47 protein-coding genes, 4 tRNA genes and 1 pseudogene are annotated in these 49,751 nt (G+C 72.0%); 30 read left to right on the top strand and 22 right to left on the bottom strand.

Annotation, left to right across the window (positions count from 1 at the left end; translation table 11 throughout):
- The first annotated feature begins 187 nt into the window (after positions 1–187).
- Positions 188–790 carry an oligoribonuclease gene (orn, locus tag ACYUD3_RS33085; protein WP_470978260.1) on the top strand — a complete coding sequence of 201 codons (603 nt, stop codon included), beginning with the start codon at positions 188–190 and terminating at the stop codon, positions 788–790.
- A 161-nt stretch (positions 791–951) separates the two neighbouring features.
- A tRNA-His gene (locus ACYUD3_RS33090) sits at positions 952–1,024 on the top strand.
- A 55-nt stretch (positions 1,025–1,079) separates the two neighbouring features.
- Here ACYUD3_RS33090 and ACYUD3_RS33095 read toward each other — a convergent pair.
- The gene (locus tag ACYUD3_RS33095) at positions 1,080–1,928 is read right to left on the bottom strand and encodes a helix-turn-helix domain-containing protein (RefSeq protein WP_470978263.1); all 849 of its coding nucleotides are present in this window, start codon (positions 1,926–1,928) and stop codon (positions 1,080–1,082) included.
- Positions 1,929–1,939: 11 nt separating this feature from the next.
- Positions 1,940–2,695 carry a DUF6879 family protein gene (locus tag ACYUD3_RS33100; protein ID WP_470978266.1) on the bottom strand — a complete coding sequence of 252 codons (756 nt, stop codon included), beginning with the start codon at positions 2,693–2,695 and terminating at the stop codon, positions 1,940–1,942.
- A gap of 280 nt (positions 2,696–2,975) precedes the next feature.
- Here ACYUD3_RS33100 and ACYUD3_RS33105 point away from each other — a divergent pair, with 280 nt between their 5' ends.
- From ACYUD3_RS33105 to ACYUD3_RS33115, 3 genes are all read left to right on the top strand, one after another.
- The gene (locus ACYUD3_RS33105) at positions 2,976–3,416 is read left to right on the top strand and encodes a glycine-rich domain-containing protein (RefSeq protein ID WP_470978269.1); all 441 of its coding nucleotides are present in this window, start codon (positions 2,976–2,978) and stop codon (positions 3,414–3,416) included.
- A 36-nt stretch (positions 3,417–3,452) separates the two neighbouring features.
- Positions 3,453–3,698, top strand: a complete 246-nt coding sequence (locus ACYUD3_RS33110; RefSeq protein WP_470978272.1) for a hypothetical protein — start codon at positions 3,453–3,455, stop codon at positions 3,696–3,698.
- Positions 3,699–3,816: 118 nt separating this feature from the next.
- Positions 3,817–4,329, top strand: a complete 513-nt coding sequence (locus ACYUD3_RS33115) for a GNAT family N-acetyltransferase (RefSeq protein ID WP_470978275.1) — start codon at positions 3,817–3,819, stop codon at positions 4,327–4,329.
- 41 nt (positions 4,330–4,370) lie between these two features.
- Here ACYUD3_RS33115 and ACYUD3_RS33120 read toward each other — a convergent pair whose 3' ends face one another.
- Positions 4,371–4,769, bottom strand: a complete 399-nt coding sequence (locus ACYUD3_RS33120) for an ATP-binding protein (RefSeq protein WP_470978278.1) — start codon at positions 4,767–4,769, stop codon at positions 4,371–4,373.
- A 139-nt stretch (positions 4,770–4,908) separates the two neighbouring features.
- On the opposite strand from ACYUD3_RS33120, the gene ACYUD3_RS33125 reads away from it, so the two are divergent.
- From ACYUD3_RS33125 to ACYUD3_RS33145, 5 genes and pseudogenes are all read left to right on the top strand, one after another.
- The gene (locus tag ACYUD3_RS33125; RefSeq protein ID WP_470978281.1) at positions 4,909–5,796 is read left to right on the top strand and encodes a helix-turn-helix domain-containing protein; all 888 of its coding nucleotides are present in this window, start codon (positions 4,909–4,911) and stop codon (positions 5,794–5,796) included.
- Positions 5,797–5,799: 3 nt separating this feature from the next.
- Positions 5,800–5,976: a DUF397 domain-containing protein gene (locus ACYUD3_RS33130; protein ID WP_470978284.1), complete on the top strand. Its 177-nt coding sequence runs from the start codon at positions 5,800–5,802 to the stop codon at positions 5,974–5,976.
- A gap of 232 nt (positions 5,977–6,208) precedes the next feature.
- On the top strand, positions 6,209–6,331 hold the full coding sequence (locus ACYUD3_RS33135; protein WP_470978286.1) for a hypothetical protein: 123 nt from the start codon (positions 6,209–6,211) through the stop codon (positions 6,329–6,331).
- Between the two features lie 9 nt (positions 6,332–6,340).
- Positions 6,341–6,487: pseudogene (locus tag ACYUD3_RS33140) on the top strand (ATP-grasp peptide maturase system methyltransferase); the annotation flags it as partial.
- Between the two features lie 119 nt (positions 6,488–6,606).
- Positions 6,607–6,912: a hypothetical protein gene (locus tag ACYUD3_RS33145; protein WP_470978396.1), complete on the top strand. Its 306-nt coding sequence runs from the start codon at positions 6,607–6,609 to the stop codon at positions 6,910–6,912.
- Between the two features lie 23 nt (positions 6,913–6,935).
- Here the strand turns inward: ACYUD3_RS33145 and ACYUD3_RS33150 are convergent, their stop codons facing one another.
- Both ACYUD3_RS33150 and ACYUD3_RS33155 read right to left on the bottom strand, forming a co-directional pair.
- Complete coding sequence (locus ACYUD3_RS33150) at positions 6,936–7,307, bottom strand: DUF4913 domain-containing protein (protein ID WP_470978389.1); 372 nt, start codon at positions 7,305–7,307, stop codon at positions 6,936–6,938.
- A gap of 621 nt (positions 7,308–7,928) precedes the next feature.
- On the bottom strand, positions 7,929–9,296 hold the full coding sequence (locus ACYUD3_RS33155) for a hypothetical protein (RefSeq protein WP_470978289.1): 1,368 nt from the start codon (positions 9,294–9,296) through the stop codon (positions 7,929–7,931).
- 252 nt (positions 9,297–9,548) lie between these two features.
- Between ACYUD3_RS33155 and ACYUD3_RS33160 the strand changes: the two genes are divergently transcribed.
- On the top strand, positions 9,549–10,499 hold the full coding sequence (locus tag ACYUD3_RS33160; RefSeq protein ID WP_470978292.1) for a hypothetical protein: 951 nt from the start codon (positions 9,549–9,551) through the stop codon (positions 10,497–10,499).
- Positions 10,500–10,657: 158 nt separating this feature from the next.
- Here ACYUD3_RS33160 and ACYUD3_RS33165 read toward each other — a convergent pair whose 3' ends face one another.
- Positions 10,658–11,707: a LacI family DNA-binding transcriptional regulator gene (locus ACYUD3_RS33165; protein ID WP_470978295.1), complete on the bottom strand. Its 1,050-nt coding sequence runs from the start codon at positions 11,705–11,707 to the stop codon at positions 10,658–10,660.
- 371 nt (positions 11,708–12,078) lie between these two features.
- Here ACYUD3_RS33165 and ACYUD3_RS33170 point away from each other — a divergent pair, with 371 nt between their 5' ends.
- From ACYUD3_RS33170 to ACYUD3_RS33190, 5 genes are all read left to right on the top strand, one after another.
- A complete protein-coding gene (locus tag ACYUD3_RS33170) occupies positions 12,079–13,407 on the top strand; it encodes an ABC transporter substrate-binding protein (RefSeq protein WP_470978298.1) in 1,329 nt (442 codons plus the stop codon).
- 5 nt (positions 13,408–13,412) lie between these two features.
- Positions 13,413–14,426: a carbohydrate ABC transporter permease gene (locus ACYUD3_RS33175; RefSeq protein ID WP_470978301.1), complete on the top strand. Its 1,014-nt coding sequence runs from the start codon at positions 13,413–13,415 to the stop codon at positions 14,424–14,426.
- A gap of 10 nt (positions 14,427–14,436) precedes the next feature.
- Positions 14,437–15,342, top strand: coding sequence for a carbohydrate ABC transporter permease (locus ACYUD3_RS33180; protein ID WP_470978304.1), 906 nt, complete (start codon positions 14,437–14,439; stop codon positions 15,340–15,342).
- A 116-nt stretch (positions 15,343–15,458) separates the two neighbouring features.
- A complete protein-coding gene (locus ACYUD3_RS33185; RefSeq protein ID WP_470978307.1) occupies positions 15,459–16,886 on the top strand; it encodes a GH1 family beta-glucosidase in 1,428 nt (475 codons plus the stop codon).
- A 164-nt stretch (positions 16,887–17,050) separates the two neighbouring features.
- Complete coding sequence (locus tag ACYUD3_RS33190; RefSeq protein ID WP_470978309.1) at positions 17,051–17,737, top strand: hypothetical protein; 687 nt, start codon at positions 17,051–17,053, stop codon at positions 17,735–17,737.
- 66 nt (positions 17,738–17,803) lie between these two features.
- Here the strand turns inward: ACYUD3_RS33190 and ACYUD3_RS33195 are convergent, their stop codons facing one another.
- Entirely contained in the window at positions 17,804–18,673 is an 870-nt protein-coding gene (locus tag ACYUD3_RS33195) for a spermidine synthase (RefSeq protein ID WP_470978312.1), read from the bottom strand.
- A gap of 208 nt (positions 18,674–18,881) precedes the next feature.
- Positions 18,882–19,271, bottom strand: a complete 390-nt coding sequence (locus ACYUD3_RS33200; RefSeq protein ID WP_470978315.1) for a hypothetical protein — start codon at positions 19,269–19,271, stop codon at positions 18,882–18,884.
- 273 nt (positions 19,272–19,544) lie between these two features.
- On the opposite strand from ACYUD3_RS33200, the gene ACYUD3_RS33205 reads away from it, so the two are divergent.
- A complete protein-coding gene (locus tag ACYUD3_RS33205; RefSeq protein ID WP_470978317.1) occupies positions 19,545–21,002 on the top strand; it encodes a hypothetical protein in 1,458 nt (485 codons plus the stop codon).
- On the opposite strand, the gene ACYUD3_RS33210 is transcribed toward ACYUD3_RS33205, so the two are convergent.
- Entirely contained in the window at positions 20,999–21,592 is a 594-nt protein-coding gene (locus ACYUD3_RS33210) for a histidine phosphatase family protein (protein ID WP_470978320.1), read from the bottom strand. The genes ACYUD3_RS33205 and ACYUD3_RS33210 overlap by 4 nt on opposite strands.
- Before the next feature lie 212 nt (positions 21,593–21,804).
- Between ACYUD3_RS33210 and ACYUD3_RS33215 the strand changes: the two genes are divergently transcribed.
- The 7 genes from ACYUD3_RS33215 to ACYUD3_RS33245 all read left to right on the top strand — a co-directional run bounded on the left by ACYUD3_RS33215 (position 21,805) and on the right by ACYUD3_RS33245 (position 28,266).
- Positions 21,805–22,746 (top strand): phosphatase PAP2 family protein, encoded by a 942-nt coding sequence (locus ACYUD3_RS33215; RefSeq protein ID WP_470978323.1) that lies wholly within the window; start codon positions 21,805–21,807, stop codon positions 22,744–22,746.
- The gene (locus tag ACYUD3_RS33220; protein WP_470978326.1) at positions 22,643–24,052 is read left to right on the top strand and encodes a hypothetical protein; all 1,410 of its coding nucleotides are present in this window, start codon (positions 22,643–22,645) and stop codon (positions 24,050–24,052) included. Before ACYUD3_RS33215 ends, ACYUD3_RS33220 begins: the two co-directional genes overlap by 104 nt.
- Positions 24,043–25,629, top strand: a complete 1,587-nt coding sequence (locus tag ACYUD3_RS33225; RefSeq protein ID WP_470978329.1) for a hypothetical protein — start codon at positions 24,043–24,045, stop codon at positions 25,627–25,629. Before ACYUD3_RS33220 ends, ACYUD3_RS33225 begins: the two co-directional genes overlap by 10 nt.
- Entirely contained in the window at positions 25,626–26,978 is a 1,353-nt protein-coding gene (locus ACYUD3_RS33230) for an AAA domain-containing protein (protein ID WP_470978331.1), read from the top strand. Before ACYUD3_RS33225 ends, ACYUD3_RS33230 begins: the two co-directional genes overlap by 4 nt.
- 76 nt (positions 26,979–27,054) lie before the next feature.
- Entirely contained in the window at positions 27,055–27,429 is a 375-nt protein-coding gene (locus tag ACYUD3_RS33235) for a hypothetical protein (protein ID WP_470978334.1), read from the top strand.
- Positions 27,430–27,605: 176 nt separating this feature from the next.
- Positions 27,606–28,202 (top strand): hypothetical protein, encoded by a 597-nt coding sequence (locus ACYUD3_RS33240; RefSeq protein ID WP_470978336.1) that lies wholly within the window; start codon positions 27,606–27,608, stop codon positions 28,200–28,202.
- A tRNA-Lys gene (locus tag ACYUD3_RS33245) sits at positions 28,193–28,266 on the top strand. The genes ACYUD3_RS33240 and ACYUD3_RS33245 overlap by 10 nt, the downstream gene beginning before the upstream one ends.
- Before the next feature lie 57 nt (positions 28,267–28,323).
- Here ACYUD3_RS33245 and ACYUD3_RS33250 read toward each other — a convergent pair.
- Entirely contained in the window at positions 28,324–29,604 is a 1,281-nt protein-coding gene (locus ACYUD3_RS33250; protein ID WP_470978339.1) for a M6 family metalloprotease domain-containing protein, read from the bottom strand.
- A gap of 318 nt (positions 29,605–29,922) precedes the next feature.
- On the opposite strand from ACYUD3_RS33250, the gene ACYUD3_RS33255 reads away from it, so the two are divergent.
- Positions 29,923–31,878, top strand: a complete 1,956-nt coding sequence (locus ACYUD3_RS33255; RefSeq protein WP_470978343.1) for a putative bifunctional diguanylate cyclase/phosphodiesterase — start codon at positions 29,923–29,925, stop codon at positions 31,876–31,878.
- A 68-nt stretch (positions 31,879–31,946) separates the two neighbouring features.
- On the opposite strand, the gene ACYUD3_RS33260 is transcribed toward ACYUD3_RS33255, so the two are convergent.
- The 3 genes from ACYUD3_RS33260 to ACYUD3_RS33270 all read right to left on the bottom strand — a co-directional run bounded on the left by ACYUD3_RS33260 (position 31,947) and on the right by ACYUD3_RS33270 (position 34,199).
- The gene (locus tag ACYUD3_RS33260) at positions 31,947–33,029 is read right to left on the bottom strand and encodes an LLM class flavin-dependent oxidoreductase (protein WP_470978346.1); all 1,083 of its coding nucleotides are present in this window, start codon (positions 33,027–33,029) and stop codon (positions 31,947–31,949) included.
- 61 nt (positions 33,030–33,090) lie between these two features.
- Positions 33,091–33,573, bottom strand: coding sequence for a hypothetical protein (locus tag ACYUD3_RS33265; RefSeq protein ID WP_470978349.1), 483 nt, complete (start codon positions 33,571–33,573; stop codon positions 33,091–33,093).
- A gap of 29 nt (positions 33,574–33,602) precedes the next feature.
- Positions 33,603–34,199: a decarboxylase gene (locus tag ACYUD3_RS33270; protein ID WP_470978352.1), complete on the bottom strand. Its 597-nt coding sequence runs from the start codon at positions 34,197–34,199 to the stop codon at positions 33,603–33,605.
- Between the two features lie 177 nt (positions 34,200–34,376).
- Between ACYUD3_RS33270 and ACYUD3_RS33275 the strand changes: the two genes are divergently transcribed.
- From ACYUD3_RS33275 to ACYUD3_RS33285, 3 genes are all read left to right on the top strand, one after another.
- A complete protein-coding gene (locus ACYUD3_RS33275; RefSeq protein ID WP_470978355.1) occupies positions 34,377–35,336 on the top strand; it encodes a D-2-hydroxyacid dehydrogenase in 960 nt (319 codons plus the stop codon).
- 264 nt (positions 35,337–35,600) lie between these two features.
- Positions 35,601–36,344, top strand: a complete 744-nt coding sequence (locus tag ACYUD3_RS33280; RefSeq protein WP_470978357.1) for an IclR family transcriptional regulator — start codon at positions 35,601–35,603, stop codon at positions 36,342–36,344.
- Between the two features lie 92 nt (positions 36,345–36,436).
- A tRNA-Lys gene (locus ACYUD3_RS33285) sits at positions 36,437–36,510 on the top strand.
- Between the two features lie 21 nt (positions 36,511–36,531).
- Here the strand turns inward: ACYUD3_RS33285 and ACYUD3_RS33290 are convergent.
- The 4 genes from ACYUD3_RS33290 to ACYUD3_RS33305 all read right to left on the bottom strand — a co-directional run bounded on the left by ACYUD3_RS33290 (position 36,532) and on the right by ACYUD3_RS33305 (position 41,526).
- Complete coding sequence (locus ACYUD3_RS33290; RefSeq protein ID WP_470978360.1) at positions 36,532–38,127, bottom strand: AMP-binding protein; 1,596 nt, start codon at positions 38,125–38,127, stop codon at positions 36,532–36,534.
- A 34-nt stretch (positions 38,128–38,161) separates the two neighbouring features.
- Positions 38,162–38,641 carry a DUF3592 domain-containing protein gene (locus ACYUD3_RS33295; protein WP_470978392.1) on the bottom strand — a complete coding sequence of 160 codons (480 nt, stop codon included), beginning with the start codon at positions 38,639–38,641 and terminating at the stop codon, positions 38,162–38,164.
- Between the two features lie 138 nt (positions 38,642–38,779).
- A complete protein-coding gene (locus tag ACYUD3_RS33300) occupies positions 38,780–40,033 on the bottom strand; it encodes an SPFH domain-containing protein (protein WP_470978363.1) in 1,254 nt (417 codons plus the stop codon).
- Positions 40,034–40,110: 77 nt separating this feature from the next.
- Complete coding sequence (locus tag ACYUD3_RS33305; RefSeq protein ID WP_470978366.1) at positions 40,111–41,526, bottom strand: peptidoglycan-binding protein; 1,416 nt, start codon at positions 41,524–41,526, stop codon at positions 40,111–40,113.
- A 174-nt stretch (positions 41,527–41,700) separates the two neighbouring features.
- Here ACYUD3_RS33305 and ACYUD3_RS33310 point away from each other — a divergent pair.
- Positions 41,701–41,774, top strand: a tRNA-Lys gene (locus tag ACYUD3_RS33310).
- A gap of 140 nt (positions 41,775–41,914) precedes the next feature.
- A complete protein-coding gene (locus tag ACYUD3_RS33315) occupies positions 41,915–42,694 on the top strand; it encodes an ANTAR domain-containing protein (RefSeq protein WP_470978369.1) in 780 nt (259 codons plus the stop codon).
- A 271-nt stretch (positions 42,695–42,965) separates the two neighbouring features.
- Here the strand turns inward: ACYUD3_RS33315 and ACYUD3_RS33320 are convergent, their stop codons facing one another.
- The 5 genes from ACYUD3_RS33320 to ACYUD3_RS33340 form a co-directional block, all read right to left on the bottom strand.
- Positions 42,966–43,571, bottom strand: coding sequence for a class F sortase (locus ACYUD3_RS33320; protein ID WP_470978394.1), 606 nt, complete (start codon positions 43,569–43,571; stop codon positions 42,966–42,968).
- Positions 43,572–43,945: 374 nt separating this feature from the next.
- Entirely contained in the window at positions 43,946–44,761 is an 816-nt protein-coding gene (locus ACYUD3_RS33325) for a hypothetical protein (RefSeq protein ID WP_470978372.1), read from the bottom strand.
- Positions 44,762–45,069: 308 nt separating this feature from the next.
- On the bottom strand, positions 45,070–45,849 hold the full coding sequence (locus ACYUD3_RS33330) for an HAD-IIA family hydrolase (RefSeq protein WP_470978374.1): 780 nt from the start codon (positions 45,847–45,849) through the stop codon (positions 45,070–45,072).
- Between the two features lie 425 nt (positions 45,850–46,274).
- Positions 46,275–46,820, bottom strand: coding sequence for a hypothetical protein (locus tag ACYUD3_RS33335; protein ID WP_470978377.1), 546 nt, complete (start codon positions 46,818–46,820; stop codon positions 46,275–46,277).
- A gap of 1,784 nt (positions 46,821–48,604) precedes the next feature.
- Positions 48,605–49,612 carry an ROK family protein gene (locus tag ACYUD3_RS33340; RefSeq protein ID WP_470978380.1) on the bottom strand — a complete coding sequence of 336 codons (1,008 nt, stop codon included), beginning with the start codon at positions 49,610–49,612 and terminating at the stop codon, positions 48,605–48,607.
- Positions 49,613–49,751: the final 139 nt, after the last annotated feature.

Genomic DNA, 49,751 nt, shown 5'->3' on the forward strand with positions numbered 1-49,751 from the left:
GGCGCATGGGCCTTTCTCGTGTTGTGGGGCTGGGGTTGGCGGACCTTTTGTTGTCCCCCCCCCCCGGCCCCGGCGTCGTCGTAGGCGTCTTCATCGGGCTCGGGGTGCCGTATCTCGCACTCACCAGGGGTCGAAAGCCGAGGTAGGGGTACACCCGATCGGTGGATGTCAGCCTTAGGGTGGACGCATGAACGATCGCATGGTGTGGATCGACTGCGAGATGACCGGCCTCTCGCTGTCCGACGACGCGCTCATCGAGGTAGCCGCCCTCGTCACCGACTCCGAGCTGAACATTCTCGGCGAGGGGGTGGACATCGTCATCCGGCCGCCGGACGCCGCGCTGGAGACGATGCCGGAGGTGGTGCGTCAGATGCACACCGCGTCCGGCCTGCTCGCCGAACTGGCGGGCGGTACGACGCTGGCGGACGCCGAGGCGCAGGTCCTTGCGTACGTCCGCGAGCATGTGAAGGAGCCCGGGAAGGCGCCGCTGTGCGGCAACTCCGTCGGCACCGACAGGGGCTTCCTCGCCCGGGACATGTCGGCGCTGGAGTCCTACCTCCACTACCGCATCGTCGACGTCTCCTCGGTGAAGGAGCTGGCGCGGCGCTGGTATCCGCGCGCCTACTTCAACAGCCCCGAGAAGAACGGCAACCACCGCGCGCTGGCGGACATCCGGGAGTCGATCGCGGAGCTGCGGTACTACCGGGAGGCGGTGTTCGTCCCGCAGCCGGGCCCCGACTCGGAGACGGCGAAGACGATCGCGGCGAGACACGTGGTGCCTGCGCAGTAGCCATACCTGGAGAGGGCCGCTCCGGAAGGGGCGCCCGGGGCTCTCGGAAAGGGCGCTCAGGGCTCTCGGAAGAGGCGGCTCGAAAGCCGTGCGCGAGCACCCCTTCGGACCCTGTACACTTTTTCTCAGCCGGTCAGGGGAACACTCCAAAGCCGGTCGCGGTGGGTGTAGCTCAGCTGGTAGAGCACCTGGTTGTGGTCCAGGATGCCGCGGGTTCGAGTCCCGTCACTCACCCTGAATAGACCCGGCCGGTGGCCTCTCGGAAGAGAGCCACCGGCCGGAGTCGCATCTACAGCTGCACCGCTCGCCGCGCTCTGGCGATCACATGGTGAGCGGCTGTCCCGTACAGCGCTGACTCTCGTAGCGTCGCCCAGGTACGCAGGTGAGTGCCGACGCTCGCCTGATCGTCGATCCACAGTTCCGCGTGCCAGTTCTCCACGATCACCTGTCGGTCGTCGTAGATCCAGAAGGCTGCGGCCGGGGGGATCTTGACGGGCGCGGAGAGCGGGATGATCCCCAGCTCCACCGTGTCGAGTCCGGTCACTCCCGCCAGCCGGTCCAGCTGGGCGGCGAGTACCGAGGGCGGACAGACCAAGGTGTGGAGAGCGGGTTCCCACAGCAGGAGGTGGAACTTCTTCGAGGAGTCCCACAGGGCGGACTGCCGCTGGATGCGGGAGCGGACGGCGGCCTCGGTGTCGCGGGGTGTGCGATGCAGTTCGGCGTACCGGGTGAAAATATGCCGGGCGTAGTCCGGGGTCTGGAGGATGCCGAAGATCATCGACGTCTCCCAGCCGCGGAAGAGGCTCGCGTCGGCGTGGGCGGAGAGGTGGGTGTCCTGGACCGGCCGGTGTCCTGAGGCGAGTTGGCGACGCCACGACCGGATGTGGGACTCGAAGCCACGAAGCCGGGCAAGCAGTTCGTCGTACGCGTCGGGCTGCCCGGTCGCGTCCGCCCAGGCTCGCAGGTCGTCAGAGGTGGCGGTCTGGCGCCCGTTCTCCAGCCGGGAGACCTTCGACTTGTGCCAGCCCTGCCGCGCGGCGAGCTGGGTGCCGGTGAGCCGGCCGCCGGGCGCGGAGAGCCGGAGTTCGCGCAGGCGTCCTCCGAGGGCCTCCCGGGCCTGCTGGTAGTCCGTGCTCACCGCTGCCCCGCCTACTCCCCCGTGGTCAGCCGGACCGCGAACTCCCTGTACGGGACGGCGCGGTGCAAGGCGGCGTCGCGCGCCATGGCGTAGTGCAGCACGGCGGCCGGTTCCCTGATGAGTTCGACGTCCACGAGATGGTCGGCGTCATCGAAGCCCAGCAGTGCGACGAGCCTGGAGTCGAAGATCCAGAAGTCCTCCTGCGGCAGACCCGCCCTGTCGGCGTCCGCTCGCCGGAGGCTGCGGATGTTCTCGCCCACCGCGCTGTTGCGGCGCGCGTTGTCGAGCAGGTAGAGCTGGCCGGTGGTAGGCGGGTCGTCGACAACACGGACCCGTTCGAACCTCTTGCCCAGCGCGGTCTGTTCACTGCGCTCGGTGCACCAGGCCGCGTCCGCCCCGTCCCAGTCGACAGGCTCACCTCGGGTGAACTGGGCGTAGGTGTCGGTGACTTCATCGGAGGCGTACCGCCGACGCGTCTCCAGGCGGAAGGCGGTGTACTCGAACTTCGTGAAGAGTCCGTCGAATTCGTCGAGACCGATGAAGTCGGGCGTACGGGTCACCTCCTTGGGACCGAAGTCGACGAGAAGCTCGCGGGGTACGACGATCGGCACCTCACCCTCACCGAGGTGACGGAGGCGGGCGATGTCCTCGGGGTCCGTCAGGGGCGGTCCGTGCACGACGACCTCCCCGCTGTCCATGTCCTCGTGGAGGGACGGGCAACCGTTCACTCCGCTGCCTGTGCCGTTGAAGCGCAGCCGACGTGCCATCAGATCTCCTTCGCGGTGCTGGTGGAGCTCTCAGCATGTACGGCGGTGAGGCCGTCTGGGGTGCGGTTCTCCGGGGCATACCGACAACTTCTCGCAACCCAGGCGGAACTGCGCGCAACTCCGCGCAACTTGGCTGGCGACCCTCAACTGGCCCCTCCTAACGTCCCGTTGTACACGGGGCGGGCCCAAGGCCCTGCCCCAGCTGCGAAAGGGAAGTGACGCCATGAGCGTATCGCCCGCCTGTGTGAGGGGCCTGCTGACTCCTGAGGGGTTCGGAGGCGTGACCGCGACTGTCCTCGACAACAACCCGGGCATGACCGAACCGACGGCCGTGCGGATCGTGACGGATGCGCTCAAGTTCATCGTGGCCGCGGCCACGTACCCGGATGTCAGGATCGTCCCGTCCGATGTGGTGGACGAGGGGTGGCACGCGCTCATCCTCCACACCGCTCTGTACTCCAGGCTCTGCGGGCGGCTGGGCCGGTTCGTGAACCACTGGCCGGAGCGCCCCGACCCGGCCCGGTACGACGAACACGCGCTGACCCGCACCGTCGCCATGATCGAGCACGTCGGGTACACCGTCGACGCGGAACTGTGGACGGGACCCACCCAGGCGCTCGTCCCCGTCGCGGCGAACTGCTCCCACACCCCCGTACCGGGAGGCTGCGGCCCGATCAACCCGGGCAGCTGCGCGTCGCACTGCTCGGGCGGCGGCGAATAAGCTGCCCACCCACAACGGGGCGAAAGGAAAACGCATATGGACGAAGCACAGGCCCGGCACGTCGACGCCCTGCTGAGACGGCTGAGCATCCCGGGCGTGCCGGCACCGGCCGACCCCTACGCCCCCTCGGGGGACTGGCGGGTGTACGACTCGGCGGCCCCGCAGACTCGACGGGACATCACCGCCGACGTCCTCGCGGCCGTAGCGGCGGCCCTCGCCCCGCAACTCCGCGGTGACGGGCCCGCACGCGGATTCGTCATCCTGCCCAAAGACGGCAGCTGATCCGTCGCACGGCGCTCTCCTGCCATGGCACCGGCGACTGGTCCTCATCGCTCGCCCGGCCGGTACTCTCTCGAAAGAGGGGTCACCGGCCGGAGTCGTTTACAGGGAAGAGCGGGCCATGCGTACGACACCGATCACGGCCCCGCGGCTGAAGCTGATCCCTCTCGACCCCGGGCACGCGGTGGAGATGGCGGCGGCGTTGTCGGATCCGGCGCTTCACACGTACATCGGCGGGGAACCTCTGTCCGCCGAGGCGCTGCGGTCCCGTTACTCGCGGCTCGCGGCCGGCTCTCCTGATCCCTCTGTCGGCTGGCTCAACTGGTCCGTGCTGCTGACCGGGACCGATGAGCTGATCGGGACGGTTCAGGCGACGGTCACCGAGGGGGGTCGGGTGGCGGAGGTCGCGTGGGTGATGGGGACCGCTTGGCAGGGACGGGGGTTGGCCTCGGAGGCGGCTCGGGCCCTCGTGGGGTGGCTGCGGGAGAGCGGCGTGCGGGTTTTCATCGCTCATGTCCATCCGGAGCATTCCGCTTCCGCGGGGGTGGCTCGGGCGGTGGGGATGGAGCGGACGGATGTGTGGGTGGAGGGGGAGGTGCGGTGGTGTCTGTCGGATGAGGGGGGTGGGGGTTGAGAGTTGGGGGCTGAGAGTTGGGGGTTGGGGGTTGGGGGTGGTCAGCCTGGCAGTTTCCATTCCGCCCAGACCGTTTTGCCGATGCCCAGCCTTGGACCGTACCCCCATTCATGACAGAACCCGCTGACCAAGGTGAGGCCGCGGCCGAACTGTTCGTGGGGGGCCGCTTGCCTGGGGGTGGGGACGCGTTCGGTTCGGGGGTCGCTGACTTCCAGGCGGAGGACGGTGTCGGTGGCGAGGAGGCGGACCTTGATGAGGCGGTCCCTGATGCTGCCGTGGAGGAGGGCGTTGGTGGTGAGTTCGCTGGTGACGAGGGCTACGTCCGGGGCGAGGGTGGGGTAGCCCCATTTCATGGTGAGTTCGGCGGTTCGGGTGCGGGCTCGGGTGATGCTTTTGGTGGTGGGGGTGTAGTCGAGTTCGTCGTCGTGGGGTTCGGGCATCGGGGGGCCTTCCCTGTGTGAGCGGTTCGGCACCGACGGTAAGGGTGAGATCGGTACGGCAGCAATCGGTTCAGGGAAGTTCTTCCCCGAATTGATGAATCGGTCGACCTGAGTGGTGACTTGGGTACACACTGTGGCCGTGAATCGATCAACCCAGCCTGCGGGCAATCGGGCGTCAACTGTCTTGGGGCGCAAGCTTGGTGGGGAGTTGCTGCGGCTGAGGACGGCGGCCGGCAGAACTCAGCAGCAGGCCGCCGCATCCATCAACGCGACCGGCACGAAGATCGTGAAGATGGAGCAGGGCTGGGTGCCGATGCGGGACCCGGACATCCGGGTGCTGTGCGAGTTCTACGGCTTGGAGGACCCCGAAGTCCGTGGCCGCCTGCTGGAGTTGGCGAAGCTGGATCGGGAGCGGCGCAAGGCGAGGGGCTGGTGGCAGGAGTCGCCCCACCCAGGCGCGCTGACCGAGTACATCGCGTTGGAAGACGCCGCCAGCCGCATCCGGACGTGGCAAGTCTCGCTGATTCCAGGGCTGTTCCAGACTGCGGAGTACGCTCGCGCGCTCGCGGTCAGCGAAGGAGTGGGGGTGTGGGAGGACCCGGACGAGATCGACCGAGTCGTCGAGACTCGTATGCGCCGCCAGGCACGGCTGTATGACGAGCAGCCGCTTGAGGTGTACGCCATTGTCTGGGAAGCGGCGTTGCGGCAGCTGGTCGGCGGTCCCGCGACAATGCGCGCGCAGCTGGAACACCTGTTGGACATCACCAAGTTCTCCAACGTCCGTCTCCAGATCCTGCCGTTCCACGCCGGCGGACATCCCAGCATCACGGGCCCGTTCACGGTCATCTCGTTCACCGAGAGCGAGGCCGTGGATATCGTCCATGCGGACACGATCATGTCTACCGAATGGGTGGAGAATGAGGTCGGCAGTTCGACTTATGTGGGCTTCTTCGAGCGCACAGCTCGGCTCAGCCTTGCCCCACATGACTCTGCCTTGCTGATTGACACGATCCGCCAGGAGATCTGACCCATGCCCCAGTTCGACTTCGTCAAGTCCAGCTACAGCAACACCGCCGGCGAATGCGTCGAGGTCGCCCGCAACATCCCGCACACCGTCGCCGTACGCGACTCCAAGATCTCCACCGGCCCCCTGCTGGAGCTCACCCCCGCCGCCTGGAGCAAGTTCACCGCCGACCTCCAGGCGTAACCCCTCGCGAGACGGCCGCCGGGCCCCGCTGAACGCCCGCCTGGCGGCCGATACTTGAGAGGTCCGCTACCACCCGTGCCGTTGACGCAACACGGCCCTACCCCGACGCGGACCGGGCGTTGGAACGGCATCGGTGAACCCCTCGTCGGCAAGCACAAGAAGTCCGGGACCAGGAAGGCGACTCGGATCGACGTCGGCCGCCCCTGTGCTGGTGGTCTCGCGGGTCGATGACGTGACCGCCGACGCGGTGATCGAGGACACCCCGGCGTCGCTCGCCAAAAGTGTGCGGCGGTACATGGCCGCCTTCGGCCTCGTCTTCGGCGCCTTCGACTTCGGGGTCGGCCGTGACCACTGATCCAGCAGCATGGGGCACTGCTCTGGCCGAGGAGATCGCCCCGCCTCCTCCGCCGCTCTCCCTTCCCTCGTCGTACGCACCGCCCAGGTCGCCGGGCTCCGGCCGAGGCTGAAGGTCCTTGAGATCGGTACCGGGACCGGGTACTCCACCGCGCTGCTGTGTCATCGGCTGGGCACGGAGAACGTCGTCAGCATCGAGTACGACGCCCGGCTCGTTGTCGGTGACGGTCTCCAGGGGTGCGCGGAACACGCCGACTACGACGCGATCGTCGCCACTTGTGCCGTGCGGTCGATCCCGCCGGGCTGCTCCGGCTCACCCTCGATGACGAAGGTGTCGCCCATGGCCGGTTCGTGGACGACGAGATCGCCTACATGCTCGCCCGGCCACATGAACGGCCCCCGTCCTCCGCCTTCTACCGGCAGGACGGCGAAACCCGCGAGGTCCGGCTCGACCCCGAGTTGCGGGCCTGGCAGGAGGAAGGGGCCCCGGATCTGGGCGCGTTCGGGATGACGGCAACCCCGGAGGAGCAAGTCGTGTGGATCGGCTCTCCCGAAGGACCCGGCTGGCGGCTTCCGGTCTAGGTACGAGGGGGTGCTTCCCCAGGTCAGGCGGGTGGGAGTGGGGGTGGGCCGAAGGGGTCCACGAAGTCCGGGCGTGGGGGGTCCTTCGGGCGGTGGCCCGGTTTGCAGCCTGCGAAGGGGCCTTGCGGGGAGCGCAGGGAGTCCATGACCGGGCCCAGGTAGTCGCGGTGCCATGTCGCCGGGCCCGTCATGTCGGAGTCCGGGCCCGTCAGATCGCCCCACGCCAGCCAGAGACCGTGCAACTGGGCCACCGCCTCCGGGTGTTCCCACCAGCGGCCGCACCATGGCGTCGTGGAGGTGACCTCGCGGCCGTAGACCGGGAGCAGGACGTGGTGGGTCCAGAGGGTCAGGCGGCGGAGGGTGTCCGCGTACTCGGGGCCGTCCAGGTAGAGGATGAACTTCGGCTTCGGGGGAGTTGGGGGGGCTTGCGGCGGGGGCTGGTCGGGCGGGCCCGGCTGCGGCTGCGGCGCCGAGGGCGGCTCCGGATACGGTCCCGGCTGCGGCGCCGAGTGCAGGTCCGGCTGCGGCGCGGAATCCGACTCAGGCCGCGCTCCCGGCTGTCGCGCCGAGTCCGGCTCAAGCCGCGCTCCCGGCTGTCGCGCCGAGTCCCGCTCAGGCCGCGCTCCCGACGGCGAGCCCAAGTGCTCCGGCTGCAACCCCGGCCGCCCCTGCGGCTGTTGTCCGGGCTGCTGATCGTACGGACCCAACTGCCGCTCCAAGCCCGCCCGTTGCTCCGTACCCAACTGCTCCTGCTCCCCCGGCTCCGGTGCGGGGCGCTCCCATCTCGGGGGTGGGGCGGTCGTCAAACTCTGCTCCTCTGTATGGCTGTTCGGCGGCGGTGACCGGGAAGTCGCCGCCGCCGAACGGGACCTGCCGTCGGGATCATGCCGGTGCCGCGGGGGCCGGTGTGCGCTCACCCAAGTCGCCTCGGGCGGGCAGGCGTTGGCCTCTACGCCCCCGGCCGGCCCCGCCGCCGCACGCACCGGACCCCGCACACCTCAGCCGGACGAACGTCCCTAGCCGGCGCTGGTCCCGCCGCCCCGCTTCCGCCCGCTGCCGCTGCTGTTGTTGTTGCTGCCGCTCCCGCTCCCGTGGTGGCGGCTGCCGTGGTGGGTCTTGTCGCTGCTGCTGCTGTTCTTCTCCTTCTTGTCGCTCGTCGTCTTGCGCGGGGCGCTGCTCTGCTCGGTGTACTGTCCGGCCGCGCCGCCCTGGACCGGGTTCTGCGGCTGATAACTCGGGTTGTAGTCGAAGCTCTGCGCCTGGGAGGAGGTGGTCGACGCCGCGTACCCGCCGCCCTGGTAGGCCGGGGCCATCACCGGCGCCGTCATCCGCGTCGTCGCGAAAGTCGAGGCCGGGGCCTGCGTCTGCGGCTGGGCGTAATAGCCCCCGTCGTACTGATCCGCCTGGACGTACGTCTGCCGGGGGTACGACTGGGGCGCCGGCGGCAGTGCGCTGGTCTGGCCCGACGGGGCCAGGTCGGACATCTGGAAGCCCTGCATCTGGTTGGTCAGCGAGGTCATGCTCGCCTGGTACGAGGGCTCCTGGAGCTGGTACTGCGAGAAGTTGCCCACGGAGGGGGCGGGGGACGTGTACGGGGAGGTGAGCGCCGGGGTGGAGGTCGTCGTCGACTGCTGCTGCGGCTCCTCCTCCCGCGCGAGCCAGGGAGCCGCGCCGGCCGCGACGCCCGCGCCGATGGCGGTCACGGCCTGGCCGATCTGGGCGGTGGTCGGGTCGGTCACCGCGCCCGAGGCGTAGTAGCCGTAGCCCATCACGAACCCCGCCGCCGCGAGGTTCGCCGTCATCTCGGCGTAGTTGACGGACTTCGGCGTCTTCTCCGGGTGCTTGTAGTTGCCGTAGAGCTTGTAGGCCTCCTTGATGCCCTTGTACCCCGACAGCAGCCCGGTGATGGAGACACCGCCGCCGTAGGCCCCCTGCCCCTGCGTCGAGGCGGGCGCCGCCGCGGGCTGGCCCGCGATGCCGGCGCCCTGGAGGAGCGAACCGCCGCCGGTGCCGATGGACTCCAGGATCCGGGTGTCGTTCTGCGCGGCCCAGGAGGCCGCCTTGCCCGCGCCCCGCTGGGCCCCGACGAGGAGCCTGCTGCCCTGCCGGTAGAGCCAGTCGCCGGTGTCGTGGTTCAGCCAGGCGGTGCGCTCCGGGATGTGCCGCAGGGACTCCGGGTCGAGCCGCGGGGAGGCGGCGACGCGGCGGTCCGACGGCGGCTCGGGCGGCAGTGAGTCGAAGAGCCCCCGCAGGCCGTAGCTGGACGCGCTCGAACCGCTGCCCGCCGAACCGGTGGGGGAAGTCCCGCGATGAGACGGCTCCCCGCCCGACGTGGACTTGTTCGACTTGGAGGACTTGTTCTTGTCCCTGTCCTTGGGTGCCATGCCGTACCTCTCTCGTGGTCCGCGCGAGCCGGCTCCCCCGGCGAGACCGTCCAGACGGCCGTCCCCAGCCCGCTCCCGGAACACAACGGGCCATGGTGACGACGGGTTCAAGTCACGCCCGCCGAAGCGGACTTCAGGACGCCGCGGTGAACCGGACCTTCCCCTTCCCCCGTTGTCATGCACGCGGTCTCGGTACGAGCGGGACGGCCGTCCCGTCCTCCGGCGACCGCCCTGACCGAAGAGAGGAACGCCATGGCAGGGTCCGATTCCGGAGCCAGCAGCAACGACTCGAACGCGAGTTTCTACAGGTCCGTCTACGTCGACCACAACGCCGACGTCATCATCCCCTTCGAGCCCGCCCCCGTCCCGGAGAACGCCCCGCAGCCGCACACGGACTCCGTGCTGTCCGTGTACAGCGAGAGCAACGACACCTTCTACTCGATCACCCCGAGCAGCGCGGCGACCCATTACGAGGCCCAGCGCTGGGACCAGCGTGCCCTGGCCTGGATCAACGACAACTGGGACACCGTCGGCCGGGCCCTGGTCAACGCCGCGCCGACGCTGATCCAGGGCAGCGCGGGCCTCCTGCCCGACGGCAGCACCGCCCGTACCGTCGTACGAGGGGTGGGCATCGGTCTCCAGGCGGGACTTGCGGCCTACGACGGCTACCAGCTGTACCAGGAGGCCGATCCGCATCCGCTGCGCGGTGTCTCGGTCACGTTCCAGGGGGCTTCCACGGCGGCCAACTTCTACAGCGCCCTGGGTCCGGCCGGCACGCTCCAGGCCGGCGGCGCGGGTACCTGGGCCGGCGCCGTCGGGACCTTCAGCGGTGTGATGGCCGATGTGCTGGACGCGGACCGGGGGCAGGTGTACCAGCAGCCCGCGAACATCCCGCTCCAGGACCTGCCGCCCCGCATGCAGCCGCCGTCGGTCTCCTCCTACGGGCCGGTCTCCTACGGCCCCGTCTCCTACGCGGCCACGCCGCACACGTCCACCACGTCGGTCAGCACGGGCCACCAGTCGTACGAGACCGCGTACTCCCAGTACCCCCCGGCCCCGCTCACCACCCAGCCCGCCGACGCCTTCAACCCGCCCGCCGGTTCGAGGAGTTCCCGCGAATCGGGCCGCTCCAGCCGCCACCGCCACGGCCAGCAGGACCAGCAGTCGAGGCAACAAGGAGGAGGCCAGGGTCCCGCCCGCTGACTCCGACTTAGTCCGCCTTAAGCAAGGGGCCGACCTCAACTCCGGTTCCGGCAAGGCCCGTTCCGGCTCACACCTACGACGGCGTGGCGGCCGTCCCCTCCCCACGGGAAGCGGCCCGCCGCCACGCCGTCACGAACTCCCCCTCGACAACCCCCCGTTCACGACGACGCCCGTACCACCAGCTCCGTCACCAGTTCCACCTGCCTCCGCTCCACCCCCCGCGACAGCGCCGGGCGGCGGTCCGCGATCTCGGTCAGCAGGAGGTCCAGCATCTTGCGGCCCATGTCCTCTATCGGCTGCCGCACGCTCGTGAGGGGCGGGTCCATGTGGCGGGCGATCGCGGAGTCGTCGTAGCCGACCAGCGCGACGTCGCCCGGGATCGTACGGCCGCTCTCGCGCAGGGCCTGGCGGGCGCCGGCCGCCATGACGTCGGAGCCGGCGAAGACCGCGTCCAGGTCGGGGGCGCGTTCGAGGAGCCGCTGGGCCGCCATGTAGCCGCTCTCCTCCGTGAAGTCACCGGATTCGATGAGGTCGGCGGCGTACCCGGCGTCCTCCAGGGCGTCCTGGTAGCCGTCGACGCGGCGCTGGGCGCCGTAGACGTCGAGGCGGCCGGTGATGTGGGCGATGCGGCGGCGGCCCCGGCCCAGGAGGTGCTCGACGGCCGAGCGGGCGCCGCCGTAGTTGTCGGAGTCGACGCTGGGCAGGGTCTCGGCGGCCGAGCGGGGGCCGCTGATCACGGACGGGATCTCCAGCTGCGCGAGGAGGTCGGGGAGGGGGTCGTCGGCGTGCACGGAGACCAGCAGGACGCCGTCCACCCGATGGGCGGCGAGGTACTGCGCGAGCCGCTTGCGCTCCTTGTCGTTGCCCGCGAAGATCAGCAGCAACTGCATCTCGGTGTCGGCGAGTTCGGCCCCGACCCCGCGCAGCATCTCGGAGAAGTACGGCTCGGTGAAGAAGCGGGTCTCGGGCTCCGGTACGACGAGAGCTATCGCGTCCGTGCGGTTGGCGGCCAGCGCGCGGGCGGCGGTGTTGGGGACGTACCCGAGTTCGGCTACGGCCGCTTCGACGGCGGCCCGGGTGGCGTCGCTGACGCGGGGGGAGCCGTTGATCACGCGGGAGACCGTGCCCCGGCCGACGCCCGCGCGGGCGGCCACCTCTTCGAGGGTCGGGCGCCCGCCGCTGCGGCCCCGTGTTCCGTGGGTTGCCATGGGCCCCGCCTTCCCTCGTCGTCATCACGCTGGCCTGGAATCTAACAGCCCACTCCGGACCCGGAACGGCGCCCCTGAGAGCGCTCCCCCTAGGGGGCCCAGCCCTTCTGAGAGCCCTCCGGCCCCCGGCCGAAAACCGCCCCTCCGCCTTCATCTAACGTCCCGATAACCGAACGCACCGGACCGTGCCGCCTCCCTTGACACCCCCGCCGGAACCGGCCACCCTTCAACACATCACTTGTGGGAGCGCTCCCACAGTACCTGACACATACACATCCCGCACGTTCCCCGCCCGAGCCGTAGCGAGAAACACACGGGTCGACCATGCCGTCGGCCGGGGGGTCGATACGTCAGGGCAACAGGAGGACGCAATGCGCGCACGTACCCGAACCTCCCGTCGGGTGGTGGTCCTGGCCGCCGCGATGTCGCTGGGGGCCGGGCTGCTGGCCGGCTGTGCGAACGACAGCGGAAGTTCCTCGGACGGCTCCTCGTCCGGCGGCGACAGCAGCGGCAAGACCACCCTCACCCTGGGCCTGTTCGGCACGATGGGCTTCAAGGAGGCCGGGCTCTACACCGAGTACGAGAAGCTGCACCCCGACATCAAGATCACCGAGAATGTCGTGGAGCGCAACGAGAACTACTACCCGGCGCTGCTGAACCACCTGACCACCAACAGCGGCCTGATGGACGTGCAGGCCGTCGAGGTCGGCAACATCGCGGAGGTCGTCGCCACGCAGGCCGGCAAGTTCGAGGACCTGTCGAAGGTCTCGGGGGTGAGCAAGGACAACTGGCTGGCGTGGAAGTGGGCGCAGGCCACCACCAAGGACGGGAAGACCATCGGGCTCGGCACCGACATCGGGCCGATGGCGATCTGCTATCGCAAGGACCTCTTCCAGGCGGCCGGGCTGCCGACGGACCGCACGCAGGTGGGCCAGCTGTGGGCGGGCGACTGGAAGAAGCTCGTCGCCGCCGGCGAGCGCTACAAGAGCAAGGCGCCGAGCGGCACCTTCTTCATGGACTCCCCCGGCGGCCTGATCAACGCGATCCTCAGCAGCCAGCCGGAGAAGTTCTACGACGCCTCGGGGAACGTCGTCTACAAGACGAACCCGGCGGTGAAGGCCGCGTTCGACCTGACCGCCGACGCCGCCGCGAAGGGGCTCGTGCAGGCGCAGACGCAGTTCCAGCCGACCTGGGACCAGACCATCGCCAACAGCAAGTTCGCGACCGTCGCCTGCCCGCCCTGGATGCTGGGCTACCTCAAGGGCAAGTCGAAGCCGGAGTCGGTCGGCAAGTGGGACGTCGCGCAGGCGCCGAAGGCCGGCAACTGGGGCGGCACCTTCCTCGCGGTGCCCAAGAGCGGCAAACACGTCAAGCAGGCCGAGGAGTTCATCACCTGGCTGACCCAACCCGCCCAGCTGGCCAAGCTGTTCGCGACGCAGGGCAGTGTGCCGAGCACTCCGGCCGCGTACACGCTCCCCCAAGTCACCGGCGCCAAGAACGAGATGACCGGTGACGCGCCGATCGGGCAGATCTTCACCGAGGCCGCCAAGAACATCCCGGTCCAGCCGATCGGCCCGAAGGACCAGATCATCCAGCAGGGCCTGTCCGACAACGGCGTGATCCTCGTGACGAAGGGCAAGACCGCGCAGGAGGCCTGGGACACGGCGACCAAGACCATCGACAACAACCTGGACAAGTGACCCGAATGGCCAGTCACGACACCGCCGCGCCCCCCGCGAAGGGGGGCGCGGCCCCGGGCCGCCGGCCGCCGGCGGAACCGACGGAGGCGGAGCGCAAGCGCCGGGCGCGGCTCTCCCGGCGCTGGCAGCGGGACATCAAGTGGAGCCCGTACGCCTTCATCTCGCCGTTCTTCCTGCTCTTCGTCGCCTTCGGGCTGTTCCCGCTGCTGTACACCGGCTGGGCCTCGCTGCACCAGGTCGAGCTGACCGCGCCGACCGACATGACGTGGGTGGGGCTGCGCAACTACACGCGGATCTTCGACGACGAGTTCTTCTGGAACGCGGCGCGCAACACCCTCACCATCGGGATCATCTCGACCGTCCCGCAGCTGCTGATGGCGATGGGCCTCGCGCACATCCTCAACTACAAGCTGCGCGGCTCGACGCTCTACCGCGTCGTCATGCTCGCCCCCTACGCCACCTCGATCGCCGCCGCCTCCCTGGTCTTCGTGCTGCTCTTCGGCCGCGACTACGGCATGATCAACTGGGTGCTGCACCTCTTCGGGGGCGGCGCGGTCGACTGGCAGAACGACAAGTGGCCCTCGCAGCTGGCGGTTTCGTCGATCGTCATCTGGCGCTGGACCGGCTACAACGCGCTGATCTACCTGGCGGCGATGCAGGCCATCCCCAACGACCTCTACGAATCGGCCGCGTTGGACGGCGCGAACCGCTGGCAGCAGTTCCTGCACGTCACACTGCCTTCGCTGCGCCCGACGATCCTCTTCACGGTCGTCGTCTCCACGATCGGCGCGAGCCAGGTCTTCGGCGAGCCGTTGCTGTTCGACGCCAACAAGGGCGCGTCGGGCGGCGCGGAGCACCAGTTCCAGACCCTGGGCCTCTATCTCTACGAACAGGGCTGGGTGAACCAGCACTTGGGCCGCGCCTCCGCGATCGCCTGGGCCATGTTCCTGATCCTCATCGTGGTCGGGATCCTCAACTACGTCATCTCGCGCCGCCTGCGCGCCAGCAGTGGCAGTTAGGAGTACGACGATGACGACGACACTGACACTCCGTCAGGAACCTTCCGTGCAGCCCAAATCCCCGCGCCGCCGCTCCAAGTCGGCCCGCGCGGGCGGCCAGTTGCACGCGGGGCCCATCGCGTACGTGATCCTCGCGGTGTTCACGATCGGCTCCCTCTTCCCGCTGGTCTGGACGGCGATCGCCGCGTCCCGGGACACCAACCGGCTGGCGCAGACCCCGCCGCCCTTCTGGTTCGGCTCCAACCTCTTCCACAACCTGGACAAGGCCTGGGGCGACGCCAACCTGGGCAAGGCGTTCGTCAACACCACGATCGTGGCCGGGACTTCGGCGCTGACGATCGTCCTGCTGTCGACGATCGCCGGGTTCGCGTTCGCCAAACTCCGCTTCCGGGGCCGGGGCGCGCTGATGCTGATCGTCATCGGCACGATGATGGTGCCGCCCCAACTGAGCATCATCCCGCTGTACATGATGGTCGCGAAGCTCCAGTGGACCGACCAGCTCCAGTCCGTCATCCTGCCGTCCCTGGTCAGCGCGTTCGGTGTGTTCTTCATGCGGCAGTACCTGCTCCAGGCGCTGCCGGACGAGCTGATCGAGGCGGCGCGCGTGGACGGCGCGGGCAGCTGGCGGATCATCTGGCACGTCGTCTTCCCGGCCGCCCGCCCCGCCATGGCGGTCCTCGGGATGCTGATGTTCGTCCAGACCTGGAACGACTTCCTGTGGCCGTTCCTGGTGCTGAGCCAGACCGGCAACCCGACGGTCCAGGTCGCCCTCGCGGGGCTCGGCCGGGGCTACACCCCCGACCAGTCCCTGATCATGGCCGGGGCCCTCCTCGGCACCCTGCCCCTGCTCCTCGTCTTCGCGGTCTTCGGCAAGCAGATCGTGGGCGGCATCATGCAGGGCGCGGTGAAGGGCTGAGGCCCGAACAAGGCGTGGGCGGGGGCGAGTCGCCGTACGACGCCCCCTCCCCCGCCGCTCCACCTTCCCCCCTCCACTCTCCGTCGGTCTCGACGACCACCTCTGGGAGCGCTTCCATGTCAGAGCCCATGACCCCGGTGACCTTCCCCGCCAACTTCCTCTGGGGCAGCGCCACTTCGGCCTACCAGATCGAGGGGGCGGCGCGCCTCGGCGGGCGTACGCCGTCCATCTGGGACACCTTCAGCCACACACCGGGCAAGACGTACGGCGGTGAGACAGGTGACAACGCTGTCGACCACTACCACCGTTACCGCGACGACGTGGCGCTGATGAAGGACCTGGGCCTTGGCGCGTACCGCTTCTCGGTGTCGTGGTCGCGGGTGCAGCCGACCGGGCGCGGGCCCGCCGTGCAGGTCGGTCTCGACTTCTACCGGCGGCTCGTGGACGAGCTGCTGGCGGCCGGGATCAAGCCGGCGCTCACCCTCTACCACTGGGACCTGCCGCAGGAGTTGGAGGACGCGGGCGGCTGGCCGGCCCGGGACACGGCGCTGCGGTTCGCGGAGTACGCGCAGATCGTCGCGGAGGCACTGGGCGACCGGGTGGAGTTCTGGATCACCCTCAACGAGCCCTGGTGCAGCGCCTTTCTGGGCTACGGCTCCGGCGTCCACGCCCCCGGCCGGACCGACCCGGCGGCGGCCCTGCGCGCGGCCCATCACCTCAACCTGGGCCATGGCCTGGCGACTTCGGCGCTGCGCGCGGTGATGCCGGCCCGCAACTCGGTGGCGGTCAGCCTCAACTCCCATGTCGTACGCCCCCTTTCGCAGGACCCCGCCGACCTGGCGGCCGTCCGCAAGATCGACGACCTCGCCAACGGGACGTTCAACGGGCCGCTGCTGCACGGGGCTTACCCCGAGACGCTGCTGGCGGCGACCTCCTCGGTGACCGACTGGGCGTTCGTCCGCGACGGCGATCTGCGCGCGATCCACCAGCCGTTGGACGCGCTGGGCCTCAACTACTACGCCCCGACGCTGGTTTCGGCCGGCGGCAACGCGGCGCAGGGCCGGCAGGCCGACGGCCACGGCGCCAGCACGCACTCCCCCTGGCCGGGCGCGGACGACGTCGCCTTCCATCAAACCCCGGGCGAGCGCACGGAGATGGGCTGGACGATCGACCCGACCGGCCTGCACGAACTCATCACGCGCTGCACCCGCGAGGTCCCCGGACTCCCCCTCTACATCACGGAGAACGGCGCCGCCTACGACGACAAGCCCGACCCCGAGGGCCGCGTCCACGACCCCGAGCGCGTCGCCTACCTCCACTCCCACCTCTCCGCCGTCCACGACGCCCTCGCCGAAGGGGCCGACGTACGCGGCTACTTCCTCTGGTCGCTGCTGGACAACTTCGAGTGGTCGTACGGCTACAGCAAGCGGTTCGGGGCGGTGTACGTGGACTACGCGACGCTGGAGCGGACGCCGAAGTCGAGCGCGCGGTGGTACGGCCAGGCGGCGCGGACGGGGCGGTTGCCGGGGGTGGAGGAGGCCTGAGGCCGGCTGAGGGGGCGGGTCGGGGTGCGGCACGCGGAGGGGGCGTGCCCCACCCCGGCGGGGGCCGCTCTCACAGGAAGCGCTCAGCGTCCCCGCAGCCGGTGCTCAACTCGTCGGCATTTCCTGGGCGTACGGGGTGATCCCCGTGGATCTGGGAGGACGTCATGGGACTCGTCGTGCTGTTGCTGCTCGCGCTGATCGTCGGCGGGGCGGTGCTGATGATGAGGCAGCGGCAGGGGGCGCCGGGAGCGGCGGGGCCGGGGTCGTCGTACGACGCCGGGCTGGAGGCCGCCGCCGAGGCCGAGCGGTGGGTCGAGCGGCTGGGCGGGTCCGTCGCCACGCTCGACGCGGGCGGCGACCGGGCGGCCCGCCAGTGCCTCGCGGACGCGGCCGAACGCCACCGCGCGGCCCAGGCGCAGCTGGCGACGGCCTACTCGCCGGCCCAGTACGCGCTGGTCACGCGGACGGCGGTGGAGGGGCTGCACTACGTGCGCGCGGCGCGTACGGCGCTGGGGCTCGACCCGGGGCCCGCGCTGCCGCCCGCCGGGGCCGCGACGGGCGGGCAGGTGACCGTCGACGGGCAGACGTACACGGCGACTTCGCAGCCGGGCGCCGGCCATCCGTACTACTACCCCGGCGGGACGGTCGGCGGGCGGAGCGTGCCCGGCGGCTGGTACAGCACGCCGTGGTGGAAGACGGCTCTCGTCGCGGGCGCGGCCGGGGTGGGCGGCATGCTGCTGGCGGACGCGCTGTTCGACGGGTTCCATCATCATGGGCCGGGGCATGGGGGGTTCGGGGGGCCGGGCGGGTTCGGGGGGTTCGGGGGGTTCGGGGGGCCTGGTCCGTTCTGAGGCAAGTCGCTTGCGGGACAGTGCCGTTGACTCCTGGGCCGCCAACTCCCTTTGGCGGCAGGCCCGTTATCTGAACACCGACGCCGGTGGTGCCGGGGACGCCGTCGCCGACGCGTCGGTCACCGGTGTCGCCCCGCCCGTGAAGTCCCTGAGCGCGCGGCCGTGTTCGACTCTCGCCGGGTGGGGGTCGGAGGCCGCTCTGCGGGTCAGGTCGGCGATGGGGAGTTCCGCGTCCGAGGCGGCCAGGACCGCGTTGCCGAAGCGCTTGCCGCGCAGGACCGCCGGGTCGGCGGTCACGGCGAGGTGGGTGAACAGGGCCGCCGCCGTGGCTATTTGGGCGCGCAGGTGGGTCAGCGGGGGGCCGTCGGCGAGGTTGGCCGTGTACAGGCCGGAGGGTTTCAGGACGCGGCGGACCTCGGTCAGGTACTCCGTCGACGTCAGGTGGGCCGGGGTGCGGGCGCCGCTGAAGACGTCGGCGACGATGACGTCGGCCCAGCCGTCGGGGATCTTCGCCAGTCCCTCGCGCGCGTCCGCCGAGCGGACCCTGATGCGCGCCGCCGGGTCCAACGGGAGTGCGCGGCGCACCAGTTGGACCAGGGGTGCGTCCCGTTCGATGACCTGCTGGGTCGAGCGGGGGCGGGTCGCCGCGAGGTAGCGGGCCAGGGTCAGGGCGCCGCCGCCGAGGTGCAGGGCGTGCAGCGGACGGCCGGGCGGTGCGGCGAGGTCGAGGAGGTGGCCGATGCGGCGCTGGTACTCGAAGGAGAGGTACGCGGGGTCGTCGAGGTCGACGTGCGACTGCGGGGCGCCGTCGATGAGGAGCGTCCACGCGCGCGGGCGGTCCCGGTCGGGTATGAGCTGCGCCAGCCCGCCGTCCACCTCCTCGGCGACCGCGACCGCCTCACCCCCGCCCCGCCGCCCGCTCCTGCCCTTTGCCATACGGCCATCTTCGCAGGCGGGGGGCGGGGGCGCAGGGGCGGCCGGGAGGGCCGGGGCCGGGCGGTGCGCACAGGGTGGCCGACAGCTCGGGCGGCGCGCACAGGGGGCCGGCCGCGCCCGACGCCTCCCGCAGAACCCGCGCGCCCCTTGCGGACGCCTCCCGCAGCCCCCAGCAGGAGCGTTTCCCCACCTTCGTGAGGCGGAGCCCCTAGCTGCAACTGTCCGCCGCCTCGATCAGGCGGGCCGCCTCGCCGAGGGCGTCGCGCAGGACCGCCGGGTCGGTGGCGAGGTCGGTGTCGCCGGGCGGCAGGAGCCAGTCGGAGCCCTCCACGGGGGGCTCGGGGGCCAGGCGCAGGCCGCGGCCGTCGGTGCCGGTGCAGGTGCTGCCGGGGACGTCCCAGGCGGCGGCCGTGCCGGGCGGGACGAGGAAGCCGAGGGTGCGGCCGTCGTCGTCGTGCAGGACGGGTCCTACGGCGGCCGGGGCGCCCCGGCGCAGGATGTCGACGGCTTCGAGGCCCTGGCGGGTCGGCACCGTCACTAGGTCGCACGCCGCCGCCGAGGGCGTCGTACAAAGGTCTTCGCTCTGGCTGGTCTCCATGACGGCCTCCACCGCGCAGCCCGAATTCGTCCACAGCGTTCAACGCGTCACGCTGTCAACGGGTACGGCGGAAGTCCGCCGCAAAGGATGGCAGTTCATGGCAGATCCTGGATGAGATATCCGGTTTGTAGCCAAACCCTGTGTGGCGACCCTGGAACACCAGGTACGTTCTTGCTCGCCGGAAACGGTCGGTACAGCCGGATTTGGTGGCTTTACCGGCCAAGTACCCATGAATCCGGCATGGTTCGACGGTTCGCACGAGAGGACCCGGCCATGGCGTCGTCAACGGTGACCCCACCCCGTCCCGACCGGCCCGCACGCCCCAATCTCGCCTTCCGCCGGCTGCGCGGCCCGCGCTCGCCCGCCGAGTTCGCCGCTCTGGTGCGGCGCGCGGCGCGGGAGATCGGGGAGCGGGTCAGCTGTGACGCGCGCTACATCGGGCGGGTCGAGGCGGGCGAGATCCGCTGCCCCAACTACGCGTACGAACGGGTGTTCCTGCACATGTTCCCCGGCCGCTCGCTCGCCGATCTGGGCTTCGCGCCCCGCGCGTCCGTCCGCGGCCGCGGGGCGCGCGGACCCCATGACGCGCCCTGCGCTCACATCCCGAGCCCCGCGCGCGCCCCCGATCCCGCGCCGCCGCCGGCTGAACCGCGCCGGGCGGACGGGCCGTATGACACGCAGGACCCGTACGACAAGCACCCACACCACGAGGAGAGCGACGTGCTGCGTCGCGCATTCATGACCGGCTCGGGCGCCGCGGTGGCGGCCGTCTCGCTGGGCCCCCTCGGCTTCGCCGCCGAGGCCGCGGCGGCCGGCCGCCCCGTGCGCCGGGCCGGCGCCGGCGAGGCGAACGCCCTGGAGGAAGCCGTCCGCAGGATCCGCCTGCTGGACGACCAGTACGGCGCGGACGGCCTCTACCGCCGCGCCGCGGCCCCCCTGAAGGCCGCCTACGCGCTGCTGGACGCCGGGGCGGCCAGACCGGCCACCGCGAACCGGCTGCACGCCGGAGCGGGCGAGCTGGCCATCTCCGTGGGCTGGCTGGCCCATGACTCCGGGCGGTTCGCGGACGCCCGCTCGCACTACGCGGAAGCCCTCGCGACCGCCCGTATGACCGGGGACCTCGCGCTGGAGGCGCACGCCTTCTGCAACACCGCGTTCCTCGCGCGCGACGCCGGCCGCCCCCGGGAGGCCGTCCGGGCCGCGCAGGCCGCCCAGCGGGTGGCGCACTCCCTGGGCTCGCCCCGGCTGCTGTCGCTGCTCGCGCTGCGCGAGGCGGGCGGCTGGGCGGGGCTGGCCGATCCGACCGGCTGTGCGCGCGCGCTGGTGCGCGCCCAGGCCCTGTACGAGCGAGGCCCCTCGGACGCCGACCCCGAGTGGATGAGCTTCTACGGGGAGGCCGAGCTGGTGGGCCTTGAGGCGCAGTGCTGGTCCACCCTGGGCGACTGGTCCCGCGCGGCCCGGCACGCGCGCCGCGCGGCCGGTCTCCAGGACCCGCACTTCACCCGCAACATCGCCCTGTACACCGCCGAACTCGCGGACGACCTCGCGCGCGGGGGGCGCCCCGACGAGGCGGCGCTGGCCGGGATGCGGGTGCTGGACCTGCTGGACGAGGTCCAGTCGTCACGCATCCAGACGATGCTGGCGAACACCGCGCGGGTGCTGCTCCCGCACCGGCGGGCGGCGGAGGTGTCGGCGTTCCTGGAGCGGCACGGGCAGCCCCGGGGTACCTAGGAGAGGTGCCCCAGGTCGTTCCAGCTCTCGATCGCCGGTTCGCCGTAGGCCCAGCCCAGCACCGACAAGGACGTCGGGCTGAGGCGGACGCGGGCCGCGAAGTCCAGGCCGAGGCCGAGCCAGCGGGCGCCGATGGAACGCAGGATGTGCCCGTGGGCGAACACCAGGACGTCGCGGTCGGCCTCGCGCGCCCAGGCGACGACCTCGTCCGCGCGCGCGGTGACATCGGCCACGCTCTCCCCCTCGGGGACGCCGTCGCGCCAGATCAGCCAGTCGGGACGGTCCGCGCGGATCTCCTCCGGGGTGAGGCCCTCGTAGGCGCCGTAGTCCCACTCCATGAGCGTGTCCCACAGCTGCGCGCGCTCCCCGAAGCCGGCGATCTGGCACGTCTCGCGCGCGCGGGAGAGCGGGCTGCTGCGGACCTCGACGCCCGCGAGCCCGTCGTACGGCGCCCGGTGGAGCCGTTCGCCCAGGAGCTTGGCGCCCCGGCGGCCCTCCTCCAGGAGCGGTATGTCGGTCCTGCCGGTGTGCTTGCCGGACAGCGACCACTCGGTCTGTCCGTGCCGGGCCAGCAGGATGCGCGGTGCCATGAGGGGCCTTTCCGGGAGGGGAACGGGAGGGGAACGTGAGGCGTGCCACCTCCATCATCGCGTACCGCCCGGGGCGGCAACCCGGGGGCCGGTCCGGGCGTCTTCACAGGCCGAGGGCGCCCGGACCGGCCAGGCGCGTACGCCGTTACAGTGACACGTCCGCGCGGACGCGCCAGCGGTACTTCAGCGAACGGGAAGGGGAGGCGATCGGGATGCCCAAGACCGATACACCGGGCACCCAGGAGGCTCCCTGGGGGCGGCTGCGCTGGTGGACGGAGCTGCCGCTGATCCTCCTGGTGTACGCCTCCTACTCGGCGGGCCGCCTCCTCGCGCGCGGGGACGTCCAGACAGCCGTCGACCACGGCCTGGCGATCCTGCGGGTCGAGAAGGCGCTGCACATCAACGCCGAGCACCCGCTGAACCGGCTGTTCACCCGCGAACCCTGGATAGGCGTCCCGGCGGACTTCTGGTACGCCTCCCTGCACTACGTGGTGACCCCGGCGATCCTGATCTGGCTGTTCCGCGCGCGCAAGCAGGTCTACCGGGCGGCCCGCACCTGGCTGCTGACGTCCACGTTCATCGGCCTCATCGGCTTCACCCTGCTGCCGACCTGCCCGCCCCGCCTCCTGGCGTCCTCCCAGGGCTTCGTCGACACCATGGCCCAGTACAGCTCGTACGGCTGGTGGGGCGGCGAGGCGAGCGCCCCCCGGGGCCTGGGCGGCATGACCAACCAGTACGCGGCGATGCCCAGCCTGCACGTCGGCTGGGCCCTGTGGTGCGGCGTGATGCTGTGGCGGCACGGGGGCACGCGGACGGCGAAGGCGGCCGGCGTCGCCTATCCGCTGATCACCGCGCTCGTCGTCATGGGCACGGCCAACCACTACCTCCTCGACGCGGTCGCCGGCGCCGCCGTGATGGCCGTCGGCCTGCTCCTGACCCCCCGCATGCTGCGCGGTCTGGACCGGCTGAAGTCCCTTCTGCCCGGCGTCACATCCGGCTCCCGGGCCGCTTCCGCCCCGATTGTCAGTGGCGGATGCCAGACTTCGGCAGGTGAGCACTTTCCACGGCAGCGCGAGTCCCGTTTCGGGCCAGGAGCCGAGCCGAGTACCGCTCCCGCGGACGCGGGGGACGGCTCTCCGGCACCGGCTCGCTGAACTGCGCGGCCCCGACGTCCCGGCCCGCCCGCTCGACGCCCGCGCCCTGGCCGCGCTCGCGGCGAACCCCGGGTGCAGGCGGCGCGCGCTGCTCGACGGCGCCGGGGTCGACAAGACGGCGCTCGCCGGGGCGCTCGGGTCGCCGTCGGTCTTCGGCCGCTCCCAGTTCGCGCTGACCCGGGGGAACGCGTTCGAGGCGAAGGTGAAGGGGGACGGCGGGGCGGAGCTGCTGCGGTTGGTGCGGGAGGTGCTGGGGCCGGGGGGCAAGGGGGCGTCCGCCGGGCAGGCGCCTCTTGAGGAGGGGCTCGCCGGGGAGCCGTCCGCCGGGCAGGCGCCTGAGGGGCTCGCCGAAGAGCCGGCCTCTGAGACGCCCGCCGCAGAGAAGTCGCCCTCCGCCGAGCCCACCGCGAAAGCCCTCGTCCCCGATCTCACCGCCATCGGCCCCGAAGGCCGCACCGCGCGGACCGCTCTCGCTCTCCGGGAAGCCGTTTCGACGCCAGGGGCCTGGACCCTGCTCGACCACCCGATGCTCGCGCTCGACGTCGCGGGCTCCCCGGCCTTCCTGGAGCCGGACGCGGTCGTGGTCCACCCCGACGGCAGCTGGACGGTCGTGGAGATCAAGTCCTTCCCGATGCTGGACGGTTCGGCAGACCCGGCGAAGGTCGGCGCGGCGGCGCGGCAGGCGGCGGTGTACGTGCTGGCGCTGGAGCAGGTGGCCGCGCGGATGGCGACCCCGCCGGAGGTGCGGCGCACGGTCCTCCTGGTCTGCCCGCGCGACTTCTCCAACCTCCCCACGGCGTCGGCGGTCGACGTCCGCAAGCAACACGCGGTGACCGTCCGCCAGTTGGCCCGCCTCACCCGTATCGAGGACATCGCGGACGCCCTCCCCGACGGCGCCTGCTTCGCCCCGACGCTCCCCCAGGAGCAGCTGGAGCGGACCGTCGAGTCGGTCCCGGCGGCCTACGCCCCCGAGTGCCTGGCGGCCTGCGAACTCGCCTTCCACTGCCGCGCACGCTCCCGCGAGTCGGGCGCGGTGACGACCCTGGGCCGCTCCCTGCGCGCGGACCTGGGCGGCCTGACAACCCTGGAGGCGGTCCTGTCCGCAGCCCACGGCGAGGAGGGCGACCCGGAAGACCCGACGGTGGCGGCGCTGCGGCGGGCTGCACAACTCCGCGCGGAGGCACTGCAAGAGGCCGCGCACACCTCACCGGCCGCCCCCACACAGCCGGCGCTGACCGACCCCACGCACGCGGACACCGCCCAAGCCCCGCAGGCCACCCCCACGGAGGCCGCCCCATGTCCCTGATCGACACCCTCGCCCGCCTGGAAGCCACCTCCTCCGGCAGAGCCCAGCCCACCGCGACCGTCCGGCACCAGCACCTCTCCGAACGCCCCATGGTCCTCGTCCCGTTGATCACCGGCGGCGAGGCCGGCGCCCCGCTGGGGGTGCTGGTCGGGACCGACCCCGCGCGGCCCCGGCTGCTCGCCGTGCCCCAGCCCCGCAACCCCGACCTGCGGTTCGCGTTCCTCGCCGAGCTCGCGGACGTGGTGCTGCCGTACATCGAGTCCTACGGGGACGCCGTCGAGGCGGCCGAGCGCAGCGAGACCGACCCGGAGAGCGGGAAGCGGGTCAAGGTGGAGGTCGAACTCTGCCTGGACGCACCCCAGTTGATCGTCCCCAGCCGGGGCGGCACCGACCTCGTACGGCTGCTCGGGCGGTCGATGCGGTTCCGGCGTACGGCCGAGCAGGACCCGGAGGCGCCGCATCCCGCGCCGCCGCGCGTGCCGTTGCTGGGGCGGTGGCTGACGCACTACGGGGAGCGGGCCCGGGTCCCGGGCTCGGCGCTGCTGCTGGCGCTGACCGATGTGCTCGCGCGGCACTGGGCGACGGGTCAGTCCAGCCTGGAGGACCAGCACTTGGCGTCCCTGCTGGCCTGGATCGACCCGCCCGCGGGGACCTCGGGCGCGCAGGAGGCGCTGCTGGTCGAGCTGGCGCGGGACGGCAAAGGGCAGTTGCTGCACCCGCCGGCGGGCCCGGCGACCGACCCGGCGTTCGACAACAAGCTGCTCGCCCCGGCGATCGAGCGCTACGACCGCGCGCGGTCCGCGTTCGCCGCCGCGCAGGACGGCATGGAGGCCGACGACCTCCTGGGCGCCCTCGCCGCCGCCGAGGAGGGCGTCCGCGAGCTGGTGCTGAGCCGGACCCTGCCGACCTGGGAGCGGGTCTGGCGCGGCCTGGAGCTGCTGCGGGCGCTGCCGCCGGGGCCGTACGCGGAGGAGCGGTGGACGCGGGACCGCTGGTCGTTCACCGGCCACCGGGACCGCGTCCTGGCCGGCGAACCCCCGCAGCCGCGCCGCGACGACGCGGTGACCGCCGCCAACAAGCTGGCCACCCGCGAGCGCGAACAGGCCCGCCTGGACGCCCAGGAGGCCCTGGACGACCCCCTGGTCATGGCCGGCCGGCGGCTGTCGGGAGAGGCGTTCGCCGGGGAGGTCGTAGAGGTCGCCATGGCCTACAGCGAGGGCAGGTCCCCGCGCCCGCGCCCGCTGGTCACCGTCCGCACGGACGACCGGCCGCACCTCGGGGAGCGCGCCAAGGTCTACCGCTCGCTGGCCGGCAAGCCGCAGTCCGCCGAGTTCGTGGAGAGCTGTGAGGACGTTCTCGTCCTGCGTCTCCTCGACAAGATGGGCCGCGGCAAGGAGCCCGACGAGGGGGCCGTCCCGGAGAAGGGCGACCGGATCTGCTGGACCCTCTTCGAACACGAACAGCGCGGCGGCGCGAAGCTGCCGGACCCGGAACAGACACCGTGGACGCACGGCGGGCCGCCCGGAGAGGCCCGGCACGAGGCGGCGGACCCGGTGACCGAGGAGGACGTCCTGTGACCCTCACCCCGACTCCCGCCACCGCCTTCGACCCCGGCGCCGCCGCCGCGCGGGCCACCGACGGCATCCTTCACGACACCCTCCACGGCACCGCGCGCGGAGTCGTCGTCGACTCGCCTCCCGGCGCCGGCAAGTCCACCCTCGTCGTCCGCGCCGCCCTCGAACTCGCCGACGCCGGGCGCCCGTTGATGATCGTCGCGCAGACCAACGCGCAGGTCGACGACCTGGTCCTGCGGCTCGCCGAGAAGTCCCCGCAGCTGCCGGTGGGCCGGCTGCACAGCAGTGACGCGGACGCGTACGACAAGGGGCTGGACGCGCTGCCCCAGGTGCGGACGTCCGCCAAGGCGGGCGAGCTCCAGGGGCTGCCGGTCGTGGTGTCCACGGCGGCGAAGTGGGCGCATGTGAAGGCCGACGAGCCGTGGCCGCACGCGATCGTGGACGAGGCGTACCAGATGCGGTCGGACAGTCTGCTGGCCGTGGCCGGGCTGTTCGAGCGGGCCCTGTTCGTCGGGGACCCCGGCCAGCTGGACCCGTTCGCGATCGTCGGCAGCGAGCAGTGGGCGGGGCTGTCGTACGACCCCTCGGCGTCGGCGGTGTCGACGCTGCTCGCGCACAACCCGGGGCTGCCGCAGCACCGGCTGCCGGTGTCCTGGCGGCTGCCCGCGTCGGCCGCGCGGCTCGTCTCCGACGCGTTCTACCCGTACACCCGCTTCCGCAGCGGCACTTCCCACGGCGACCGGCGCCTCGCGTTCGCCGTCCCCTCGGACGGCTCGGGTCCCGACCGGGTCATCGACGAGGCGGCGGAGTCCGGCTGGGGCCTGCTGGAGCTCCCCGCGCGGCACACTCCGCGCACGGATCCGGAGGCGGTACGGGCGGTCGCGGCGGTCGTACGGCGGCTGCTGGACCGGGGCGGGGCGGCGACGTCGGAGCGCTCGCCCGAGCCCGCGCCGCTGACGGCGGGCCGGATCGCGGTGGGGACGGCGCACCGGGACCAGGCGGCGGCCGTCCGCGCGGCGCTGGCCGAGGCGGGCGTGAGCGGGGTCACCGTGGACACCGCCAACCGGCTCCAGGGCATGGAGTTCGACGTCACGGTCATCCTGCACCCCCTCTCCGGCCGCCCCGACGCGACGGCGTTCCACCTGGAGACGGGCCGCCTGTGCGTCCTGGCCTCACGCCACCGGCACGCGTGCATCGTGGTGTGCCGCGCGGGCGTACGCGACCTCCTGGACGACTATCCGTCCACGGAGCCGGTGCAGTTGGGGACCTTGGTGAAGTTCCCGGACGGCTGGGAGGCCAACCACGCGGTGCTGGCGCACCTGGAGGAGCACCGGGTGAGCCGGCGGTGCTAGGGCCCGAGGGCCTCTTGCGGAGGCAGGGGACAATGGAAGGTGGTCCGCAATCGCATCGTAGGAAGAGGAGAACGACATGGCGGAGCCCACGCCGCGGCACAACGGACGGCGGCTACGCCCCGCGCCCCTGCTCTTCGAGCCGGCCGAGGCGGCCGGTGACGCCGAGCACTTCTTCGACCTGGAGTCGATCGAGGACCCCCGGGCGCTGCTGGCCCGCGCGACCGAGCTGACCCAAGCCTTCCGTGCCGCCGCCGACCGCGCCACCGAGTTCCAGGCCATGGCCGCCGCCCAACTGGCCGACCCCCGCCGTTTCGACCGCCTCACCCCGGCCGACATCGCCGAACACGCCCAGTGGACCGAGGACTACGCGAAGAAGATGGTCGAGTTCGGCCGGGACCTGCTGCGCGGCGAGGAGGCGGGGGAGGGCCGCAGCGCGGTGGAGCCGATCTGAGAGAGGGCCCCGGCGACTCCGGGCGACGCCCCGACTCCGCGCAGCGCCCCACCCCCTCGCCACCCCAACCCCCTGGCATATGCCAGCCGCGCAAGATACCCCCTCCCCCACCCCCTTGTCCCCATTTCCCGCAACTCTCTGGGGCGGAGAGTTCACACCCGGTAGACATGTCTCCCATGAGGAGCGCTTGGGACGAATGTGAGCGGGTTTCGGGGGTCACCGCCGATGGGGCCGCCTGGCTGGCCTCGGCGGGCGGGTACGCGCGGAGCGTGCTGGCGCTGTGGGCCGAGCGGCCCGGTGTGCCGGTGGTGCTGGGCTGCGGGAACGTCTTCGACGTCGTCAGCACGTCCGTGCTGTTCGGGCGGCGGATGGTGGACCGGCTGTGGAGCGAGGGGGACGGGTCCGGGCCCGTCGCCGTCTGCCGGGGGCGCATGCTGCTCTTCGCCGCGCCGGGCACCGCCCAGCGGCTGCCGTCGCTGCTGGGCTGGGAGGAGTGGGGCGGCGACAGCGGTCGTACGGCCGCGATCCCGGCGCTGCTCTGCCACGGCACCGGCGACGCCATCACCGTACCGGCGATCCACCGTGCCAGCGCCGGCAGCGGCCTCCCGGGCAACCGCTGGCTCGTCGCCCCCGACTCGCGTCACCCCTGGCTGCCGGGGCCCGAGGTACTGCTGTGGGCGGCGGTTAGGGCGGCCCGCAGCGGGGTATCAGCAGCGATTTCCCCCTCCGGCGATCCTGATGCTAAGGTCTACGACGTCAGCAGGCGCCGCTAGCTCAGTTGGTTAGAGCAGCTGACTCTTAATCAGCGGGTCCGGGGTTCGAGTCCCTGGCGGCGCACAGACGGGAAAGGCCCCCTACTTCGGTAGGGGGCCTTTCTGCTGCGACGGCGACCGACTACTCCACCCCCGGCGTGATCCGCACCGTCCAAGCCCCCGCAGCCGTCCTCCCCTCCACCTCCACCCGCACCCCCCGCTCCCCCTCCCCGGCCGGGACGGTGAAGCTCTCCCCCGCGCCGACCGGGGCGTCCGCGAGCGGGGGATGGACCGAGTTCTCCCAGCAGGCCTCGGTGTGCGGATGGGCGTCGACCACCTCCATCGGGCCCGTCCCGGAGCTCGCCGCGCTGCGGATCCGGTAGATGAGGATGCCGGAGCGGCAGGAGGCGAAGTCGTTGCCGAGGGGGCCGCGGGCCTCGAAGGCGAGGGCGGTGTCGGCGCCGGTGCGCACGACCGCGAGTTTCGTGCCGTTGCCGAGGCCGAAGGCGGGCGAGCCGGAGGCGCGGCTGACCGGGACGCCGGGGCCGGCCTCCAGCGGTTCCATGGTCAGCCGGGTCGTACCCGGGCCGCGTACGCACACCACCTGTCTCGGTTCCAGCCACCCCAGCTTCCACTTGTGCCAGCCGAAGAGGTCCGGCGCCATCCCGAACTGGCTGCCCATCAGGTCCCAGTCTCCGACGTAGGTGTCCCAGTCGCCTTTGCCGTCGACGGGCCGGTGGTAGAGGTCGGGCAGGTCGAAGACGTGGCCGGTCTCGTGGGCGAGGACCAGCCGGTCGGGCGGGTGCTTCTCGAAGACGGTGACGACGCGGCGGATGTCGGTGCCGTCGGCGCGCAGCGGGGTGTCGAGGTTGACGACCTTGGTCGCGTCGGAGTCGACGCCGGGGGCGTCCGGGTCGGCGACGAAGTAGACGAGGTCGTAGCGGGAGTAGTCGACGGCCGGGTCGCTGACGGCGAGCGCGTCGCGCAGGTAGGCGGCGCGGTGGGCGGCGTTCCAGTCGCGCTGTATGGCGTACGCGGCGGCGGGTCTCGGCATCCGCAGCCACCGCTTGAGGGGGTGGGCGCGGAGGGTGAACTTGCCGTAGGAGGCGCGGCGGAAGAAGTCGGAGGTGGCCGGGAAGTGGTCGGCGGCGAGGTCGGCGGGGGTGGTCTTCGGGGTGGTGCCGGGGAAGGAGAGGAAGACCATGACGGCGTTGAGGGTGCGGACCGGGCGGGGGTAGGCCGTGTTCCAGGTGTCGAGGCCCTCGGAGTGGTGGGCGGCGGTGCGGGCCAGGGCGCAGGGGGCGGTGGAGAAGGGTTCGGCCACCGACGGGCTGCCGAGGACGGAGGTCGCGGCGAGCGCGGAGAGGGTGGTGGACACGGCCGCGAGCCCCCGCAGTCGGGGGCGCGGGAGCGGACGCGGCACAGGGACCTCCGGGGCGGGCGGATCAGGGACACCGGAAATCAGCTTGGCCGCGTTTGTCGTACTACGCCCTGTTCGCCTGCATCCAACGAGTGAGCGGCCGGGCAGGGGCGACACCCCGGAATCCTCACGGAACGTCACTTCCGGTCCGGTGTCCGCAGAACCGGTCCCGCTCCGGGCAGAAACGATCTGTCAGAACGGTTGCCCGGTCATGGACACTGGGCAGTGGCTGCGGCACTCGGGGCCCAGCCTCTATGATCGGCACACTTTCCTGACTCTTTTCTGCGCGGACAGAGATCGAGTGCACTGCGGGAGCGAGCGGTGAGCGGAACGTCCGAAGGGCCGACGCCCGCGGCAGACCTCGACCGGTCCGCCGTAACAGAGAGTGATCCTTTGGCATCGGATGGTGCGGGTGGGGCTCCGCCTGGGGAGCCCGTGAGTCTCGTCGTCGAGGCGGTCGAGATGCTGGAGACACCGTCGGGCTTCGGGCTCGACCCCGTCAGCGTGTCCCCCGCGGCCGGCAGCGACCTGCCGGCCGCGTCGTATCGCGCGGTCTTCGCCGCGTCGCCGCTGGCCATGGCGGTGGTGGGGCGCGACGGCCTGGTCACGGCGGTGAACGACGCGTTCGGCGAGGTCCTCGGGACCGCGCCCGGCGCGCTGGTCGGCCGCGGCGCCGCCGACCTCCTCGACCTCGCCTCCGACGCGCGCACCTGGCACGCCTACCGGGAGGTCCTCCTCGGCCGGCAGGCCACCCTGCGCTGCGCGCGGCGGCTGAAGCGGCCCGACGGGCGGACGCTGTGGGCGCGGGTGACGGTGTCGCCGCTCGGCGACGGCACGGACGGCCCGCCGGGCGTCCTGCTGTCGGTCGCCGACATCAGCGCCCGGCGCGAACTCCAGGCCCGGCTGCGCCACCTCCAGATGCACGATCCGGTCACGCGCTTGCCGAATCGCGCACTTTTCTTCGAACGGCTTTCGGCCGCCCTGGAGAACGACGCGTACGACCAGAGCGGCACCGGCCGGATCGGGCTGTGCTACCTCGACCTCGACGGTTTCAAGGCCGTCAACGACACCCTCGGTCACCGCGTCGGGGACCGGCTCCTCGCGGCGGTGGCCGACCGGCTGAACGCGTGCGCGGAGGACGCGGGCCGGGCGCGCGGCAACCGCCCGCTGGTCGCCCGGCTCGGCGGCGACGAGTTCGCCCTGCTGGTCGCCGACTCCACCGGCACCGACCAGCTCGCCGAGCTGGCGGAGGCGGTCCTCAAAGCGCTTCAGGCCCCGTTCGACCTGGACGGCCAGCGGCTCAACGTCACCGCGTCGATCGGGGTGGTCGAGCGGCACGCGGCGGGTACGACGGCGACGGGCCTGGTCCAGGCCGCCGACACGACGCTGTACTGGGCCAAGGTCGACGGCAAGTCCCGCTGGACGCTGTTCGACCCCGAGCGCAACGCGCACCTCATGACCCGGCAGGCGCTCGCGTCGACCTTGCGGCCGGCGATCGAGCGGGGCGAGTTCGTGCTGGAGTACCAGCCGCTGGTCGGGATGGCCGACGGGATCCTGCACGGGGTGGAGGCGCTGGTGCGCTGGGACCACCCGCGTTTCGGCCTGTTGCCGCCGAATCGGTTCGTCGGGCTGGCCGAGGAGGACGGCTCGATCGTGCCGCTCGGGCGCTGGGTTCTGGCCACCGCCTGCCGGCAGGCGCGCAGCTGGCAGCTCGCGCAGCCCGGCGAGGCGCCGCTGTTCGTGAGCGTGAACGTCGCCGTCCGGCAGGTGTGGGACTCGGATCTGGTCGCCGACGTCGCGGACATCCTGTCCGAGACCGGGCTGCCGCCGGGCCTGTTGCAGCTGGAGCTGACCGAGTCGGCCGTCATGGGCTCCGCGGGCCGCCCCTTGCAGGCGCTCCAGGCTTTGAGCGACATGGGGGTGCGGATCGCGATCGACGACTTCGGCACCGGGTACTCGAACCTCGCCTACCTCAGCCGGCTGCCGGTGTCAGTACTGAAACTGGACGGTTCCTTCGTCCGGGGCTTCCAGTACGACGGGTCGGGGGCGCCGCCGAATCCGGCCGACGAGGTGGTCGTCGAGGCGATGATCGACCTGGCGCACCGGCTGGGGCTGACGGTGACGGCGGAGTGCGTGGAGACGGCGTCGCAGGCGGCGCGGCTGCGGAGCATCGGGTGTGACACGGGGCAGGGGTGGCTGTACTCGCGGCCCGTGTCGGCGGAGCGGATCGCGGAGTTGCATGTGGGCGGGGTGGGGGGCCGGGTGGGGCGGGCGTAACTCCGGCCCGCCCGGGGCCTGTTCACTTCGGGCCGGCCCAAGCCCCCTTCACCTCGGCCCCCTTCGGCTCACGCCTTCGGCAGCCCGTACCCGTCCGCGATCAACTCGTAGGACCGCAGCCGGAGTTCGCCGCTGTGGGCGTGGCTCGTCAGCATCAACTCGTCGGCGCCCGTGCGCTTTTGGAGGTCGGTGAGGCCGGTGATGACCTCGTCCTGGGCGCCGTGGACGATGTTGGCGGACCAGGAGGTCACGAACTCCTCCTCCATGGGCGTGAATTGATGGGCGTCGGTCTCCTCGGGGGAGGGGAAGAGGCCGGGGTGGCCGGTGCGCAGGCGGAGCATGTTGAGGCTGGTGGCGCGGATCTGGCGGCGGGCCTCGGCGGGGTCGTCGGCGGCGAGGACGGAGACGCCGATCAGGGCGTAGGGGGTGTCCAGGACGGCCGAGGGCTTGAAGGACTCGCGGTAGAGGTCGAGCGCGGGGACGGTGTTCTGCGCGGAGAAGTGGTGTGCGAAGGCGAACGGCAGGCCGAGCATGCCGGCGAGGCGGGCGCTGAAGCCGGAGGAGCCGAGCAGCCAGACCGGCGGGCGGTGCGGGGACTGGACGCCGCCGGGGGAGGTCGACTGGATGGGGCCGGGGACCGCGTGGATGCGGCGGTAGGGGTGGCCGTCGGGGAAGTCGTCGTCCAGGAAGCGGATGAGTTCGGCGAGTTGCTGGGGGAAGTCGTCGGCGCCCTCGTGCGGGCGGTCCTGGCGGCGCAGGGCGGCGGCGGTGGCGCCGTCGGTGCCCGGGGCGCGGCCGAGGCCGAGGTCGACGCGGTGCGGGGCGAGCGCTTCGAGGGTGCCGAACTGTTCCGCGATGACCAGCGGGGCGTGGTTGGGCAGCATCACGCCGCCCGAGCCGAGCCTGATCCGCTCGGTGTGCGCGGCGAGGTGGGCCAGGATCACGGCCGGCGAGGAGGACGCGACGCCGGGCATGGAGTGGTGCTCGGCGACCCAGTACCGGTGGAACCCGCGCGCCTCGGCGGCCTTGGCGAGCCGCACGCTGGTCCGCAAGGCGTCCGAGGCGGTGCTCCCACTCCCCACGGTCACCAGATCCAGCACGGACAACGCCACCGGCGCCCCACCCAACGCCGCCCCACGGATCTCGCCCACCGCATGCCTCCTGTATCAACGCCAACGGGTACCGGGAACGCTAACAGGAGACAGTCCCCGTTTATTCCCGCGCGGTGGACACGGAGAACTTCTCCCCGCCGTAGACGGACTCGTAGCTGATGTCGATCACCAGCCGCCCGTTGACCAGTTCCCACAGGTGTTCGAGGCGGAGGGGGTCGTCGGACTCATAAACAAGCAGCAGGATCGGCTGCCCGGCGGGGAGGACCGAGCCCCCGCGTACGGTGCGGAACGCCGTCGGTTTGATCTCGCCCACGAGAATCCGGTGCTTGACCTCCCGGGTCCACTGGCCCGCGACCTCTCCGTCCAGCCGCACCACCGTGCGCGTGACGACGGCCGGTCCAAGGCCCGCGTTGAGCAGCCGCAGCGCCACGCGCCGCTCCTCGTGCAGCCGTGCGAGCTGGAGGATCGGCCGTACCGACTGCCGATTGTGCTCCCGCATCGCCCGCCCCTGACCATGGCTGACCCACAGCGAGCCCAGCGCGATGACCGTCGCCGCGACGGCTATGACCGTTTCCGACCGCACGCCCCGCCCCCGTCCAGAGCCGCCCCGGCTCATGCCTGCACAACGGACTCCCGAACGAAAAGCTGCCCCAATTTCGGTGCGTTCACCCGTCGCTCCGCCAGCCGTAGCCCCTCCCACACCGAAACCTGATGAGCCGTCAACACCGGTACCCCCAGCTCTCGTTCGAGTTCCAGGATGCGGGTCACCGTTCGTTCCGTCGGGTCCGGGAGGAGGAGGGCCTGGGCGTTCTTCGGGAAGGGGGCGGCGGGCAGGACCGTCAGGCCCGCCTCTGTCAGGAAGTCCGTGAACACCCCGGCCGGCCCGGTCACCGCCACCCGGCTCGCCCCCAGCTCCCCGGCCGCGTGGACGAACGCGAAGGCCGTCGACGACGCCGGGAGGCCCGCCGCGACGGCCAGCGCGCGCAGCTTCTCGTGCGCCCCCTGAAGGCCCGGGCGCGCGCTGGCGGTCGTGTCCGCCCAGACGACCGACTCGGCGCCCCCCAGCCGCAGTCGGCCCAGGTTCTCCGGGAGGGAGGTCGGGTCGGACGGGGCGAGGTCGATGCGGATGTCGCTGCCCAGGAGCTGTTCGATGCGGGGATAGTCGTCGTCGGCCGGGTCCCCGGGGACCAGCAGTCCTAGCGCGGTCATGGGCGGCCTTTCGTCGAGGCGTACCTAATTCCTTCATTTTGTACGGTTATGTCAGCGCGTTCCCTCCGGCGAGTGCCCCCTTCCTCCCCCGGTCCACCCGTACGGGCGTGTTGACGGCGCCCACCTCCGGTGCGAGCGTGAGCCGATCACGTCCCCCGGCCGCGAGGAACCCCCTCTATGCCCGCGCCCACGGTTGTCGTACTCGATGCGGATCCGCTCCCCCGGCTGGGCCGGCTGACCGGGCGGGCGAAGGTGGTGCACACCGGCCCGGCGGAGCTCGGCCGGCATCTGGCCCACGCCGACATACTCCTCGCCTGGGACACCCGCGCCCGCCTCGACTGGCCCGCCGGCGGCCCACGCCCCGCCTGGGTGCACACCCCCTCCGTCGAGGTCGACCACCTCCTCTCCCCCGCCCTCGCCGCCTCCGGCACCCTCCTCACCAACGCGCGCGGCGTCTTCGAGCAGAGCGTCGCCGAGCACGTCGCCGCCCTCGTCCTCGCCATGTCCAAAGGCCTGCCCGGGAGTTGGGAGGCGCAGCGGCGGCGCGAGTGGCGGCCGAAGGAGGTGCTGCGGGTGGCGCGGACCCGGGCGGTGGTGGTGGGCTCGGGTCCGGTCGGGCGGGCCGTCGTCCGCGTGCTGAAGGCGCTCGGCATCCATGTCGCGCTGGTCGGGCGGGTGCCCAGGACGGGGGTGTACGGGCCGGGGGATCTCGACCGGCTGCTGGCGCGGGCCGAGTGGGTGGTGGCCGCCGCGCCGCTGACCGAGGCGACCCGGGGGATGTTCGACGCCCGGCGGTTCGGGGTGATGCTGCCGTCGGCGCGGTTCGTGAACGTGGGGCGCGGCGAGCTGGTGGACGAGGCGGCGCTCGCGGAGGCGCTGCGGCGGCGGTGGATAGCGGGGGCCGCGCTGGACGTCGTCGCGCAGGAGCCGCTGGGCGCGGGGAGCCCGCTGTGGCAGGTGCCCGATCTGCTGATCTCGCCGCATGTCGGGGGGCGGACGGTGGGGTTCCACGATGTGCTGGCGGCGCAGTTCGTGGAGCTGTACGAGCGGTGGAGCCAAGGGCGTCCGCTGGCCAATGTCGTCGACCAGGCGCGGGGGTACGTACCCGGCCACTCGGGGGCCGCGCCGGCGGCGTAGACATGCCCGTGCGGCGAGCGGGGTGCGACCTCGCGGCTACCGGTCGTGAAGGGGCGAAGGGCGCTGGTCCGCGCTCCGGATCATCCCCTGGGCATCTGCGTTTCGGCCGTCGTCGCAGCTCGCGGGGGGCTACCGGCGAGTCTTGTTCTCGTCAACACCCCCTCCGCATCGGCCACTTGGCCGCTATCGTAGAGCTGATCCACCAGCAGGGAGCACGGCCGGAAAGCGACCCAGCGCCGATCTGCCATACCGAGGAGGACCGCGGTGAAGCTCGCCTCCCACCCGTCGGTCCAGGAGGCCCTGCGCGTCCTGGACACCGTCTCCCGTGCCGCCGCCGGCCTCACCGACACCGCCCTGGCCCGGCGCACCGGCCTCGGCCCCGACCGGCTGGCCCCGCTGCTGCGGATGCTGCGCCGCGAGGGGTACGTCGAGCGGCTCGCCGACGGCTCGTACACGGCGGGCGCGGCCCTCGCCCGGCTCGGCTCGGCGCACCAGCGCGAGCAGTCGCTGCGCGCCAAGCTCCAGCAGACCCTCGACCGGCTGCGCGACTCGCTGGGCGCGGCCGTGTACATCAGCCGGTACGTCGACGGGGAGATACAGGTCGAGCAGTACGCCGACAGCCCGCTGACGCCGGTCGTGCACGAGTGGGTCGACTTCCGCTCCTCCGCGCACGCGACCGCGATCGGCAAGAGCCTGCTGGTCCAGCTCGACCACGACGGCCGCCGCGACCACCTCTCCCGGCACAAGCTCCCCCGGCTCACCTCCCGCACCATCACCAGCGGCAAGCTCCTGCTGTCCCGGCTGGAGTCGCAGCCGACGGGCATGCCGGTCCTCGACCTCCAGGAGTACGCGGTCGGCACGGTCTGCGCGGCCGTCCCGATCACCGACGGCTCCTCGGTCGGCTGCCTCGCCCTGTCCCTGCCCGTCACGCACGCGCACCGGCTGCGCCAGGCGGCCGACACCCTGCACCGGCAGGCCGCTCCGGTGCTGATGGCGCTGGCGATCTGAGGGCCGGGAAAACGTGGTCGAGAGCACCCCTCGGGAGCAGGTAGTATTTTTCCTGTCGCCGGACGAAAGCAGTACAAAACCGGCGAGAGTCTGCGCCGCTAGCTCAGTTGGTTAGAGCAGCTGACTCTTAATCAGCGGGTCCGGGGTTCGAGTCCCTGGCGGCGCACAGAACGGAAGGACCTCCTGCTCAGGCAGGGGGTCCTTCTGCTTGTCCCAGCAATCGGTACGACTCCTGCCCCGGCCCCCGCCACCACACCGGGCCCGGACACCCCACCCCTTCCTGCCGCAGCCGCGACCGCCGGATCTTGTGCGTCGCGGTCACCGGCATCCGCTCCAGCAGCCGCACGAACCGGGGCGCCATCTTGGTCCCGAGATCGGGCTGCGCGCGTAAAAACTCCGCAAACCCCCGCCCGAACGTCTCCGGGTCGAAGTCCCCGGCGAGCGCCGCCATGACCTGGTCGCCGGTGACGGGATCGGGGACCGCGTACACGGCGACGGCGTCGACCCCGTCGTAGCGGGCCAGGATCTCCTCGATCAGGGCCGCCGCCAGGTTCTCGCCGTCGACGCGGATACGGTCGTCCGCGCGGCCGGCGAACCAGAGGTAGCCGTCGGTGTCGCGGTAGAAGAGGTCGCCGGTCCAGTAGCCGTCCGCGCGGCGGCGTTCGGCGTCGGCGGCCGGGTTGCGCCAGTACCCCTCGAAGGGGTTGGGCGCGTGATTGACCAACTCCCCTATCGCCTCGGTTCCGTTGAGGAGCAGCCCGGCCAAGTCCCGTACCGCGCGCGGGCATTCCTGTCCCGTCTCCGGGTTCCGTACGGCCAGTCCCGGCGCCGCCGGACCCACCGCGCCCGGCGGGGTGTCCGGGGTCCAACTCACCGCCGCGCCGCCCTCGCTGGAGCCGTAGCCCTCCACCAGGCCTACCCCGAACCGGAGTTGGAAGGCCGCCGCGTCCCGGGTGCCGGCCTCGGTGCCGAAGCCGGCGCGCAGGCGGTGGGCGCGGTCCTCGGCGGGGCGGGGCGGCGTGGCCAGGATGTACTGGATCGCGCGGCCGACGTAGGTGAAGTACGTGGCCCGGTAGCGGATGACGTCCCCGAGGAAGCCCGAGGCGGAGAAGCGGGAGCGCAGGGCGACGCCGGCGCCGGCGGCCAGGGCGGGGGCCCAGTCGGCGATGACCGCGTTGCCGTGGAACATCGGCATGCAGATGTAGTGGACGTCGTCGGGGCGGACGGCGAAGCGGGCGGCGAGGGCGCGGCCCGCGTTCGCCAGCCGGCCTTGCGTGCAGATCGCCGCCTTGGGGGCGCCGGTCGAGCCCGAGGTGAAAGAGAGGAGGAGGCGGTCGGCGGGGGTGGCGCGGGGGTCGGGCGGGGCGCCTTCGTAGGGGGCGAGGAGCGCCTCGTACGCGTCCGTTCCTGTGACCAGGATCCGGACGCCGGGGAGGTCCAGGCCGTGCAGGAGGGGGAGGTGGGACGGTTCGGTGACCAGGAGGCGGCATTCGGTGTGGCGGATGTCGCGGGCCAGGTCGGGGCCCCGGTGGGTGGGGTTGAGGCCGGCCACCGCCGCGCGGGCCAGGGCCGCCGCCGCGAGCCACAGGGGGAACTCCGGGGTGTTGTCGAGCAGGACGCCCACGTGGGGCGGCGGGCCGGGGAGGAGGTCCTGGAGGAGCGCGGCGCGGGTGGCCGCCGCCGCGGTGAGCTGGGCGCGGGTGAGGACGGTGTCCTGCCACCAGAGGGCGGGGCGGGGGTCGCCGTGGCCCGCCGCCACCAGGTCGGCAATGGTGGGTTCCATGGCGGGGGACGGTAGTTGACGGGGCGTCAGATGGCTATGGGGTGGGGAAGCCGTCGGTCGATGGGTCAATGAAGTCGAAGATCACGTGGGCGGTGGCCATGAAGGCGATGCAGCCGGCGGCGAAGAGGCCGAGGAAGAGGAGGAGGCAGCCGGACTCGGCCAGCAGGCGGCCCCGCTGCGGGCGCTTGGCGGTGGCCTGTTCCGGGCGGTCGGGGACGTAGTGGACGGTGACGAAGTCGCCCTCGACGGTCGTACCGGGGCCGTTCTCCTCCTCGAAGCGGACGGGGCGGCCGTCGCGGGTGGTGAACTCGTAGACGTGGTGGAGGGTCGTCGTCGTGCGGCCGTCGTCGAAGCCGCCGCTGGTGGTCGTGTAGGCGCGCAGGCAGCGGGCCTCCGCCGTGACGCCGCTGTCCCAGGCCCTGTTGACGCGGTGGGCGCGGTGGAGCAGGACGAAGGCGGTCGCGGCGGCCATGGCGAGCATGAGGGACGGGACTGTGTAGAAGAGGAGTTCTATGTGATTCCCCCGAGGTGATGGTGCGGTACCGGTGGTCTTCCGGTGCCGGGAACGTACCTCGGGGCGGGCGCCGCGTCTCTCAAGGGAAGCTCAGAGAACCCCAGTTCAGGGGGTTGGCCGGCCGGGGGTCCCCGCTGCTCAGGGCCCCTGCTCCCCCCTCCCCGCGCAGAACGCCACCGTCAGGTCCTTCACCAGGGCCTTGCGCTCGTAGTCGTCCAGCGCCACCAGGCCCCGCATCGTCAGCCGCGTGACCGTGTCCTCGACCGAGTCGACCACCGACGTCAGGACGGTCGCCCGGTGCTGGGCGTCCAGGGCGGCGATGCGGCGGCGGTGCATGGCGGCGGCGACCTCGGGGGCGTACTCGACCCTTACGGGCTGCACGGAGTACACCTCCAGGCCGATCGCCCCGGCGTCCGCCGCGACCAGCCGGGTCAGCGACTCCACCGTCGCCTCGACCGGCCCGCGCCCCGCACCCGGCATCTCCACCGCGACCCGCGCGAGCCCCGCCTCGACGCATTCGCGCAGGTAGCCCTCGTGGTCGTCGACCCCGAGCGTGGCCCGCGCGGTGTCGCGCACCCGCCACACCACCAGGACGACGACCCGCAGCGCGACCCCGCCGCCGTCCGCCGCCGGCATCGGCTCGCTGCGCCAGTGCCGCAGCCGTACGTCGACCCGGCGGCGCAGCAGGAGGGGGTTGACCCAGAGGAGTCCGGTGCGGCGGACCGTGCCCCGGTAGCGGCCGAAGAGGCCCAGCACCCAGGCCCGGCCCGTCCCGCCGCGCGCGAGCCCGCCGAACCCGAACAGCCCGAGCGTGCCCGCCCCGGCGTACGCGGCCCACTGGAGCGGGCCGAGGCCGGCGCCCGCGTACGCGGGGAGTTGCAGCGCCTCGACGGCGAGGGGCGGGAGCACGCCCGCCCACCAGGAGGTCGCCACGCAGCCGGCGGCTCCGCAGGCGCCGGCGAGGACGCCTGCCGCGCCGGGGAGGACTCGGGCGGGGCGTTCGACGAGAGCGGGGTCGACTTGGGCGACCGGGCGGGGGGTGGGGGGGCCGGGGCGGCGGAAGCGGGGTTGTTGCGGGGGGTGGGGGGAGAGGGGGGTGCGGCCGATGTGGGCGGGGGCGGAGGGGAGGGGGTGGTGGTCGGGGTCGTCTCGGAAGAGGAGGTGTACGGGGATTTCGGTGGTGGATTCGTTTTGGATGAGGCGGGTGGGGCGGGGGGTGAGTAGGGGGGCTTCTTGGGGGGCTGGGGGGTGAGTGTCTGGGGTGCGGGTCTCTGGGGTTCGTGCCGTGCCCGGGGGCTGTGAAGTGGCCGGTGTCTCCGGGGAGTTCGGCGTCTGTGAGTCGTCCGCTGCCTGTTCGGCGTTCGCTGCGTGTGGGGTGTTCGTCCTGTTCATTGCTGCCTCCAGCCTCCGCGCCAGATGCGTCGTACTGCTTGCCTTATCGCGCCCTGCGGGGGTCCCCGCAGGGGTGGTCAGGAGAAGAGGCGCCTCCAGGTCTCGGGGCCCGGGTAGCCGTCGGCGGCGGCGCCCCGCCAGCCCTGGGCGCGCTGGAATGCCTCCACCGCGCGGCGGTCCGCGTCGCCCCAGCGGGGGCCGGGGCCCGAGGCGTAGTACCGGCCGAGGCCCTTGCGTACGAGCTGGCGGCCGAGGCGGGTGATGTGGTCGTTGCTCGCGCCGGGGCGGAAGGCGGAGCGGCCGGGGTAGGTGGGGGGTGGGGCGGGGGGACCGGGGGCGCCGAGGGGGGGTGGGGTGCCGGGGGTGGTTCCCGGGGGGCTGGGGGCTGGGGCGGCTGAGAGGGCTGAGGTCGTTGGGGCGGCTGAGGTCGCTGGGGTGGCTGGGGTGGCTCCCGAAGTTCCGGGGGCCGGAGTGGCTCCTGTGGCTGGGGTGGCTCCGGGCGCCGCCGGGATGTCGTTGCCCTTTCCGCTCGCCAGCAGCGTCCAGGTGTCGGGGCCCGGGATGCCGTCCGCGCCCGCGCCCTTCCAGCCCTGCGCCTGCTGGAAGGCCTGGGTCGCGCGGCGGTCGGCGTCGCCCCAGCGGGGGCCCGGTCCTGTCGTATAGAAACGCCGCGCGCCGCGTTCGACCAGGAGGCGGCCGAGCAGGGTGACGTACGAATTGTTCGCGCCGGGGCCGAAATAGGCGCGGCCGGGGAAAGGGGTCTCGGTGCCGCCGGTGCTTTCCTGTTCGGCGCCCGCCGCCGCGCCCGTCACGCCTTTGTAGCGATAGGCGACGTAACTGTCGGAATGGCTCCAATAGGCGTACGGGGTGGATTGGCGGCGGGTGCGCGGGCGGGTCTGCTCGTAGGCCGTGTAGTAGCTGTGCGTGTAGTCCGTCCAGCCGCCGAAGATGACGACATGGGACCCCTTCTGAGGGTCTGTGGGATTGTGGAAGAGGAGGATGTCGCCGGGCTGGAGGTCGTCCTTGGAAATGCGGACGGCATAGCGGTCGAGGGTGCCTGTCCATTCGTTTCCGGGAAGATTCCAGGCCATCGAGACAAATCCGGAGCAGTCCTGCCGGTAACCGTCGGACCAGTACGCCGTCATGCTGTACGGGACTTTCTCCGTGACCCATTTCTTGGCCCGGTTGATGATGTCGGCGCGGGTCGTGGCGGGCGGCTCCGCGGGGGTGGCCGGGCGGCCCGGGGAGCCGTTGAGCGGGGCCGCGCCGCCCTGGGGGGTGTCGGGTTCGGCCTGGACGGGGGCGTGCGCGGCGGCCGGCGGGGCGTGGGCCGCGCCGAGGACGGTGGCGGCGGTGGCGGTCGCCACGACGATCAGGGGGCGGGCCGCCGGGGCGGCCGCCGCCGGCTTCGGCCCCAGCAGCCGTCGCTCGGCGCACCCGGCGCAGCCGCAGTCGCTCGCGGGATCGAATTCCTCGAATACCGGAGTCCTCATGAGATGCCCCTCACACTCCAGCCGAAATGTCCACTCCTGTGCACATCCGTCAGTTTCTCAACTGTCACCGGGGCGCGCATGTTGACGGTCCGAATGATGTACACGGTCACTCCGGGTCACCTCGGGCTGGTCGGAACCACCCCTGGAGGTCCGGTAGAGTTCTCTCGTCAGCAGGCGCCGCTAGCTCAGTTGGTTAGAGCAGCTGACTCTTAATCAGCGGGTCCGGGGTTCGAGTCCCTGGCGGCGCACAGACGGGAAAAGCCTTCCACTTCGGTGGGGGGCTTTTTTCTTTGTCCCAACTCCCCTTCGGCGGCACGGCTACGGCCGCGCCGCCCGGGGTAGATGCCGACGCACAAGGGGCGGGCTCGGCATGCGGGAGGGCACATAAATGCAGGACAGCCGGTTGACGACGGCCTTGGTACGGGCCGCGGACACCCTCACGGACGGTTTCGACGTCACCGTCTACCTCCGGCGGGTCTCCGGCTGGTGCGCGGAGCTGCTCGCGGCGCGGGCGGTGGGGATCATGCTGACGGACGGGGACCAGGTGGTGGCGCTCGCCGGAAGCAGCCACCAACAGGGCCTCGCCACCGCCCTGTTGGCAGCGCAGCACACCTGCGGCCCGTGCCGGGAGACCTTGCGCACGGGCCGCACGGTACCGCCGGTCTCCCTGCACTCCCCCCAAGTAGCCGCACGCTGGCCCGAGTTCACCGCACGGGCGGTGCGCGGCGGGGCGACGACGACGTTCGCGGTGCCGGTCCGACAAGGGGACGCGGTGCTGGGCGCGCTCAATGTCCTTTTGGACGAGGGAAGTTCGGCGTCCGACGACGCTCCGGCGGTGGCCCGGGCCCTCGCGGACGCGGTGGCGATGGGGCTGCGCAATCATCACGCGTACGACCGATACCGCACGCTCTGCGGGCAGTTGGAGCACGCGCTGTCGAGCCGGGTGCGGATCGAGCAGGCCAAGGGGATGCTGGCCGAACGGCAGCAGACCGACCCGGAGTCCGCCTTCGAGGTGATGCGGCGCTACGCCAGACAGCGGCGGCTCCCGCTCGATCTGGTGGCCCGCTGCATCGTCGAACGGTCCCTGGGGGAGGCGGAGTTGAGCGGGCTGATGGAGCCGGCGCCGCGCCGGCCGCCGTACGTCTGGCAGGACACCTGCGAGGGGTGACTGATAGTCATCGGGTCGCAGCTTGGCGTCAAACCCTCTAGGCCGCGGGCCCGTTTGGTCCTACAGTCATGAGGAGTCTTCTCCTACGGCCCCAGCCCCCGGCCGGTCACGCCTCAGGTTCCTTTCCCGAACCTCCCGCGCCGGTCGCCGGGTTACTCCCGCAGCCCGAGCGCGCGCGGTCGAGGACCTGCCCGGTCGGCGGTCTCGGGGGAGCGGACCGCCGACCGGGGCAGGTGCAACTTCGCTGTTTCACCGGGAGCTTGGGTGACCGTCAGGGCCCGGCCTTCGTGAGGTACGCCGACACGATCACGTTCGCCGTGTAGCTGCGGCTCGCCCTGTCGAAGGGCCCGCCGCAGGTGATGAGCCGGAGTTCGGCGCGGCCCGACTGCCGTACGCCGTAGGCGCGTCCGGCGTCGAAGCGGTCGCGCCGGACGACCTGGACGTCGTCCACCGTGAACTCGGCGACCCTCCCGTCAGCCCGGATCACCCGGACTTTCGCGCCCGCCTTGAGGGTGCTGAGCTTGTAGAACACGGCCGGCCGGGTCTCGGTGTCGACGTGCCCGACCAGCAGCGCGGTGCCGCGCGCGCCGGGGGTGACACCGGCGTCGTACCAGCCGACGACGCCCGCCTGGTCGTAGGGCGGCGCGTCGATCGCACCCCGGCTGTCGAGGCCGCGGCCGATGACGGGGGCCTGGACGCCGAGCCCGGGGATGTCGATCCGCTGAGGCACGGCTCTGTTCAACGGGTGGGCGGGGGGCGGGAGTTCGGGGTCCGCGGGGCGGCCGACGGCGGCGATGTCGCCGGTGGTCGGGGCGGATATCCCGTGCCGCACGTCGGTCAACTCCCTTCCCCAGAGCCAGAGTCCGAGGAGGAGGATGGCCCAGGTGAGGCCGGTGAGGAGGCGGGCGGGGGTGGAGGGGTGGGGGTGGGTGGCGTATCCGGAGGGGTGGTTGTGGCGGGGGTGGGGGGTGTGGGGGGTGTGGCTGGAGGGGGTTTCGCGGGTGGGGCGGGGGGTGGGTTCGGAGGGGGGGTCGCGTCTGGCGTGGGGTTTGGGGGCGAAGGGGGTCTGGTGGGCGGGGCGGGAGTTGGGACCGGGAGGGGGCTCGTGGGCGGGGCGGGAGTTGGGACCGGAAGGGGTCTCGTGGGCGGCACGGGAACTGGGACCGGAAGGGGTCTCGTGGGCGGCACGGTGTTCGTGGCCGGTGCCGTAGCTGGTGCCGTGGCCGGCTCGGGGGGCGGGTTCTGGCACGGTCAGTCCGCTCCGTCGCCGCGTCTGCGGCGGGCTCCGCGTAGGGCGATGGCTGCGGCGGCCAGGGCGGTGAGGGCCAGGCCGGTGATCGCGTGGGCGGTGCCGGGGCCTTCGGCGCGGGCTTCCGGGTCGGCTTCGGCCTCGGCGAGGGGTTGGGTGTTCTTGCCGGGGGTGGCGCCGGGGTCGGTGTTCTTGCCGGGGACGGTTCCTTCGGCGGAGTCGGGGGTTCTGCCGGGGGCCGTGTCTCTGCCGGGCTCAGTGCCCTTGCCGGGCTCGGTGTCCCTGCCGGGCTCGGTGTCCTTGGCGGTTCCGCCGCCGCCCGCGTGGACGGGGGCCACCGGGGAGGCGTACGGGGCCGGGGGGTTGTGCTGGGCCGGGGAGTTGGGCTGGTGCCCGCCGTCTCTGCCGGCGCCTCCACCTCCGCCGCCTCCGTCCGGTTGCCGGTCGCCGGGTTTCGGGGGGCCCACGACCGTGAGCTTGCCCTTGATCTCGAAGTCGGCGCAGGTGATGCGGACGTCGTAGGCGCCGGGCGCGACGGTCGAGCGGACCTTCGTCTCGCCGATCAACTGACCGTCGCTACCGGCCAGGCGGGCGTCGGAGACAAAGGCGTCCGACACGGCCTTCGCGGTCTTGCCGGCGCAGCCGCTGACCCTCAGCGCGACCTCGGCTCCGGCCGCCGGGGTCTGCGGGGTCACCGCGATCTCACGCCCGCCGTCCACCGTGTCCGCCGCGTGGGCCGGTGGGGCGTACAGCGCGGGGGTGAGCAGGAGTACGGCGGCGAGGATGCCGTCACGGAATGCGAGACGCGGTGAGCCCATCGTGAACCTCCAGATACCTGGAGGCTCCCCTAGGGGGAAGGCTGGCGCATCTGTAGCGGGGCGGGGTTGGTCCGTAAGGGTGGTACCGGGGTTGTCCCGGAGAGGGGGGCTCGGGGGTGTGCTGCGCCTCTTAGGAGGCCGTCCCTTAGAGGTGCCCTAGGGGGATGTCCTTAGGGTGCCGTTCCCTTAGGGGCGCGCCCTTAAGGAGCCGTCCCTTAGGGGCGAGCCCGTAGGTGCCGTCCCTAAGGGGCGAGCCTGTGAGTGCCGTTCCCTAGGGGCTCGCCCGTAGGTGCCGTTCCCCTAGGGGATCAGATCCGTTCGACCAGGTCCGCGATCGAGCCGACGACCTTCGACGGGCGGTACGGGTAGTTCTCCACCTGCTCCGCCTGGGTCAGCCCCGTGAGCACGAGGAACGTCTGCATACCGGCCTCGATGCCCGCGAGGACGTCGGTGTCCATACGGTCACCGATCATCGCGCTGCTCTCGGAGTGGGCGCCGATCGCGTTGAGCCCCGTACGCATCATCAGGGGGTTCGGCTTGCCCGCGAAGTACGGCTTGCTGCCGGTCGCCTTCGTGATCAGCGCGGCCACCGCACCGGTCGCGGGCAGCGGGCCCTCGGTGGAGGGGCCGGTCTCGTCGGGGTTCGTGCAGATGAAACGGGCGCCGGCGTTGATCAGCCGGACCGCCTTCGTCATCGCCTCGAAGGAGTAGGTGCGCGTCTCGCCGAGCACGACGTAGTCCGGCTCGTGGTCGGTCAGCACGTACCCGATGTCGTGCAGCGCCGTCGTCAGCCCCGCCTCGCCGATCACGTACGCCGTGCCGCCCGGCCGCTGGTCGTCGAGGAACTTCGCCGTCGCCAGCGCGGAGGTCCAGATGTTGTCGACCGGCACCTCCAGGCCCATCCGCTTGAGGCGGGCGTGCAGGTCGCGCGGGGTGTAGATGGAGTTGTTGGTCAGCACCAGGAACGGCTTGCCCGACTCCCGCAGCTTCTTCAGGAACGCGTCGGCACCGGGGATCGGCACCCCCTCATGGATCAGCACCCCGTCCATGTCGGTGAGCCACGACTCGATGGGCTTGCGATCTGCCATGTCCGGGTTCTCCTGCCGTACCGTGCGCGGATGCAACGTGAGTGCATCGGGGTCAGCCTATGCAAGGTCGGATCTTGAGGGAATGGGTGGGTTTTGGGAGGGGTGGGGTGGAGGGGGCCGGGCAGAGGGCGGGCAGGTGGAGTGGCGGCCCTTAAGGGTGGGGGCAGCATCCAAAGGGGTGTGGGGAGGATCCAGCCCCCTAGGGCAAGGTCAGTCCTTAAGGGTGGGGGCGGCGCCTCAGGGGGCGTGGGGGTGTGGTCGTACCCAAGGGATGTCCCCTAGGTGGGGGTGCGGGAGGCTTCAGGGGAGGGCCAGCCCCTAGGGGCAGGGTCAGTCCCTAAGGGTGGGGGCAGCCCTTAGGGGTGGAGGTTCCCTTAAGGGAGGCAGTTCTTAAGGGAGGGACGGCCCTTAAGGGGCGCGGTCGCTCAGCGGCGGCGTCTCGCGAGCAGCAGCCCCACCCCCGCCGCGACGAAGCACACCGCAGCCGTCAGTCCTCCCGCGATCGAGCCGAGCCCCAGGCCGGTGCGGGCGAGTTCGCGGGCCTCGTCGGCGAGGGAGCGGCCGGCGAGGGAGGGGGGTTCGGAGGGGCCGACGGGGTTGTCGGCGGAAGCGTCGGCGGGGACGTCGGCAGAGGCATCGACGCCGCTGCCGGGGCCGACGGTGAAACGGTAGGCGTTGGACTCCCCCACCCACGTCCCGTCGTCGCCGCGCTTCTGTACGACGGCGGCGCGGGCGGTGATCTCGTCGGCGGGGGCGTCGGAGGTGAAGGACAGACGGAGCCGGACGCTGAGCGTGCCGCGCGCGGGAACCGTGAACCCGGCGAAACCGCCGCCATCCCCGGTGAACGGCGCCACCAGCTCATCCGCATCCGTCCCCTCGAACCGCACCTCCCGCTCCCGCCCCCCGTCCCGAAACTCCAGCCGGGCCTGCGACGCCTTCAACACCCGCCGCGCGTCAACAAGCACAACCACCGGATGAATCCCGGCACAGCTGCGCGCGGTGGTGTTGACGAGATCGAGATACCAGATGCCGTATCCCCCGCCGGCCTCGTAGACATTCGGACCGCCGCGAAGACGGGAGGCGAGGGGGAAGTCCGCGGCAGAGGGGGCGGCGCAGGCGGGGAGAGCTAGGGCGCGGGGAACGGCGCGAGCGGCAGGAGCTAGGGCAGCGGGAGGGGTTGAAGCGGGGAGGCGGGGAGCGGCGAGGGCGGCGGGGGCAGGGAGAGCCTCAGCGACAGAGGCTTGGGCAGCGGGAATGGCTGGAGCCGGGAGGCGAGGAGCGGCAAGGGCAGCGGGAGCCGAGAGGGCCGGGGCACGCGGAATGGCGCGGACGGCATGGGCTTGAGCGGCAGGAGCCGGGAGGGCCTGAGCAGCAGGAGACGAAAGAGCTGCGGCACGCGAACCAGCGCGAGCGGCAGAGGTAGGGAGGCCAGGAGCCGCCAGGCCAGCGGAATTAGGGAACGCCGGGGCAGCGAGAGCGGGGAGAGCTGGAGCGGCAGGGGTCTGAGCTGCGGAGGCGGGAAGACCAAGGGCTGCGAGGCCGGCGAGAGTCAGGTGGGCCGGGGCAGCAAGGGCTTCGGAGGCTTGAGCGACGGAAGCAAAGAGGGCCGGAACAGGGAGAGCTGGGGCACGCGGAACAGCGCGGGCGGCAGGGGCGGAAAGGCCGGGAGCCGCCAGGCCGGCGGAAGCCCGGAAGGTCCGAGCAGCGGGGGCAGAGAGGCTTGCGGTGGCTGGAACAGCGAGGGCGGCGGGGGCAGGCAGAGCCCCGGCGGCGGAGGCGGGGAGAGCCAGGGCGCGGGCGGCGGGGGCCTGGGCTGCGGGAGCCGTTAGGGCGGCAGGTGTCGCATGGGCCCGGGCGGTGGCCATGGCGGGCGGGCCCGTGAGGATGCCGGTGAGGGTGGGGGTCAGTGCGAGGGTCGCGGCGGCGGCCAAGTGCGCGGAGGTTCGGCGGGGGCGGGACTGGCGTGAACGCGAAGACGTCGGCGTCGGCGAGGGTGAGCAAGGGGTTGGAGACCTGGGCGGGGACGGAATCGGGGACGGTCGCATGGTCATGTGAGCCTGCCGAAGCCGCCGAGGTTTCCTGGGCCGCCGCTCCGGGGCGGTTCGGAGTCCGCCCGTTCAGCTCATACGATTCTTTGCGCGCGCCGGGTTCGGGTGGGGACGGGGAACCTTACGGGGTACGCCTTACGGAGTGGGCCGTACAGGACTCGCCCTACGGGGTTGGCACTACGGAGTTAGCCCCTACGGGGTTCGCCGTCCGGCACGTCCCTTACGGGAAGCTCCCTTAAGGGATCCGCTCTACGGGGGTTGGCCTCTACGGGGTTCGCCGTACGAGGTTCACCCAACGGGACGCCCCTACGGGAAGCCTTCCCACGAGACACCCTTACGGGAAGCCCTCCCACGGGAACCCCTTACGGGAAGCCTTCCCACGAGACACCCTTACGGGAAGCCCTCCCACGGGAACCCCTTACGGGAAGCCCTCCCACGAGACACCCGTACGGGAAGCCCTACTACGAGAACCCCTTACGGGAACCACCCCTACGGGAAGCCCTCCCACAGGAAGCCCCCTTACGGGATCCACCCTACGGAATCAGCCCTACGGGATCCGCCACACCAAAAGCCCCTTAAGGGAACCCCCAGCAGCAAACCCCCTCGCCGAACTTGCCGCCCCCCCTTACGCCCCCCGCCCAAGCCCCCTCGCCAAACTTGCCCCCCTTACGAACCTCCCCCACCCCAAGCCCCCAAGGCACACCCCCTCACCCATTCCCCCTCCCGAACACCGGCCCCAACAACAACTGCGCCGCCCCCACGGCAACCCCCCGCACCCCTACCCCGGCAACCCCCACCAACCCGCTCCCGACCACAGCGGACACCCCCGCCACGAACACCTCCGGCGCCGACATCACCGTACGGCCGCCCAGGAGCACCCGGTCGATGTCCAGCAGAGCCACCAAGTTGGCCGCACCTATGCCCAACACCCTTGCCGCCTCCCCCAGTTCCCCCTCCGCGATGGCCTTGAGGCACAGCACCTCGATGCAGCCGGACTTGCCGCAGGGGCAGACGGGACCGTCGAGTTGGATGATCTGGTGGCCGAACTCGCCCGCGCCCGTGCGCACTCCACGATGGACCGCACCGTCGATGACGAGCCCCGCGCCGAGGCCGGTGCCGAGGTGGAGGTAGGCGAAGGAGCCGGACTCGCCGGCGGCGGCCAGGGCGAGGGCGGCGGCGTTGGTGTCCTTGTCGACGACCACGGGCAACCCCAGTTCACGGGCCAGGGTGTCCCTTAGGGGAAAGCCGTCCCAGTCAGGAAAGCCGGTGACACGACCGAGGACACCGAGCCGGTGATCGAGCGGCCCGGGAAGAGCGACCCCGACCCCCAGCAGCCCGGCGACGGCAGAGCCGCCGACCCCACCAACGCCGTCAGAGAAGCCGGCGCCACCGACGACGCCAGAGAAGCCTGGGCCACCGGAAACACCGCCCCCACCGACGCCACCGACGCCACCGACGCCAGACAAGCCGACGCCACCGGAAACCCCAGAGCCGCCGCCAACTCCAGCACCCCCACCAACCTCACCAACCCCGCCGCCCTCAGCAACCCCAGCCGCTCCGGCACGCCGAGCAACCCCAGCAACTCCGACAGCCCCACCCACTCCAGCAGCCCCGACAACTCCAGCACCACTACCACCCCCGACAGCCCCAGCACGTCCAGCAGCCCCACCACCCCCCGCAAATCCAGCAAGCCCAGCAGCCCCAGCCCCCCTCACAGCACCACCAGCCCCCTCACCCCCGAAAGCCCCGCCACCCCCATCAACCCCATCACCCCCAGCAGCCCCAACCTCACCGCCACCCCCCACACCCCCCACCCCACAAATCCCCCCCACCTCCCGAACCACCCCCGCAACA

The sequence above is a fragment of the Streptomyces sp. AMJ-169 genome, from assembly GCF_055597585.1.

Coding starts and splice junctions, on each gene's coding strand:
- orn (WP_470978260.1), top strand. CDS start 188: ATGAACGATCGCATGGTGTGGATCGACTGCGAGATGACCGGCCTCTCG.
- ACYUD3_RS33100 (WP_470978266.1), bottom strand. CDS start 2,695: ATGGCACGTCGGCTGCGCTTCAACGGCACAGGCAGCGGAGTGAACGGT.
- ACYUD3_RS33110 (WP_470978272.1), top strand. CDS start 3,453: ATGGACGAAGCACAGGCCCGGCACGTCGACGCCCTGCTGAGACGGCTG.
- ACYUD3_RS33115 (WP_470978275.1), top strand. CDS start 3,817: ATGCGTACGACACCGATCACGGCCCCGCGGCTGAAGCTGATCCCTCTC.
- ACYUD3_RS33120 (WP_470978278.1), bottom strand. CDS start 4,769: ATGCCCGAACCCCACGACGACGAACTCGACTACACCCCCACCACCAAA.
- ACYUD3_RS33130 (WP_470978284.1), top strand. CDS start 5,800: ATGCCCCAGTTCGACTTCGTCAAGTCCAGCTACAGCAACACCGCCGGC.
- ACYUD3_RS33155 (WP_470978289.1), bottom strand. CDS start 9,296: ATGGCACCCAAGGACAGGGACAAGAACAAGTCCTCCAAGTCGAACAAG.
- ACYUD3_RS33160 (WP_470978292.1), top strand. CDS start 9,549: ATGGCAGGGTCCGATTCCGGAGCCAGCAGCAACGACTCGAACGCGAGT.
- ACYUD3_RS33165 (WP_470978295.1), bottom strand. CDS start 11,707: ATGGCAACCCACGGAACACGGGGCCGCAGCGGCGGGCGCCCGACCCTC.
- ACYUD3_RS33170 (WP_470978298.1), top strand. CDS start 12,079: ATGCGCGCACGTACCCGAACCTCCCGTCGGGTGGTGGTCCTGGCCGCC.
- ACYUD3_RS33175 (WP_470978301.1), top strand. CDS start 13,413: ATGGCCAGTCACGACACCGCCGCGCCCCCCGCGAAGGGGGGCGCGGCC.
- ACYUD3_RS33180 (WP_470978304.1), top strand. CDS start 14,437: ATGACGACGACACTGACACTCCGTCAGGAACCTTCCGTGCAGCCCAAA.
- ACYUD3_RS33185 (WP_470978307.1), top strand. CDS start 15,459: ATGTCAGAGCCCATGACCCCGGTGACCTTCCCCGCCAACTTCCTCTGG.
- ACYUD3_RS33190 (WP_470978309.1), top strand. CDS start 17,051: ATGGGACTCGTCGTGCTGTTGCTGCTCGCGCTGATCGTCGGCGGGGCG.
- ACYUD3_RS33195 (WP_470978312.1), bottom strand. CDS start 18,673: ATGGCAAAGGGCAGGAGCGGGCGGCGGGGCGGGGGTGAGGCGGTCGCG.
- ACYUD3_RS33200 (WP_470978315.1), bottom strand. CDS start 19,271: ATGGAGACCAGCCAGAGCGAAGACCTTTGTACGACGCCCTCGGCGGCG.
- ACYUD3_RS33205 (WP_470978317.1), top strand. CDS start 19,545: ATGGCGTCGTCAACGGTGACCCCACCCCGTCCCGACCGGCCCGCACGC.
- ACYUD3_RS33210 (WP_470978320.1), bottom strand. CDS start 21,592: ATGGCACCGCGCATCCTGCTGGCCCGGCACGGACAGACCGAGTGGTCG.
- ACYUD3_RS33215 (WP_470978323.1), top strand. CDS start 21,805: ATGCCCAAGACCGATACACCGGGCACCCAGGAGGCTCCCTGGGGGCGG.
- ACYUD3_RS33225 (WP_470978329.1), top strand. CDS start 24,043: ATGTCCCTGATCGACACCCTCGCCCGCCTGGAAGCCACCTCCTCCGGC.
- ACYUD3_RS33235 (WP_470978334.1), top strand. CDS start 27,055: ATGGCGGAGCCCACGCCGCGGCACAACGGACGGCGGCTACGCCCCGCG.
- ACYUD3_RS33240 (WP_470978336.1), top strand. CDS start 27,606: ATGAGGAGCGCTTGGGACGAATGTGAGCGGGTTTCGGGGGTCACCGCC.
- ACYUD3_RS33270 (WP_470978352.1), bottom strand. CDS start 34,199: ATGACCGCGCTAGGACTGCTGGTCCCCGGGGACCCGGCCGACGACGAC.
- ACYUD3_RS33275 (WP_470978355.1), top strand. CDS start 34,377: ATGCCCGCGCCCACGGTTGTCGTACTCGATGCGGATCCGCTCCCCCGG.
- ACYUD3_RS33290 (WP_470978360.1), bottom strand. CDS start 38,127: ATGGAACCCACCATTGCCGACCTGGTGGCGGCGGGCCACGGCGACCCC.
- ACYUD3_RS33300 (WP_470978363.1), bottom strand. CDS start 40,033: ATGAACAGGACGAACACCCCACACGCAGCGAACGCCGAACAGGCAGCG.
- ACYUD3_RS33305 (WP_470978366.1), bottom strand. CDS start 41,526: ATGAGGACTCCGGTATTCGAGGAATTCGATCCCGCGAGCGACTGCGGC.
- ACYUD3_RS33315 (WP_470978369.1), top strand. CDS start 41,915: ATGCAGGACAGCCGGTTGACGACGGCCTTGGTACGGGCCGCGGACACC.
- ACYUD3_RS33325 (WP_470978372.1), bottom strand. CDS start 44,761: ATGGGCTCACCGCGTCTCGCATTCCGTGACGGCATCCTCGCCGCCGTA.
- ACYUD3_RS33330 (WP_470978374.1), bottom strand. CDS start 45,849: ATGGCAGATCGCAAGCCCATCGAGTCGTGGCTCACCGACATGGACGGG.